Annotated in this window: 44 protein-coding genes, 1 tRNA gene and 3 rRNA genes; 22 read left to right on the top strand and 26 right to left on the bottom strand. The window is 27.9% G+C overall.

Going from position 1 to position 41340, the window contains the following annotated elements; all coding sequences use genetic code 11:
* The 21 genes from Q7K47_00240 to megL form a co-directional block, all read left to right on the top strand.
* Window positions 1-106 (top strand): 16S ribosomal RNA (locus Q7K47_00240); the annotation flags it as partial.
* 178 nt (window positions 107-284) lie between these two features.
* Window positions 285-3199, top strand: a 23S ribosomal RNA gene (locus Q7K47_00235).
* Window positions 3200-3256: 57 nt separating this feature from the next.
* Window positions 3257-3373, top strand: a 5S ribosomal RNA gene (gene rrf, locus Q7K47_00230).
* Window positions 3374-3385: 12 nt separating this feature from the next.
* Window positions 3386-3461, top strand: a tRNA-Asn gene (locus Q7K47_00225).
* 156 nt (window positions 3462-3617) lie between these two features.
* Complete coding sequence (gene rplS, locus Q7K47_00220) at window positions 3618-3968, top strand: 50S ribosomal protein L19 (GenBank protein ID MDP0505629.1); 351 nt, start codon at window positions 3618-3620, stop codon at window positions 3966-3968.
* A 126-nt stretch (window positions 3969-4094) separates the two neighbouring features.
* Window positions 4095-4982 carry a signal peptidase I gene (lepB, locus tag Q7K47_00215; GenBank protein ID MDP0505628.1) on the top strand — a complete coding sequence of 296 codons (888 nt, stop codon included), beginning with the start codon at window positions 4095-4097 and terminating at the stop codon, window positions 4980-4982.
* Window positions 4982-5413: a GNAT family N-acetyltransferase gene (locus tag Q7K47_00210; protein MDP0505627.1), complete on the top strand. Its 432-nt coding sequence runs from the start codon at window positions 4982-4984 to the stop codon at window positions 5411-5413. Before lepB ends, Q7K47_00210 begins: the two co-directional genes overlap by 1 nt.
* The gene (locus Q7K47_00205) at window positions 5400-5939 is read left to right on the top strand and encodes a Gx transporter family protein (GenBank protein MDP0505626.1); all 540 of its coding nucleotides are present in this window, start codon (window positions 5400-5402) and stop codon (window positions 5937-5939) included. Before Q7K47_00210 ends, Q7K47_00205 begins: the two co-directional genes overlap by 14 nt.
* On the top strand, window positions 5936-7297 hold the full coding sequence (glmM, locus tag Q7K47_00200) for a phosphoglucosamine mutase (protein MDP0505625.1): 1362 nt from the start codon (window positions 5936-5938) through the stop codon (window positions 7295-7297). The genes Q7K47_00205 and glmM overlap by 4 nt, the downstream gene beginning before the upstream one ends.
* Before the next feature lie 55 nt (window positions 7298-7352).
* Entirely contained in the window at window positions 7353-8063 is a 711-nt protein-coding gene (locus Q7K47_00195; protein ID MDP0505624.1) for a class I SAM-dependent methyltransferase, read from the top strand.
* A 9-nt stretch (window positions 8064-8072) separates the two neighbouring features.
* Window positions 8073-8282 (top strand): AtpZ/AtpI family protein, encoded by a 210-nt coding sequence (locus Q7K47_00190; protein ID MDP0505623.1) that lies wholly within the window; start codon window positions 8073-8075, stop codon window positions 8280-8282.
* A gap of 72 nt (window positions 8283-8354) precedes the next feature.
* A complete protein-coding gene (locus tag Q7K47_00185) occupies window positions 8355-8744 on the top strand; it encodes an ATPase (protein MDP0505622.1) in 390 nt (129 codons plus the stop codon).
* On the top strand, window positions 8741-9541 hold the full coding sequence (gene atpB, locus Q7K47_00180; protein MDP0505621.1) for a F0F1 ATP synthase subunit A: 801 nt from the start codon (window positions 8741-8743) through the stop codon (window positions 9539-9541). The genes Q7K47_00185 and atpB overlap by 4 nt, the downstream gene beginning before the upstream one ends.
* Before the next feature lie 30 nt (window positions 9542-9571).
* Window positions 9572-9844 carry an ATP synthase F0 subunit C gene (atpE, locus tag Q7K47_00175; protein MDP0505620.1) on the top strand — a complete coding sequence of 91 codons (273 nt, stop codon included), beginning with the start codon at window positions 9572-9574 and terminating at the stop codon, window positions 9842-9844.
* 26 nt (window positions 9845-9870) lie between these two features.
* Window positions 9871-10380 carry a F0F1 ATP synthase subunit B gene (gene atpF / locus Q7K47_00170; GenBank protein ID MDP0505619.1) on the top strand — a complete coding sequence of 170 codons (510 nt, stop codon included), beginning with the start codon at window positions 9871-9873 and terminating at the stop codon, window positions 10378-10380.
* The gene (gene atpH / locus Q7K47_00165; protein ID MDP0505618.1) at window positions 10380-10907 is read left to right on the top strand and encodes an ATP synthase F1 subunit delta; all 528 of its coding nucleotides are present in this window, start codon (window positions 10380-10382) and stop codon (window positions 10905-10907) included. Before atpF ends, atpH begins: the two co-directional genes overlap by 1 nt.
* A gap of 27 nt (window positions 10908-10934) precedes the next feature.
* Window positions 10935-12431: a F0F1 ATP synthase subunit alpha gene (atpA, locus tag Q7K47_00160; protein MDP0505617.1), complete on the top strand. Its 1497-nt coding sequence runs from the start codon at window positions 10935-10937 to the stop codon at window positions 12429-12431.
* A gap of 12 nt (window positions 12432-12443) precedes the next feature.
* Window positions 12444-13295, top strand: coding sequence for an ATP synthase F1 subunit gamma (gene atpG, locus Q7K47_00155; GenBank protein MDP0505616.1), 852 nt, complete (start codon window positions 12444-12446; stop codon window positions 13293-13295).
* Between the two features lie 22 nt (window positions 13296-13317).
* On the top strand, window positions 13318-14718 hold the full coding sequence (atpD, locus tag Q7K47_00150; GenBank protein MDP0505615.1) for a F0F1 ATP synthase subunit beta: 1401 nt from the start codon (window positions 13318-13320) through the stop codon (window positions 14716-14718).
* A gap of 1 nt (window position 14719) precedes the next feature.
* Entirely contained in the window at window positions 14720-15127 is a 408-nt protein-coding gene (gene atpC, locus Q7K47_00145) for an ATP synthase F1 subunit epsilon (GenBank protein MDP0505614.1), read from the top strand.
* A 550-nt stretch (window positions 15128-15677) separates the two neighbouring features.
* Window positions 15678-16871 carry a methionine gamma-lyase gene (megL, locus tag Q7K47_00140; protein MDP0505613.1) on the top strand — a complete coding sequence of 398 codons (1194 nt, stop codon included), beginning with the start codon at window positions 15678-15680 and terminating at the stop codon, window positions 16869-16871.
* Between the two features lie 57 nt (window positions 16872-16928).
* Here the strand turns inward: megL and Q7K47_00135 are convergent, their stop codons facing one another.
* The 10 genes from Q7K47_00135 to Q7K47_00090 all read right to left on the bottom strand — a co-directional run bounded on the left by Q7K47_00135 (window position 16929) and on the right by Q7K47_00090 (window position 28696).
* Window positions 16929-17822 (bottom strand): pyridoxamine kinase, encoded by an 894-nt coding sequence (locus Q7K47_00135; protein MDP0505612.1) that lies wholly within the window; start codon window positions 17820-17822, stop codon window positions 16929-16931.
* A gap of 16 nt (window positions 17823-17838) precedes the next feature.
* Entirely contained in the window at window positions 17839-18765 is a 927-nt protein-coding gene (locus Q7K47_00130) for a radical SAM protein (GenBank protein MDP0505611.1), read from the bottom strand.
* 12 nt (window positions 18766-18777) lie between these two features.
* Window positions 18778-20229: a PLP-dependent aminotransferase family protein gene (locus tag Q7K47_00125; protein MDP0505610.1), complete on the bottom strand. Its 1452-nt coding sequence runs from the start codon at window positions 20227-20229 to the stop codon at window positions 18778-18780.
* 99 nt (window positions 20230-20328) lie between these two features.
* Window positions 20329-21603 (bottom strand): adenylosuccinate synthase, encoded by a 1275-nt coding sequence (locus Q7K47_00120; protein ID MDP0505609.1) that lies wholly within the window; start codon window positions 21601-21603, stop codon window positions 20329-20331.
* A gap of 72 nt (window positions 21604-21675) precedes the next feature.
* A complete protein-coding gene (purB, locus tag Q7K47_00115) occupies window positions 21676-23109 on the bottom strand; it encodes an adenylosuccinate lyase (protein MDP0505608.1) in 1434 nt (477 codons plus the stop codon).
* Window positions 23066-24511: an amidophosphoribosyltransferase gene (gene purF / locus Q7K47_00110; protein ID MDP0505607.1), complete on the bottom strand. Its 1446-nt coding sequence runs from the start codon at window positions 24509-24511 to the stop codon at window positions 23066-23068. Before purF ends, purB begins: the two co-directional genes overlap by 44 nt.
* 24 nt (window positions 24512-24535) lie before the next feature.
* Entirely contained in the window at window positions 24536-25240 is a 705-nt protein-coding gene (locus Q7K47_00105; protein ID MDP0505606.1) for a phosphoribosylaminoimidazolesuccinocarboxamide synthase, read from the bottom strand.
* Between the two features lie 164 nt (window positions 25241-25404).
* Complete coding sequence (locus tag Q7K47_00100) at window positions 25405-26604, bottom strand: phosphoglycerate kinase (protein ID MDP0505605.1); 1200 nt, start codon at window positions 26602-26604, stop codon at window positions 25405-25407.
* A 77-nt stretch (window positions 26605-26681) separates the two neighbouring features.
* Window positions 26682-27689 carry a type I glyceraldehyde-3-phosphate dehydrogenase gene (gene gap, locus Q7K47_00095; GenBank protein MDP0505604.1) on the bottom strand — a complete coding sequence of 336 codons (1008 nt, stop codon included), beginning with the start codon at window positions 27687-27689 and terminating at the stop codon, window positions 26682-26684.
* 131 nt (window positions 27690-27820) lie between these two features.
* Window positions 27821-28696, bottom strand: coding sequence for an RluA family pseudouridine synthase (locus Q7K47_00090; GenBank protein ID MDP0505603.1), 876 nt, complete (start codon window positions 28694-28696; stop codon window positions 27821-27823).
* 235 nt (window positions 28697-28931) lie between these two features.
* Here Q7K47_00090 and Q7K47_00085 point away from each other — a divergent pair, with 235 nt between their 5' ends.
* Entirely contained in the window at window positions 28932-29312 is a 381-nt protein-coding gene (locus Q7K47_00085) for a RidA family protein (protein ID MDP0505602.1), read from the top strand.
* A 357-nt stretch (window positions 29313-29669) separates the two neighbouring features.
* On the opposite strand, the gene Q7K47_00080 is transcribed toward Q7K47_00085, so the two are convergent.
* The 16 genes from Q7K47_00080 to Q7K47_00005 form a co-directional block, all read right to left on the bottom strand.
* On the bottom strand, window positions 29670-29879 hold the full coding sequence (locus Q7K47_00080; GenBank protein ID MDP0505601.1) for a hypothetical protein: 210 nt from the start codon (window positions 29877-29879) through the stop codon (window positions 29670-29672).
* A 14-nt stretch (window positions 29880-29893) separates the two neighbouring features.
* Entirely contained in the window at window positions 29894-30367 is a 474-nt protein-coding gene (locus tag Q7K47_00075) for a hypothetical protein (GenBank protein MDP0505600.1), read from the bottom strand.
* A 105-nt stretch (window positions 30368-30472) separates the two neighbouring features.
* A complete protein-coding gene (locus Q7K47_00070) occupies window positions 30473-30907 on the bottom strand; it encodes a transcriptional repressor (protein ID MDP0505599.1) in 435 nt (144 codons plus the stop codon).
* Window positions 30908-30977: 70 nt separating this feature from the next.
* Window positions 30978-31427, bottom strand: coding sequence for a GNAT family N-acetyltransferase (locus Q7K47_00065; protein MDP0505598.1), 450 nt, complete (start codon window positions 31425-31427; stop codon window positions 30978-30980).
* Between the two features lie 14 nt (window positions 31428-31441).
* On the bottom strand, window positions 31442-32179 hold the full coding sequence (truA, locus tag Q7K47_00060; protein ID MDP0505597.1) for a tRNA pseudouridine(38-40) synthase TruA: 738 nt from the start codon (window positions 32177-32179) through the stop codon (window positions 31442-31444).
* Window positions 32179-32904, bottom strand: coding sequence for a lysophospholipid acyltransferase family protein (locus Q7K47_00055; GenBank protein MDP0505596.1), 726 nt, complete (start codon window positions 32902-32904; stop codon window positions 32179-32181). Before Q7K47_00055 ends, truA begins: the two co-directional genes overlap by 1 nt.
* Window positions 32905-32912: 8 nt before the next feature.
* Window positions 32913-33458 carry a RecX family transcriptional regulator gene (locus Q7K47_00050; GenBank protein MDP0505595.1) on the bottom strand — a complete coding sequence of 182 codons (546 nt, stop codon included), beginning with the start codon at window positions 33456-33458 and terminating at the stop codon, window positions 32913-32915.
* Window positions 33433-34503, bottom strand: a complete 1071-nt coding sequence (gene recA / locus Q7K47_00045; GenBank protein MDP0505594.1) for a recombinase RecA — start codon at window positions 34501-34503, stop codon at window positions 33433-33435. Before recA ends, Q7K47_00050 begins: the two co-directional genes overlap by 26 nt.
* A 16-nt stretch (window positions 34504-34519) precedes the next feature.
* Entirely contained in the window at window positions 34520-35506 is a 987-nt protein-coding gene (locus Q7K47_00040) for a glycosyltransferase family 9 protein (GenBank protein ID MDP0505593.1), read from the bottom strand.
* Window positions 35507-35520: 14 nt separating this feature from the next.
* Entirely contained in the window at window positions 35521-36201 is a 681-nt protein-coding gene (locus Q7K47_00035) for a lipopolysaccharide core heptose(II) kinase RfaY (protein ID MDP0505592.1), read from the bottom strand.
* Window positions 36194-37213 carry a glycosyltransferase family 9 protein gene (locus Q7K47_00030; protein ID MDP0505591.1) on the bottom strand — a complete coding sequence of 340 codons (1020 nt, stop codon included), beginning with the start codon at window positions 37211-37213 and terminating at the stop codon, window positions 36194-36196. The genes Q7K47_00035 and Q7K47_00030 overlap by 8 nt, the downstream gene beginning before the upstream one ends.
* A gap of 15 nt (window positions 37214-37228) precedes the next feature.
* Complete coding sequence (locus tag Q7K47_00025; GenBank protein MDP0505590.1) at window positions 37229-38272, bottom strand: glycosyltransferase family 9 protein; 1044 nt, start codon at window positions 38270-38272, stop codon at window positions 37229-37231.
* A 32-nt stretch (window positions 38273-38304) separates the two neighbouring features.
* Window positions 38305-39069: a glycosyltransferase family 2 protein gene (locus Q7K47_00020; GenBank protein MDP0505589.1), complete on the bottom strand. Its 765-nt coding sequence runs from the start codon at window positions 39067-39069 to the stop codon at window positions 38305-38307.
* A gap of 15 nt (window positions 39070-39084) precedes the next feature.
* Window positions 39085-40167, bottom strand: a complete 1083-nt coding sequence (locus tag Q7K47_00015) for a polysaccharide deacetylase family protein (GenBank protein ID MDP0505588.1) — start codon at window positions 40165-40167, stop codon at window positions 39085-39087.
* 108 nt (window positions 40168-40275) lie between these two features.
* Window positions 40276-41112 carry a WYL domain-containing protein gene (locus tag Q7K47_00010; protein ID MDP0505587.1) on the bottom strand — a complete coding sequence of 279 codons (837 nt, stop codon included), beginning with the start codon at window positions 41110-41112 and terminating at the stop codon, window positions 40276-40278.
* A 128-nt stretch (window positions 41113-41240) separates the two neighbouring features.
* On the bottom strand, window positions 41241-41340 hold a 100-nt coding region (locus tag Q7K47_00005), incomplete at its 5' end, for a hypothetical protein (GenBank protein MDP0505586.1).

Here is a 41340-nt window from a genome sequence, read left to right as displayed (position 1 = left end):
AGCAGGCCTAACCGTAAGGAAGGATGCTCCGAGGGTGTGGTTAGCGATTGGGGTGAAGTCGTAACAAGGTATCCGTACGGGAACGTGCGGATGGATCACCTCCTTTCTAAGGAGCTAATAGTTAAATTCTCTATTCTATTGGTAGTGTTCTAAACATTACTACATTGAACATTGGAAACTACATAGTAAATATAATGAGAAACCAAATTAAAATAATTTTACTAGAAATTCTATTTTTTAGTAGAGTTAGCAAGTTGAAGAAATTCAACTTACCTTAAATTAAAGATTAAGAGAATTAAGGGCACACGGTGGATGCCTAGGTAATAAGAGCCGATGAAGGACGTGGTAAGCTGCGATAAGCCTGGAGAAGTTGCAATCGAACATTGATCCCAGGATTTCCGAATGGAGAAATCTACTAAGATGAAGTCTTAGTGTGAAAACGGTAACCAGATGAACTGAAACATCTAAGTAGTCTGAGGAAAAGAAAGTAAAAACGATTCCCCAAGTAGCGGCGAGCGAACGGGGATCAAGTCTAAATCATATAAGTGTCAAGAATGCAGTCGTTGCTTATATGAGGTTGTGGGAAGTCGCTAGAAGAAACTGCAAGATATTCAGCGAATTGTTTTAAATAATTGGAATAGAACTGGAAAGTTCAACCGTAGAAGGTGATAGTCCTGTACAAGTAAAATGAAACAAGCGCGTGACTCTCCCGAGTAGCACGGAACACGAGAAATTTTGTGTGAATCAGCGAGGACCATATCTCGTAAGACTAAATACTCTTATTAACCGATAGCGAATAGTACCGTGAGGGAAAGGTGAAAAGAACCCCGGGAGGGGAGTGAAATAGAACCTGAAATCGTGTGCTTACAAGCGGTCAGAGCCCTTTGGGGTGATGGCGTGCCTTTTGGAGAATGATCCTGCGAGTTACGTTTAACGGCGAGGTTAAGTATACCGGAGCCGTAGGGAAACCGAGTCTGAATAGGGCGACAGTCGTTAGGCGTAGACGCGAAACTTGGTGATCTAATCCTGTCCAGGATGAAGCTGTGGTAAGACACAGTGGAGGTCCGAACTCACCATCGTTGAAAAGCTGGGAGATGAGATAGGTTTAGGGGTGAAACGCCAATCGAACTGAGAGATAGCTCGTTCTCTCCGAAATGCATTTAGGTGCAGCCTTAAGAGTTTAATTGCGGGGGTAGAGCACTGAATGGTCTAGAGGGCATATTGCTTATCGAAGCCAACCAAACTCCGAATACCGTAATTTATATCTTAGGAGTGAGACTATGGGTACTAAGATCCATGGTCAAAAGGGAAACAACCCAGACCGTCAGCTAAGGTCCCAAATTATAGCTAAGTGGGAAAGGAGGTGGAGATTCCCAAACAACCAGGAGGTTGGCTTAGAAGCAGCCATACCTTTAAAGAGTGCGTAATAGCTCACTGGTCGAGAGTCTCTGCGCCGACAATGTAACGGGGCTAAGCTATAAACCGAAGCTACGGAATCACGCTTGCGTGATTGGTAGGAGAGCGTTCTGTAGGCTGTTGAAGGAGGACTGATAAGGAACTCTGGAGGTATCAGAAGTGAGAATGCAGGAATAAGTAGCGAGAAAGAGGGTGAGAATCCTTCTCGCCGGAAGACCAAGGTTTCCAGGGTAAAGCTTGTCTTCCCTGGGTAAGCCGGGACCTAAGCCGAGGCTAGAATGCGTAGGCGAATGGAAAACAGATTAATATTTCTGTGCCACTGTTAAATTGTGATGGAGGGACGCAGAAGGGTATGTAAGCAGGAGAACGGAAGTTCCTGTGTAAGCATGTAGTGTGACTTGATAGGCAAATCCGTCGAGTTAAACATGAGGTGTTATGCGTAGACTATTTATAGTCGAATTTACAGATCCCACGCTGCCAAGAAAAGCTTCTAGCGTTAATTTAATAGTGCCCGTACTGTAAACCAACACAGGTGGTCAGAATGAGAAATTTAAGGCGGACAGGCTAACTCTCGCTAAGGAACTCTGCAAAATGAATCCGTAACTTCGGGAGAAGGATTGCCATTTTGTGTGGAGTACTACGCGTACAAAGCATAAGGTGGCCGCAGTGAAGAGGCTCAGGCAACTGTTTAACAAAAACACAGGTCTATGCTAAGCTGTAAGGCGATGTATATGGGCTGACACCTGCCCAGTGCCGGAAGGTTAAGAGGAAGAGTGAGAGCTCTGAATTGAAGCCCCGGTGAACGGCGGCCGTAACTATAACGGTCCTAAGGTAGCGAAATTCCTTGTCGGGTAAGTTCCGACCTGCACGAAAGGTGTAATGATCTGAGCGCTGTCTTGGCGGGAGGCCTGGTGAAATTGTATTACCGGTGAAGATACCGGTTACCTGCAGTAGGACGGAAAGACCCCATGGAGCTTTACTGTAGCTTGGTATTGGGTTTTGGTGTCGTATGTATAGGATAGTTGGGAGACTATGATATATATTCGCTAGAGTGTATGGAGTCGTTGGTGGAATACCAACCATACTACACTGAAATTCTAATTTGAGGTTTGTAACCTTGAAGACAGTGCTAGGTGGGCAGTTTGACTGGGGCGGTCGCCTCCGAAAGAGTAACGGAGGCGCCCAAAGGTTCCCTCAGGTTGGATGGAAATCAACCGCAGAGTGTAATGGCAGAAGGGAGCTTGACTGCGAGACTGACAGGTCGAGCAGGTGCGAAAGCAGGGCATAGTGATCCGGCGATTCCGAATGGAAGGGTCGTCGCTCAACGGATAAAAGCTACCCTGGGGATAACAGGCTGATTTTGCCCGAGAGTCCATATCGACGGCAAAGTTTGGCACCTCGATGTCGGCTCATCACATCCTGGGGCTGGAGAAGGTCCCAAGGGTTGGGCTGTTCGCCCATTAAAGTGGTACGTGAGCTGGGTTCAGAACGTCGTGAGACAGTTCGGTCCCTATCCACTGCAGGCGTAAGAGTATTGAAAAGATCTGTCCTTAGTACGAGAGGACCGGGATGGACAAACCTCTGATGTACCAGTTGTCACGCCAGTGGCACAGCTGGGTAGTCACGTTTGGACTAGATAACCGCTGAAAGCATCTAAGCGGGAAACTGACTTTGAGATAAGTACTCTATAGACAACTTCGAGACTAGGAGTTTGATAGGTTGGGAGTGTAAGTGAAGCAATTCATTTAGCGGACCAATACTAATAAGTCGGAATCTTAATCAAGATATATTATATTTTACTGTGTAGTATCAAGTGTTGAATGAAAAAAAATTAATAATGATTGGCAAGAATAGCTATGAGGGTACACCTAGTAACATACCGAACCTAGAAGTTAAGCTCATAAACGCTGAAAGTACTTGGGGGGCAGCCCTCTGGAAGGATAAGAACTTGCCAATCTTTAATATAAATGCTTCTTTAGCTCAGTTGGTAGAGCGCACGACTGTTAATCGTGTTGTCGTTGGTTCAAGTCCAACAAGAAGCGCCATATGAATTTAAAGCAATCTATTAGATTGCTTTTTTTAATAGATTTATAGATTAAATCTATTGACAATAAAAGGGTTTCATGATAGAATACCTAAGTTAATAAACAGATATTCCTCTTCAATTTAGAATTGAATGAATATCAAAGGGAGGATTACAAATGAAAGAAAAGTTAATTGAGTTAGTAGAAAAGAACTATTTAAGAACAGATGTTCCTAAATTTAAAGCAGGAGATACTGTAGGGGTTTATTACAAAGTAAAAGAGGGAGCTAAAGAAAGAATACAATTATTTCAAGGAACTGTAATTAGAGTTTCAGGAGCTGGAATTGCAAGAACTTTTACAGTTAGAAAAGTTGTAGACGGAATTGGTGTTGAAAGAATAATACCTTTAAACTCTCCTATGATTGATAAAATCGACGTACTAAAAATAGGAAAAGTAAGAAGATCTAAACTTTATTACTTAAGAGGATTATCTGGTAAAAAAGCAAGAATAAAAGAATTAAGAAAATAATTCAAAAAAAGCTAAAGTTAATTACTTTAGCTTTTTTTCTTTTTTTGTGATAAAATAATTTGAATGGAAAAAAATTAAGAAAGGACTAATATGAACATAAAAAGTATACTATATGGTGGGTTTTATTTGATTTTAACTTTATTTTTTATTTATATTTTTATTAAAGAAAAACAAATTAATAAAATTTTAATTTCAAAAATAGAGAATTTTACTGAATTTATTTGCAAGAAATTTAAAATAGAAAATAAAATATTAAAGACTATGCTATTAAAAATATTAAAAATAATAGAATCTTTTGGAACTGCAATTATATTAGTTTTAATTATTCAGAGATTTTACTTGGGTAATTTTATGGTGCCTACAGGGTCTATGGAAAAAACTATAATGCCAGGAGATAGACTTTTTGGAAATATGATTTCTTATAAATTTAGAGCTCCTAAAAGAGAAGAAATAGTAGTATTTAAAGAACCATTAGAAAATAAAGTTTTATATACAAAGAGAATCATGGGTTTACCAGGAGAAAAGGTTCAAATAAAAGATAATCATTTGTATATAAATGATAAAAAAATAAATTCAAGAGAATATACGCCTTTAGGAGATTTGGGAAATAAAGAATGGAGAGTTCCTAAAAAAGGAGATATATTAAAAATAGTTCCTAAAATAAATTATAATGAGGCATATAAAAAAATTAATGTAGATATTAGTGAAATTCAAGAAGTTTTATTAAAAGATTCTTCTCAAATAAAACAAATTTTACCAGAAGTAGAATTTTACTTAAATGGAAAAAGAACTGGTATGATTTTAGATTTTATACATAAAGACCAACTTTTAAAAGAATTAATAAAAGGACAGATTATAGAAGTGAAATTAAAAGATGATTATTTTTTAGCTTTAGGTGATAATACTAATGGAAGTTATGATTCTAGAATGTGGGGATTCGTAAAAGAAAGTAGAATAAGAGGAAAAGCTTTTATAAGATTTTGGCCAATAAAAAAAGTAGGAATATTAAAATAATGAAATTAAGAAAAATAGTAAATAAAGAAGATACAGAAAAATTATATGAAATAGAAAAAAAAATTTTTAAGGAAGAATCTTATTCTTTTAAACAAATAGAAGAATTATTTTTTTTGGAAAATTATAGTTGCTTTTTTTTAATAGATCATTCAGGGATAAAAGGATATATAATTATTTTTGATAATAGTGAAGATATTGAAGTAATGAAAATAGGAGTTTTAGAATCACAAAGAAATAAAGGATTAGGAAAAAAAATAATAACAAATATAAAAAAGATAGGAAAGAATATATTTTTAGAAGTTAGAGAGACCAATTTCTCAGCAATTTCTTTTTATAAAGAAAATGACTTTAAAATAATTGGTAAAAGAAAAGGTTATTACAAGAATAAAGAAGCAGCAATATTAATGTTATTTTCTAATGGTAAAGTTTGAGAGGGATAGAGTGAAAAATAATTTATACAGAGAAAGATATCTGATTTTATTAATATTAATTTCCTTATACTTATCTTTATTAGAAGCAATTATTCCAAAGCCATTTCCTTGGATGAAGATAGGATTGGCTAATTTAGGGACTATAATAGCTTTAGAAAAATTTGATAAAAGAATGGCAGTTGAGGTGGTTGTTTTTAGGATAGTAATACAGGGAATAATGCTAGGGACATTATTTAGTCCAGGTTTTATAATAAGCTTAACTTCCGGGCTAATAAGTTTTTGCATAATGGTAGGTTTATATATATATAGAGAAAAATTAACCTTAATTTCAATAAGCATGTTTTCTGCTTTAATTCATAATTTAACTCAGTTAGTAGTTGTATATATATTATTATTCAGAAATATTGAAATTAGAAGTAGATATATTATTTTTTTTATATTAGGTTTTCTTATGTTAGGATGTATATCAGGATTAATAACAGGAATTATTGGAGAAAAATTGTTAATTAGAAGGAGAAAAAGATGAGAAAATATTTTGGAACAGATGGAATAAGAGGAGAAGCAAATAAAGAATTAACAGCTAATTTAGCTATGAAATTGGGCTATGCTTTAGGTTATTATTTGAAAAAAGAAAATAAAAACAAGAAGAAAATAAAAGTGATAATGGGATCAGATACAAGAATATCAGGATATATGTTGAGGTCAGCTTTGACTGCAGGGTTAACATCGATGGGTATAAATATAGATTTTGTAGGAGTGTTACCAACTCCAGGAGTAGCTTATATTACTCAAACCAAAGGTGCAGCAGCAGGAATAATGATTTCAGCTTCTCATAATCCAGCTAAAGATAATGGGATTAAAATTTTTGGTAGCGATGGATGTAAATTATTAGATAAAATAGAAGAAGAATTAGAAGGATATATGGATAGTCTACAGGAGATTATAAAAAATCCTTTAAATGGAGATGAAGTTGGAAAATTTAAGTATGCAGAAGATGACTATTTTTTATATAGAGATCATTTAAAATCAATTGTCAAAGGTGATTTCAATGGAATGAAAATAATATTAGATGCAGCTAATGGCTCTGCCTATAGAGTAGCAAAAGAAGTTTTTTTATCTTTAGGTGCTGAAATAGTAGTAATAAATGATGCTCCTAATGGTAAGAATATAAATGTTAGATGCGGGTCAACTCATCCAGAAATTTTATCCAAAGTTGTTATAGGATATGATGCTGATTTAGGACTTGCATACGATGGAGATGCAGATAGATTAATAGCTGTTGATGAAAAAGGGAAAATAGTTGATGGAGATAAAATAATAGCAGCATTAGCAGTAAATATGAAAAACAATAATAATCTAAATGGAAATAAAGTGGTTACTACAGTAATGAGCAATATGGGATTTGAATCTTATTTAAATGAAAATGGCATAGTATTAGTTAGAGCAAATGTTGGAGATAGATATGTTTTAGAAAAAATGAGAAATCAAGCTTTAAATTTAGGAGGAGAGCAATCAGGTCATATAATTTTACTAGATTATGGAACTACAGGAGATGGGATACAGACTTCATTAAAGCTTGTTGAAGTGTTAAGAGATAGTAAAATTAAACTAGGTGAAATTGTTTCAAAAATACCTGAATGGCCTCAAAAATTAATAAATGTAAATGTTGGAGATAATAGTAAAAAAAATACATGGAATAAAAATCAAGAGATATTAAAGCAAATAGAATTAAAAGAAAAAGAATTAGGAAACGATGGAAGAATACTAGTTAGAACTTCAGGAACAGAACCAATAATAAGAGTCATGGTTGAGGGAAATGATTCTAAAAAAGTATTAGATATAGCAGAGTTTTTAGCAGAAACAGTAAAAGAACAATTAAGATAATTAAGAAAAAAGTGATAGTGAAAATTATCACTTTTTTTAAAAAATAGGAGAAGATATGTATAAAAATTTTTCAAAGGTTTATGATAAATTTATGGAATTTTGTAATTATGATGAATGGACAGAATTATTAGAAGAGAATATAAAAAAAAATTTAAATGAAGCAAGAAAAATATTAGATTTAGGATGTGGAACAGGAGAAATTTTAAAAAGATTATCCAATAAATATACTTGTTCAGGTTTAGATTTATCAGAACATATGTTAAATAGAGCGAATGAAAAATGTGAAAATGTAAGATTATATTTGGGGGATATGAGAGAATTTGATACTTATGAAAAATATGATGTTATTTTTTCTTTCTTTGATACAATAAATCATTTAACAAGTTTAGAAGAGTTGTTAGATACATTAAATAGTGTTAAAAATTCACTTGAACCAGGAGGTATTTATGTATTTGATGTTGTTGATAGAAACTTTATGGATAAAATGTTTTCAAATGGTATCTTTGCAGATGTAAGAGAAGATTTTTCAGTAATATGGGAACATGAAAAATATGAAGAAACTTCTTTGGATGTAATTGAAGCAACATATTTTTTAAAGAATGAAGATAATTTATATGAAAAATATGAAGAGTATTATGAAAAAAAAATCTTTACAGATGAAGAGATTGAAAGAGTTATTAAAATTAGTGGTTTAAAAAAGCAAGATGTATTTAAAAATAACAGATTAGCAGGAGAAAGAAAATTTTTTGTTTTAAAAAAAATTTAGGAGATAAAAATGCTTAAACTCAATAATGAAATTTTAAAATATTTTAATTTAATAGGAACAATTGGATTAACAATAATTTTTTCTATAATTTTTTCTGTAATTATTTATAAAATTATAGAAAAATATTTTTTTAAAAGCACCTTGATATTGATAGTTTTAATAGTATTTGGAGTAATAAATGGTCTGTATAGTGCGTATAAAATGATATTTAAGAAATAATAATAAAAATAAACTTTATTAATTTAAAAAATTATGGTATACATAAATATATTGTAAAATATGGGGAGGAAAATGGAACAATTAAAAAAAATTATAAAAAGAAGTTTAAGAGCATCGATTATAATTTTAATATATGGAATTTTAATAAGAAATCCTGTAGTTTATATAGGGATGTTTGTGAGTTCATTAGTTTCTGTTTTAACCTTTTATATGTTGTGTCTAGAAACTGAAAGTATTTTATTTTCAAATAATATAAAAAGAAATACATTTATAAGTTATGGGAAAAGATATTTATTATATTTATTAACGTTTTTAGTTATGGGATATTTTGGAGGTCTACAATATATTGCAGCAGCAGCAATAGGACTTTTTAATATAAGATTTAATATATTTATTATTATGATTCAAACTAAAATATCTAAATTAAAATATAAAAAAAATAACAGAGGAGGAAAGATATGAATATAAGTTTTTTTACCCCACCTCTAGTGGAAGGACCTAAAATAGCATTTTTTGTACCATTGCCTAAATTTTTACATCAAGTTCCTTTAGCAATGGATGTAGGAAATGGAGAGTTTGGGTTACCGGTTACTATGACGGTAGTAGGTAGTTGGTTTTGTATGATAGTTTTATTTTTAATCTTTAAAATAGGAACAAGAAAATTAGAAATAATTCCTAAAACTAAATTACAAATTTTATTAGAATCTTTATTAGGTTTTTTAGATGATTTAATTTTTCAGTCATTGGGAAAATATAAAGATAAGTTTATAAGTTTTATTTCTTGTCTATTTTTATTTATATTATCGGGAAATATTCTTACATTTTTTCCAATACCTTGGTTTTCTAAATTTGGGAATGAGAGCATAAAATTTTATCCTGCTTTTAGAACACCTACAGCAGATTTAAATACTACTGTCGGCTTAGCATTATTAACAGCAGTTGTTTTTATAGGAACAAATATAAAGAATTCAGGATTGATTGGTTATATAAAAGGATTTGCAAGTCCTGTTCCTATTTTATTGCCATTAAATATAGTTGGGGAAATAGCAAAACCAATTAACATGTCTTTCAGATTATTTGGAAATATGTTTGCAGGTATGGTTATTATGGGGTTATTATATAAAGCAGCTCCAGCGGTTATTCCGGCACCACTTCACTTATATTTTGATTTGTTTAGTGGGGTAGTTCAAAGCTTTGTTTTTGTAATGTTGTCAATAGTTCACATACAAAGTTCTTTAGGTGATTCGATAAAAGATTAGTAATAAAAATAAATTAGGAGGTAGATTTATATGGATATGTTATTAGCAAAAACAATAATATTAGCAGCATCAGCAATAGGAGTAGGTTTATCAATGTTAACTGGATTAGGACCAGGGATAGGAGAAGGATATGCTGCAGGAAAAGCAGTAGAGGCAATAGCAAGACAACCTGAAGCTAAAAGTGATATAATTTCAACAATGATTTTAGGACAAGCTATTTCAGAATCAACAGCAATTTATGGATTAGTTGTAGCAATGATTTTATTATATGCAAATCCATTATTATCAGCATTAGCAAATTAAATATAATTTAATGTTGAAAGGAGGTAATGAATTTGGCAGCACAAACAATGCCCGCTATTTCTATTGATATAAATATGTTTTGGCAAATAATAAACTTTTTAGTATTAATTGCGATATTTAATAAATATTTAAAAAAGCCATTAAATAAGATATTAAAAACAAGAAAAGATATAATATCAAATGATTTAGAAGAAGCAAGAAAAAATAAAGAGGAAGCAAAACTAGAAAAAGAAGAAGCTGAAAAACAATTAAAAGAGGCGAAAAAGCAAGCTAATGAAATGATATTAACTGCAGAAAAAAAAGCAGATCAAAGAAAAGAAGAAATTTTAAGAGGGGCAACTTCTCAAAGAGATAAAATATTAAAAAGTGCTGAAATAGAAGTAGGAAAAATGAAAGCTAGAGCTAAAGGAGAAATAAGAGAAGAAATGCAAGCTTTAGCTGTTAAATTAGCTGAAAAAATAATAAAAGAAAAATTAGATTCTAAACATAGCAACAAATTAATTAATAACTTTATAAATGAGCTAGGTGAAGAATAATGTCAGAAAAAATAATTGGAAGAAGATATGCAGAAGCAATTTTTTCAGTGGCAGAATCTAAGAACAAAGTAAAGGAAATCTATGACGCACTTAATAAAACAATGGAATTATATTTAACCAATACTGATTTAAAAAATATTTTAGATAATCCATTAATACTAGTGGAAGAAAAAGAAAAAGTAATAGAAAAAATTTTTATAGATGAAAATGAAGAAATAAAAAATATATTATTATATATTTTATTTAAAGGAAGAATAGAAAATATAAAAGAAATAGTGGCAGAATATTTAAAGATTTATTATTTGAAAAATAAAATAATAGATGTAGAAGCTATTTTTGCCCAAGAAATTTCAGAAAATCAAAAATCAAAACTTGTAAAAAATTTAGAAAAAAGAACTAGAAAAAAAATAAATTTAAAAGTTATTATAGATAAATCTATAATTGGTGGGGGAATACTAAAGATAGGAGATAAAATAATAGATGGAACTATCAGAACTCAGTTAGATTTATTAGTTCATAAAAACTAAAAATACACATAATCGGAGGTGTAATAGTTGAATATCAGACCGGAAGAAGTCAGCAACATTATAAAAAATGAGATAGAAAACTATAAAAAGATTTTAAATATAAAAACTTCAGGCTCTGTATTAGAGGTAGGAGATGGTATTGCAAGAGTTTACGGACTAAGTGATGCTAAAGCTGGAGAGATATTGGAATTTCCAGATAAAGTTATGGGAATGATTTTAAATTTAGAAGAAAACAATGTAGGAGTTATTATTTTAGGGGATTTTACTAAAATTAAAGAAGGAGATGAAGTAAAATCAACAGGTAGAATTGTATCTATTCCTGCAGGAGAAGAATTTTTAGGAAGAGTTGTAAATGCTCTTGGAGAACCTATTGATGGTAAGGGAAGTGTCAAAATAGAAAAGTATATGGAGTTAGAAAGAAAAGCATCAGGTATAATTTCAAGACAACCAGTATACGAACCACTTCAAACTGGAATAAAATCAATAGATGGTATGGTTCCTATAGGTAAAGGTCAAAGAGAACTTATTATAGGAGATAGACAAACAGGAAAAACAGCTATAGCTATTGATGCAATAATAAATCAAAAGAATACAGGAGTAAAATGTATTTATGTAGCAATAGGACAAAAAAGGTCTACAGTAGCACAAATATATAAAAAATTAGAAGATTTAGGAGCGATGGAATATACTACAATTGTTTCTGCAACGGCTTCTGAAGCGGCTCCACTACAATATATAGCTCCTTATGCAGGAGTTTCTATGGCAGAGTATTTTATGGATAAAGGAGAAGATGTTTTAATAATTTATGATGATTTAACAAAACATGCAGTTGCATATAGAGAGATGTCGTTATTATTAAAAAGACCACCTGGAAGAGAAGCATATCCAGGAGATGTATTTTATTTACATTCTAGATTATTAGAAAGAGCAGCAAAACTTTCTGATGAATTAGGTGGAGGTTCAATAACAGCACTACCAATTATAGAAACTCAAGCTGGGGATGTAGCAGCCTATATTCCAACAAATGTAATTTCAATAACTGATGGCCAAATTTTCTTGGATACCCAATTATTTAATTCTGGATTTAGACCAGCGATAGATGCAGGAATTTCTGTTTCAAGAGTCGGGGGAGCTGCACAATTAAAAGCTATGAAGCAAGTGGCTTCAAAAGTTAAATTGGAGTTGGCTCAGTATACAGAGTTACTTACTTTTGCACAGTTTGGATCAGACTTAGATAGAGCAACAAAGGCTCAATTAGAAAGAGGACATAGAATAATGGCTATGTTGAAACAGTCTCAGAATAAACCTTATTCAGTTGAAGAACAAGTTATTTCTTTTTATGCAGTTACAAACGGATTTTATGATGATATTGATGTGAAAAATGTAGCTGAATTTGAAAAAGAATTAATAAGTCACTTAAAAGAAGAAACAGAGATATTAAAAAATATAAAAGAAAAGGGTTCTTTAGATGAAAAGATAGAAAAGAATATTTCAGAAGAAATTAATAAATTTAAAAAAATATAAAGAGGTGAGTAAATGGCTGGTTCTAAAGAAATAAAAAGTAGAATAAAAAGTGTACAGTCTACCCACCAAATTACAAAAGCTATGGAAGTTGTTTCAACAACAAAATTTAAAAAGTTTTCTTCAAAAGTTATGAATTCTCGTGCTTACTCAGATGGTATAAAAAATATTCTTACAAATATTTCTTACAATGTTAAGTATGAAAGACATCCTCTTTTTGATGGAAGAAAAGAGGTTAAAAAAATAGGAGTTATTATAATGACTTCAGATAGAGGACTTTGTGGAAGTTTTAATAGTAATACTATTAAAAAATTTGAAGAATTAAAAACTCAAAATAAAGAGAAACAAGTTTCTGTAATTGCAATAGGTAGAAAAAGTAGAGATTATTGTATAAAAAGAAATTATGATGTGAAAGCTGAATATACGCAAATAATACCAGAAACAATATATGATAAAGCTAAAGAAATTAGTGAAAATATAGTAGAGTATTATATGGCTGAATTTTTTGATGAAGTATATATTATCTATAATAAATTTGTTTCGGCATTAAGAAGCGATTTATTAGTAAAAAAATTAATTCCAGTTCAAAGAGTTGAAAGTAAAAGTAAAACAGAATATATTTTTGAACCTAATATAGAAGAAGTATTAACAAATTTATTGCCAAAATATTTAAATATAGAACTATATCAAGCAATGCTAGAAAATACAGCTAGTGAGCATTCAGCTAGAAAAAATGCAATGAAAAATGCAAATGACAATGCAGAAGATATGTTGAAAGATTTAAATCTTCAATATAATAGAGAAAGACAAGCTGCAATAACTCAGGAGATAACAGAAATTGTAGGAGGAGCAGCGGCATTAAAATAAGTTGATAAAGGAGGACAGTAAGTTGGTTAATAAAGGAAGTCTTACACAAATAATAGGTCCAGTAGTTGATATAAGATTTAAAGAAAATTTACCCAAAATTTATAGTGCACTAAAGGTAAAAAAAGGAGATAATGACCTTATTCTTGAGGTAGCTCAACATATAGGAAATAATATGGTTAGAACCATAGCTATGGATGATACCAATGGATTAAAAAGAGGAATGGAAGTTATAGACACAGGAGCTCCAATAACAGTTCCAGTAGGGAAAGCAGTATTAGGAAGGATTTTAAATGTTTTAGGTGAACCAGTTGATAATGCAGGACCTATAGAGACAGATGAAAAACTACCAATTCATAGAAATGCCCCTGATTTTGAATCTCAAGGTACAGAAGTAGAAATATTTGAAACAGGTATAAAGGTAATTGATTTATTAGCTCCATATATAAAAGGTGGAAAAATAGGTTTATTTGGAGGAGCTGGTGTAGGAAAAACAGTTTTAATTCAAGAGTTAATAAACAATATAGCTAAAGGACATGGAGGATTATCCGTTTTTGCAGGTGTTGGAGAAAGAACAAGAGAAGGAAGAGATTTATATAATGAAATGACAGAATCAGGAGTTTTATCTAAAACATCTTTGGTTTATGGACAAATGAATGAACCACCAGGAGCAAGACTTAGAGTTGGTTTAACAGGATTAACTATAGCAGAAAATTTTAGAGATAAAGAAGGTCAAGATGTATTATTATTCATAGACAATATATTTAGATTTACTCAAGCAGGTTCAGAAGTTTCAGCTTTATTAGGGAGAACCCCATCAGCTGTAGGTTATCAACCTAACTTAGCAACAGAAATGGGAGCTTTACAAGAAAGAATAACTTCAACAAAAACAGGATCAATAACTTCAGTTCAAGCTGTATATGTTCCTGCAGATGATTTAACAGATCCAGCTCCAGCAACAACATTCTCTCATTTAGATGCAACAACAGTTCTTTCAAGAAGAATCTCATCTTTAGGAATTTATCCAGCAGTGGATCCTTTAGATTCTACTTCCAAAGCTCTAGATCCAGAGATTGTAGGAAATGAACATTATACTGTAGCAAGAGAAGTTCAAGCAGTTCTTCAAAGATACAAAGAGTTACAAGATATAATAGCGATTTTAGGTATGGATGAATTATCTGATGAGGATAAGTTAGCTGTTTCAAGAGCTAGAAAGATAGAAAAATTCTTTTCACAACCATTTTCGGTAGCAGAGCAGTTTACAGGAATTAAGGGTAAATATGTTCCTATAAAAGAAACTGTTAGAGGATTTAAAGAAATTCTAGAAGGAAAATATGATGACTTACCAGAGCAAGCATTTTTATATGTTGGAACAATAGAAGAAGTGGTAAGTAAAGGAAGAGAGTTATTGAAAGGAGCTGATTAAAATGAACAGCTTTAAATTAGAAATTATAACTCCTTTAGGAATAAAATTTGAAAAAGAAGTAGAATATATTTTACTTAAGACTACAGAAGGAAATATGGGTATTTTACCTAATCATGCTCCTTTTGTAGCAGGATTATATTCTGATGAAATAAAAATAAGACTTAATAAATCTGATGAAATAAGTTATTATATTTCTGGAGGTTTTTTAGAAATTAATAAAGAAAAAGTTTTAATTATAGTAGATGAAGCTATGTTACCAGATGAAATAGATTTATTGCAAGCTAAGAAAGAACTAGAGTTTGCGCAGAAAAAATTAGAAAAATTAAATGAGGATAAACAAATAGTGATGGCTCAAAAATCTTTGCAAGATGCTTTAGTAAAAGTAAGAGTTGCAGAAAGATTATTGTAAAAAAAGATGTATATGCATCTTTTTTTATTTTTTCTTGACAATTTTATTAGAATCAGATATAATCTCTTAAAATAAAAAAGAGAAGGAGAAGAATATATAATGTTACTACTAAATAGATTATTTATAATAATTATAATAAGCATATTAATAATAAACATAATAATATCAATAAATATTACAAATAAAATTCTAGGTAGTTTAAAAAATATATTTAATCTTTTATGTATAAATCTATTTGATAAATGTGTATAATTTCATTTATGTAGAAAAACATAAGTAAACAAATTATTTTAGAGTCAATCTTAGAATATTAAGATTGACTCTTTTTGTATTAAATAAGTGTTATATAACACTTATTTAACGTGGGATAATTGATTATAAATAAAGGAAAGACAACTTAAAATAATAACTGTTATATAACAGTTGGATTTGACAAAAAAACAAAAAAGTATTATAAATTAATTATGATAAGCAAAACTAAAAACGACAAAAATGTCTTAAATGCAATCAAAAAGATTTAAATATAAATAAAATATAAGGGGGAATTGTAATGCACGATTTAAAAGGAAAAGGAATAGGAACAATAGCAATTCATGCAGGAAATGAAAAAAATCCATTTGGATCTTTATCGGCACCTGTATTTCAAACATCTACTTTTGTATTTGATTCTACAGAGCAAGGAGCAGCTAGATTTTCAGGAAAAGAAGAAGGGTATATTTATAGTAGATTAGGAAATCCTACAGTAGCCTTAGCAGAAAGAAAAGTAGCAGCTTTAGAACATGGAGAAGCAGCAGCAGGAATGGCAGCAGGAATGGGTGCAATCTCTTCAACTTTATGGACATTATTAAAAGCAGGAGATCATGTAATAGCAGATACAACATTATATGGGTGTACATTTGCATTACTAAATCATGGATTAACTAGATTTGGAATCGAAGTAACATTTTTAAATACAGGAGATTTAGATGCAGTAAAGGCAGCTATGAAAGAAAATACTAGAGTAGTTTATTTGGAAACACCAGCAAATCCCAATTTAAAAATAGCAGATATAGAAGCATTATCTAAAATAGCTCATGAAAACCCATATACAAGTGTAATAGTAGATAATACATTTGCTTCTCCATATAATCAAAATCCACTAACTTTAGGGGCAGATATAGTCGTTCATTCAGCAACAAAATATATAAATGGACATGGAGACGTAGTTGCAGGTTTTGCAGTGGGACCAAAAGATGTAATTAATCAAATAAAATTAGTAGGAATTAAAGATATGACAGGTTCTGTATTGGGACCAGCAGAAGCAAATTTAATAGTAAGAGGATTAAAAACATTTGAAGTAAGAATGCAAAGACATTGTGAAAATGCAATGACAGTAGCAAAATGGTTAGAAGCGCATCCTAAAATTTCAAAAGTATATTATCCAGGACTAGAATCTCATGAAGGACATGAAATTGCAAAAAAACAAATGAAAAATTTTGGTGGTATGTTATCATTTGAATTAACAGGTGGATTTGAAGCAGGAAAAACATTATTAAATAATGTTGAAATGTTTGGATTAGCTGTTTCATTAGGAGATACAGAAACTTTAATTCAACATCCAGCATCAATGACTCATTCGACTTATACTAAAGAAGAACTAGCAGCAGCAGGAATTCCAGAAGGGTTAGTAAGATTATCTTTAGGATTAGAAAATGTTGAAGATATAATTGCTGATTTAGAGCAAGCTTTAGGAAAAGTAAAATAAAAAGACCTACAAAAAATGAATTTATAAAAAAAGGGGCATCTTTAAGAAGCTCCTTTTTTATTTTAAATCATTTTCTAAAAGCTCATAGTTACTGTTAACAAGAGGCATATTTAATATAGGTAACATTTTTTCTAATAAAATACCTTCCCTATTTGGATATTTAAAACCATAGCTAGCTCTAATACATTGATTAATAAAATTAGTTGCTTTATCAATAGCCATAGGTAAGCTATCTTTTTGTAATAAACTTCCAATAAGAACACTTGTAAAGCTATCTCCAGTTCCAGGATAAGAGGTAGGTATAAATTTACATGTAGTTTTCCAAAATACATTATTCTTTTTATCATACGCAATTACATTAGAGAATTTTTCTAAAGAATTTTTTTCTTCAGGTACACTAGTTACAATAATAATGTTTGGTCCGGTCTTAGCTAATTCAAAAATCCAAGATTTTATTTCTTTTTCAGAAATGAGAGAATTATATTCTTTATTTAGTAAAAGGCAAAGTTCTGTAAAATTAGGTGTTATAATATCAGCTTTGTGTATTAAATTTCTCATTTTATATACAATATTTTTCTCCATTGTATTATATAAACTACCTTCATCTCCCATAACAGGGTCAACAACAATTAAGTTATCATTATTTCCAAAAAAATCAATAAAGTCAGAAACTATATCTATTTGTTTAGAAGATCCTAAAAATCCAGAATAAATACAATCAAATTCTAGACCTAAAGTTTTCCAATGATTAATAAAGTTAGGCATACTATTAGTTAAATCTATAAAACTAAAATTTTTAAATCCTCCTGTATGAGTTGAGAGTATTGCAGTAGGTAAAGGGCAAACTTGTATTCCCATATTAGAAAGAATAGGTATAATACTCGTTAAAGAAGCTCTTCCAAATCCAGATAAATCATGTATTGCAGCAACTTTTTTAATAATTTTTTCCATCAAAAACTCCTTATCTTTATTTTAATCTATAGGTTTTAATACCTTTATAGTTAATAACGTTAACTTTATTATTTTCTTCTATTTTTTCTATAAATTTACTAATATCTTTAATTTTTCTTGATTGAAGAAAACTTTCTAATTCGAATTGATTCATAGGGTGTCTTCTTATAATACTTAAAATAGCTTCAATTGAATCTTTAATTTCACTAAAGAAAAATCCAGAACTAAGCATATCAATAGAAATTCCTCCAAGTTCTTTAGAAGCATACTCCATAACGGATTTGCTGACTGTTTTAACAAAATTTTCAGCAGGTGGTCTTACAGGAGTATTTAAATATAATCTATCATATTTTATTTTTCTTAAAAGTTTTTTAAAATTTGAAATAGAATTTTTATCACTATTAAAACCATCAATTAACATAATTTCTATCCATAAATTTCCTTTATAAGTATTTGAAAAATTGATTAGACCATTAATTTCTTTTTCAAAAGAGATACTTCCATGGGGTCTATCTATTTTTTTAGAAAGTTCTTCATTATATGCATCTAATGAAGGTAGTACAAAGTCAGCATTAAGTAATTCTTTGAATACATTTTCGTCTGAAAACAGAGCTCCATTTGTAATAACAGCAATTGGTTTATCTGTTAATTTTTTTAATTCTAAAATTAAATTTCCTAATTGAGAGTATAGGGTAGGTTCACCCTCTCCAACAATAGTAATAATATCAAATTTATCAGAATCTTTTAAATATATTTTAAATTCATTTAAAATATTTTCAATTTTGAAAAATTCTTGTCTTATATTAGTCATTTTGTTGGTTCTACCCAACTGACAGTAAATGCAAGAATAATTACAAGTTTTTTTAGGTATAGGACTAATTCCTAGAGAACGTCCAAGTCTTCTTGAAGGTACAGGCCCGAAAAGAAATTTCATTTTTTCCATATTATTCTCCTTTTATAGTATAATTTTAGATTTGTTGTTTTTAGGTGGAGCACAAGTTAAAAGAATATTTTTAATTGTTTCAATTCCTTCTTTTATTTCTTTTAAATTAGCAGATACAAAAGTTAAACGAATTTTATAAGTGCTTAGTTTATCATTATAAAAAACATTTCCCGGAAGAATTGAAAGATTAGATTCTTTACATTTTTCATAAAAAAGTTCCCCTTTAATATGTTGAGAAAGTAATATCCAGATAAAAAAACCTCCTTCAGGAATATTTAAAACAGTGATATAAGGAACTTCAGATAAGAGTTTAATCATATATAAATATTTTTCTTTAAATTCTTGTCTAAGAAAAGTTAAATGTTCTTCTAAATATTGTTCTTTAATAAAAAGTTCTAGTATTTTTTGATTTAAACCAGAAGTATTAGTGTCTAATCCATATTTTATGAAAATAGATTTTTCAATCAATTTTTTTGGAGGAATAACCAAAGCTAATCCAAGACCAGGCATAATACTTTTAGAATATGTTTTTATATATATAACTCTTTCGTGATCAACTTGATCAAAACTTTTTAGAGGAAAAGGACGATTATCAGTATAATAAAATTCTGAAAAACTATCATCTTCAATTATATAGAAATCATATTTTTTAGCTAATTTTAATAGTTTTTGTTTTTTAGAGTCGCTCCATTTAATACCAGTTGGATTTTGAAAATTAATAACTTCATAAACTAATTTTATTTTTTCTCGTTTTAATATTTCTTCAAATTCTTCCATGTTCCATCCATCATTTTTTAAATCAATTGATTTAATATTACAAGAGTTTGAAAAAATATTTAATGCATTTGGATATGTAGGAGCAGAAAGACCAACAGTTAGGTTAGATGAATTTTTAAATAGTTTTAGAATTATATCTAATGATTGTTGAGTTCCAGAAGTGATAATAATTTCTTCTGGATTTACAAAAATATCATCTTTTTCTAAATCATCAGCTAAAACTTTTCTTAAACTTAAAACTCCTTGTACGTCTTGGTATGAAAATATATCTCCATGATAAGTATTAATTATTCTATTTGAAAGATCTTGATAAATAGCAGCAGGAAAATATTCTGAAGGAGGAGTTCCATTAGAAAAATTAATTATTTTATTTTTAATAATTTGGCCGTGCTTAAAACTATCAAGTAGAGGTTTTACTTTTTGATCCAAAGAAAAATCAGAAATTTTTTTAACATAAGATCCTTTTCCATGGATTTTTTCAATATAACCATTTTGTTCAAGTAGGTTATAGGCTTGGAGAACAGTATTGATATTAATTTTTAAATTTAAAGCTGTTTTTCTGATAGAAGGCATTTTAGAGCCAGCTTTCAAAACTCCAGATGAAATTTTATTAGTAAATATTTTGTATAGTTGAATATAATATTTTTCATGAGACTGTTTATCAAATTGAAACTCTAATTTTGTCATAAGTCCTCCCTAAATAATAGCAAACACACTTATAATTATACCATATAGATAAAAAAAACTTACACTAATTAGTGTAAGTTTTCAATTATAAATATTTTATTATCTATACATAATTTCATGTCTCTTAGGACCATTAGAAACAATTGTTACAGGGAATCCTAATTCTTTTTCTATGAATTCAACATAATTTTTAGCATTATCAGGTAATTCATCATAATTATTAATTCCTCTTATATCAGTTTTCCATCCTGGTAAAACTTTATATACAGGTTTAGCTTTTTCTAAAAGAGATGTTACAGGGAATTCTCTAGTAACTTCTCCATTAATTTCATAACCAATACATACAGGGATTTCATCAAGATAGCTAAGTACATCAATAGCAGTAAAAGCTACATCAGTTGTACCTTGTAATATACATCCGTAACGAGTAGCAACACAATCAAACCATCCCATTCTTCTAGGTCTTCCCGTAGTCGCTCCAAATTCTCCAGCGTCTCCTCCACGAACACGAAGCTCTTGAGCTTCATCTCCAAATATTTCACTAACAAATGCCCCTTCTCCTACAGCTGAAGAGTAAGCTTTTGCTACTGTATAAACTTTTTTAATTGAGTGAGGTGGTAAACAAGCACCGATTGCTCCAAATCCTGCTAAAGTAGAAGATGAAGTAGTCATAGGGAAAATTCCATGATCAGGATCTTTTAAAGCTCCTAATTGACCCTCAAGTAAAATTTCTTTTCCTTCTTTAACAGCTTTGTGAAGATATTCAGTAGTATTTACAACATAAGGAGCAACTAAATCTCTATATTGGATTACTTCATTGAATATTTCTTCAGCATTAAGAAGAGGTTTGTTATATAAATGTTTGATTAAAACATTTTTAATTTCACAAGCATTATTGATTCTATCTCTTAAAACTTCTTCATCAAATAAATGAGAAATTTGAATTCCTATTTTAGCATATTTATCAGAATAGAAAGGAGCAATTCCAGATTTAGTTGATCCGAATTGTTTGTCTGCAAGACGAGCTTCTTCATAAGAATCTAATAAAATATGATAAGGCATAAGAAGTTGAACCCTATCAGAAATTAAAATTTTTGGAGTTGGAACACCATTTTCTTTTAAATAATTCATTTCTTTTACAAAATAAGGAACATTAAAGGCAACTCCAGTCCCAATAATATTTACTGTATTTTTGTTAAAAACACCACTAGGCATTTGATGAAGAGCGAACTTACCATAATCATTTATAATTGTATGACCAGCGTTACTTCCTCCTTGAAAACGAATAACAATATCTGCACTAGTAGCAAGAATATCAGTTATTTTCCCTTTTCCTTCGTCTCCCCAACATGCACCTACAATAGCTTTTACCATAATTAAAATCCTCCTAAAATATTTGTTTTTTATGATAATATATAAATATTAAATTTATATATAATTATTAAATTAAACTCTAACTTCGTTAGCATTATTATCTATTAAATCAATATTTTTTTCAAGAATAGGTTTTATAATTTCATTGATAAATTCTTCTGTTTGTTCAGGAGATCTTCCAACAAAATTTTTAGCATCCATAATAGAAGATAATTCTTCAAAAGTTAGACCAAAAGATTTATCATTAGCAATTCTTTCTAATAAATCATTAGGTTTTCCTTCAGACTTAACAACACGTCCAGCTGCCATTGAATGAATTCTTATTTTTTCATGTAATTCTTGTCTATTTCCTCCAGCTTTAACAGCATCCATCATTATATTTTCAGTAGCCATGAATGGAAGCTCAGCATTTAAGTGTTTTTCAATAACTTTAGGATAAACTACAAGACCATCAACTATATTTCTATATAAAGTTAAAATAGCATCAACACATAAAAAAGCTTCAGGAACACTAATTCTTTTATTTGCAGAATCATCTAGAGTTCTTTCAAACCATTGAGTTGAAGCAGTAATAGCTGGATTGATAGCATCTGCAATGACATAACGAGCAAGAGAACCAATACGTTCACTTCTCATAGGGTTTCTTTTGTAAGCCATAGCAGAAGAACCGATTTGAGATTTTTCAAAAGGTTCTTCAATTTCTTTTAAATGTTGAAGTAGTCTAATATCATTACTAAATTTAAAAGATGATTGAGCAATACTACTTAGAATATTAAGAATTTGACTATCTAATTTTCTAGGATAAGTTTGTCCAGAGACAGCAAAATAAGAATCAAATCCCATTTTTTTAGCAATAATAGGATCTATTTTTTTTACTTTTTCATGATTACCATCAAATAATTCTAAAAAACTAGCTTGAGTTCCAGTAGTTCCTTTTGATCCAAGTAATTTTGCTTTAGATAGTTGATAATCTAAATCTTCTAAATCCATTAAAAGATCTTGTAACCAAAGAGTTGCCCTTTTACCAACAGTTGTTGTTTGAGCTGGTTGAAAATGAGTAAATCCTAAAGTTGGAAGATCTTTATATTCTAAACAAAACTTAGAAAGTTCATTAATAACATTAATAAGTTGTTTTTTGATAAGTCTTAATCCTTGAGTCATAATAATTATATCAGTATTATCCCCAACATAGCAACTTGTTGCTCCAAGATGAATAATAGGCATAGCTGATTTCGCTTGAGATCCAAAAGCAAAAACATGACTCATAACATCATGTCTAACTATTTTTTCTCTTGCTTCAGCAATTTCATAGTTTATATCATCTTGATATTTTTTCATTTCATTTATTTGTTCTTCAGTTATATTTAGTCCTAGTTCTTTTTCAGTTTCGGCTAAAGCAATCCACAATTTACGCCAAGTTTTAAATTTATTATCTTGAGAAAAAATATAACTCATTTCTTTACTAGCATAACGTGAATTTAAAGGATTTATGTATTTCGACTTCATTATTTTCGGCCTCCTCAGGTAAATAATCTGGAATTTCTGCAGGGTAGTTTCCAGAGAAACAAGCATCACAGAAATTACAGTTAGAATTTGTAATAATATTTAATTTATTTAATGATAAATATCCAAGACTGTCTAAGTTAGATATTTTTGCAATTTCATCTACAGAGTGTTTACAAGCAATTAAATCTTTCTTTGAAGGAATATCAGTTCCATAATAACATGGCCATAAGAAAGGAGGAGAACTAATTCTCATATGAATTTCTTTTGCTCCTGCTTCTCTAAGTAATTTAACTAATCTCTTGATAGTTGTTCCTCTAACAATAGAATCATCAACAATAATTACCTTCTTATCTTTAACACTTTCTTTTAAAACATTTAATTTAACTTTAACACCATTTTCTCTTTTTGTTTGTGTAGGACTAATAAAAGTTCTACCTACATATTTATTTTTAACAAGTCCAATTCCATAAGGAATATTACTTTCTTCAGCGTATCCAATTGCAGCAGCTATTCCGCTATCAGGAACTCCAATAACAATATCTCCCTCAATAGGATGTTCTTTAGCTAATTCTCTACCTATATTTTTTCTAGCTTCATAGACACTGATTCCATTAATATATGTATCAGGTCTAGCAAAATATATATATTCAAAAATACATATAGAAGATTTAAATTTATTACAATGAGTTTTAATAGAAGTAATTCCATTCTCATCAATAACCACAATCTCTCCTGGTTCAATATCTCTTATAAATTTAGCTCCAACAGCATCAAGAGAACAAGTCTCTGATGATAAAACATAAGAATTATTTAATTTTCCAAGAACTAAAGGTCTAAATCCATGAGGATCTCTACAACCAATTAATTTTTTAGGACTCATTACAACTAAAGAATAAGATCCTTCAACAACTTCCATCATTTTACTAACAGCATTTTCGATGGAAGGATTAATAACTCTTTGTCTAGCAATTATATTTGCGATAACTTCTGAATCGATAGAGGTTTGAAAGATGAAACCTTCACTTTCAAATTTAGCTCTCAATTTATATGCATTAGTTAGATTTCCGTTATGACTTATTCCTAAGGCACCTTTTAAATATTTAGAAACAAGAGGTTGAGCATTTTGACGAATACTTCCCCCAGCAGTAGAATATCTAACGTGTCCAATAGCAATCTTTCCAGTTAACTTATCTAAAATTTCATCATTAAAGACATCAGGAACTAATCCCATATCTTTATATTGTTTAACTAATTGATTATCCATTACGGCAATACCACAGCTTTCTTGTCCTCTATGTTGAAGAGAAAAAAGACCATAGTAAGCAATTCTTCCTGAATCAGTAGAATCGTTATTAAAAATTCCAAAAACGCCACATTCTTCTTTTAATCTATCTTCATGCATATGTATTAGCCTCCTAAAATTATACTATTTAGAAATTCTTTTAAAAATTTCTTCGTAAGCTTCAACAACATTTCCTAAATCTCTACGGAAACGATCTTTATCTAATTTTTCATTAGTTTCAGAATCCCAAAGTCTACAAGTATCTGGAGACATTTCATCAGCTAGAATAACTCTATTTTCAAAACGGCCAAATTCAATTTTGAAGTCGATAAGGTTAATATTTCTTTTACTATAAAAATCTTTCATTAATTCGTTTATTTTTAAAGCTTGTTCAGATATAAAATCAAGCTCTTCTTTTTTAGCAATTCCAATAGCAAGTATTTGCATATTGTTAATCATAGGATCTCCAAGTTCATCATTTTTATATGAGAATTCAACAATTGGATTAAGTAAAGGAGTTCCTTCTTTAATTCCAAATTTTTTCGAAAAACTTCCAGCAGCAACGTTTCTAATAATTACTTCAAGTGGAATTATTTCAACTTTTTTTACAAGAGTTTCTCTGTCACTAAGTTCTTTTACAAGATGGTTTTCTATACCTTTATCAGCAAGATACTTAAAGATAATATTTGTCATTTTATTATTAACAATACCTTTGTTAAGAATACTACCTTTTTTTAAACCATTAAATGCAGTAGCATCATCTTTGTAATCAACTATAAATTGATTTTCAATATCAGTTTTAAATACTTTTTTTGCTTTTCCTTCATACACCATGTCAAGTTTTTGCATTTTATATCCTCCTAAATTATTTGAATACAAACTATAAAAATGTTACACCAACAAATCTAAAAAAAAAGTTTTTACGATGTATTTTACACTAAAAAAGTATAAAATACAATACAAAATTGGGAAATAAAAAAAACTCTTTAATTAATTAAAGAGTTTTAAATAATTTACTTTTCAGAAATAGAAGTAATACCAGGAAGCTGTTTACCTTCTAAATATTCTAAAGAAGCTCCCCCACCAGTTGAAATATGCGTGAATTGGCTAGCATAACCAAGTTGCATAGCAGCAGCAGCAGAATCTCCCCCACCAATTATAGTAGTAGAATTTTCTAAATTAGCAATAGCTTCACAAACTCCGATAGTTCCTTTTGCATAATTAGGCATTTCAAAAACACCCATAGGACCATTCCATACGACAGTTTTTGCATCAGAAATTTCTTTAGAGAATAATTCTATAGTGGCAGCTCCAATATCTAACCCCATTTCATCTTCAGGAATATTATCAATAGATACAGTTGAATGAGCAGCGTCATTACTAAATTCTTTAGAAACTACAGTATCTATTGGAAGAATTAATTTACCATTAGCTTTTTCTAATAAAGATTTAGCTAACTCTATTTTATCTTCTTCAACCATAGATTTTCCAGTGTTTTTTCCTAAAGCTCTCAAGAAAGTGAACATCATAGCTCCACCAACTAAAATTTTATCTGCTTTAGTTAAAAGATTTTCAATAACTCCAATTTTGTCAGAAACCTTAGCTCCTCCTAAAATAGCAACTAAAGGTGTAGCGGGATTATCTACAGCTCCTCCAATAAATTTAATTTCTTTTTCCATAAGAAAACCAGCAGCTGACTTTCCTTCTCCAATATTAGCAGCGATTCCAATATTAGACGCATGTGCTCTGTGAGCTGTACCAAAAGCATCATTAACAAATAAGTCTCCTAAAGAAGCCCAGTATTTCCCAAGTTCAGGATTATTTTTAGATTCTTTTTTACCATCTAAATCTTCAAATCTAGTGTTTTCAAACATTAAAATCTCACCAGATTTTAATTCCTCAATAGCTTTTTCTAATTCAAGACCTCTAGTAGTAGGAACAAATTTAACTTCCTTTTCTAAAAGTTCAGAAAGTCTTTCAGAAGCAGGTTTAATAGATTTGCTAACTAAATCTTCTTCAGTTTTAACTTTTCCTAAGTGGGAAAAAGCAATAACTTTTCCTCCGTTTTCAAGAATATATTTTATAGTAGGAAGAGCCGCAACAATTCTATTGTCATTTGTTATTTTTCCATCTTTCATAGGAACATTGAAATCGACTCTAATAAGTACTTTTTTATCTTTTAAATTTAAATCAGTAACTATTTGCTTTGCCATTTAAACCTCCATATATTTTTAAGTTCAAATAGCGGAACCGATTAAGGTCCCGCTATTCGTTTATAAATAAATTATTATTATTTAGATAATTCTACAACTTTTTTAAGAGTTCTAACTAATTGAGAAGTATAAGACATTTCATTGTCATACCAAGCAACAGTTTTAACTAACTGCTTTCCACCAACAGTTATAACTTTTGTTTGAGTTGCATCGAATAGAGAACCAAAGTTCATTCCAATTATATCAACTGATACGATAGGCTCTTCGTTATATCCAAAAGATTCATTAGCAGCAGCTTTCATTGCAGCGTTAATTTCTTCAGCAGTAACTTCTTTTTCAAGAACTGTAGTAAGTTCAGTTAAAGATCCAGTAACTACAGGAACTCTTTGAGCAGCTCCGTCTAATTTACCAGCTAAATCAGGAATAACTAAAGATATAGCTTTAGCAGCTCCAGTTGATGCAGGAATAATACTTGCAGCAGCAGCTCTTGCTCTTCTTAAATCTCCTTTTCTATGTGGTCCATCTAATGTATTTTGGTCATTTGTATAAGCATGAATAGTTGTCATTAATCCTTCAACAATTCCAAAGTTATCATTTAAAACTTTAGCCATAGGTGCTAAACAGTTTGTAGTACAAGAAGCTCCAGAAATAACATTTTCATCACCAGTTAAGATATCATCATTTACATTGTAAACAACTGTTGGTAAATCATTTCCAGCTGGTGCAGAGATAACAACTTTTTTAGCTCCTGCTTTGATATGAGCTTCAGATTTATCTTTACTAGCAAAGAATCCAGTACATTCTAAAACAACGTCTACTCCTAAGTCTCCCCATGGTAAATCTGCAGGATTTGCTTGAGCGAAAACTTTAATTTCGTTTCCATTAACAACAAATGCATCTTCTTTAACCTCTATAGTTCCATCAAATCTTCCTTGAGATGAATCATATTTAAATAAGTGTGCTAACATTTTAGCATCTGTTAAGTCATTAATTGCTACAACCTCAAATTCAGGGTTTTTAGTCATTAATCTTAATGCTAATCTACCTATTCTTCCAAATCCGTTAATTGCTACTTTAACTGCCATTTAAAATCCTCCTTAAAAATTATATAAATTTATATTATGTTAAAATTTAAACTTAATTATATTGATATTATAGCATCTCTAGTTTTTTTGTCAATTTTCATACAGATTAAAATTGACCATTTTTTTGGTTATTAATTGATATTTAGAAAATCTTTCATATCTTTAGGTAACTTGGCAAAAAATGTTTGTTTTTTATTAGAATCTAAATTATTAATAACTAATTGAAAAGCATGAAGAAATTGACGATTTACAGGCTGTTCTTCAGGACCATATAAGGAATCTCCAATGATAGGGAAGCCTTCAAGAGATAAATGAACTCTTATTTGGTGAGTCCTTCCAGTAAAAAGTTGTATTTTAAGTAAGGAAACATTTTTTTCTTTAAATCTTTTTATTACAGTAACTTTAGTTTTAGCAGTTTGTCCTCCATTTTTAACAGAAAGTTCTTGTCTTTTGATATTGTCTTCAATTCTACCAATGGGTCTTTCAATAATAAATTCATCTTTTTCAATAATCCCACTTACAATTGCAAGATAATATTTTTCAACTTTGATTTTATTTTTATTTTGTAAAAAAGCTTGAGAGAAAGCATTTTTAGTTACAACTATAATACCGGTTGTATCCATATCTAATCTATTGAAAAATCTAGGAACAAAAGATAGCCCACTAGATTCAATAAAATAATTTACAATTCCATTAGCTAATGTTTTATCAACTTTTTTTTGAGTAGGATGAACAATTAAATGAGGAGGTTTATTCAAAATTAATAAATCATTATCTTCATGAATAATATCTAATTCCATTTTAATAGGTTGAATATTGGTTCCTTTCTTTAATTCAGCAACAATTAATTTATCCTTAGTTTTAATCTTTTTTTTAAGTTTTACTTTTTTTCCATTTAAATAAATATCAGAGTTTCTTAAGTTTCGAGTAGAATATCCTATAACTTCTTTTAAGAAATAACCAACAGTTGAATCGTTATATTTTTTATCAATAATAAATTTTTTCATTATAATTTCCTTTTTATTTTTTATAATATTATACCATGTAATTAAAAAAAAATGTTTAGGAAAAAAATTATAACTTTGTTCAGAAAAAATCTTGTTTTTTACAAAAAGAACATAAAGGATTTAAGGAAACTGTTTGATTAAAAATTAATCTTTATTTTTTTATATAGATATGTTAACCTATTTAATATAGGTATAAGTAATAAAATAAAATAGAGTATATTTTAAGGAGGAAATTATGGCAAAAAGAATTATTAACACACCAAAAGCTCCAGCAGCATTAGGACCTTATTCACAAGCAGTAGAGGTAAATGGAACTCTTTATATTTCAGGGCAAATACCATTTGTTCCAGAAACTATGACATTAGTATCTGAGGATGTTAAAGATCAAACAAGACAATCTTTAGAAAATTTAAAAGCAATATTAGACGAAGCAGGTTATTCTTTTAAAGATGTTGTAAAAGCTTCTTGTTTTATTAAAGATATGAATGATTTTGGAGCTATAAACGAAGTTTACGCAGAATATTTAGGAGAAGTAAAACCAGCAAGAGCATGTGTAGAAGTTGCTAGATTACCAAAAGATGTTAAAGTTGAAATAGAATTAATAGCAGTTAAATAAAAAAACTACAGATTATTAATGTAGATTTTAAAAGTTAAAGATTTTTAGAGTAGGAATTTATATTTCTACTCTATTTTTTATTAGACTATTAATCTGGTTTTAAGAGATATAAAATTAGAAATTAATTATTTTATTTAAGATAATTAAAAATAAAAAAGTTAGAAAAAAATTAGAAATACAAATTAGAGAAGATATTAAAAAATTCTTGAATTTATTATTTGTAATAAGAAATAAATTTCTAATATAAAACATATTTAAGGTACCAAAAGCAATTCCAATAGATCCGTATAGGAAAAGGACAAGAGATGGAAATAAGAAAAGAAATGTGAGAGGAGAAAACTCAGGAATAATATTTTTTTAAATTTCATTATCTATGAATAATTTTGGAGAAGTTAAGATAAAATCTTTTAATTTTAAACTTCGATTATTATTATTGTCTGAAATCTTTACTTTGCCCCATTTTAATTTTAAGATTTCATTGTTATATATAATTTTAATGCCCAGTAAATTAACCTGAAGAATTAAATTTTTATTTATAAAATCAGGAGGATTAACTAAATAATTCATAAAAATCCTCCTTTTTATTTAATTTGTAATTTTTCAATATGGTTACATATTTCTTTAGCATATTTTTTTGAAAAAAGAACAGCTTTATTTTTATTTCTAACTCCAAAACCACGAGTAATACATAAAGTTCTAACAGTATAAGTTAAATTTTTATTTGTAAAAATATCAATATAAATGGAAGTTATAAAACCTTTAATAAAACCAAAAGAATGTATTTCTTTTTTAATAATATCATTAATATTTATTTTAAAAAAACTTAATTTTTTATCTAAAACAATAATAAAAAGAATTTTTTTTAAATCATCAATACCTACAGTAATATAATTACAATCCCACCTTTTTGAAATTGTATAACCATTTTGTTTTAATTCGTCTATTTTTTTATTTCTTTTTTTAAGATGTCTAACTTTGGTATTTAGGTTAGAAAAAAATATAGTTAATAAGATAAATATTCCAAAAAAAGAAAAAACAATAATGTAATCTTTCATAAAGTCCCTCCAATAAGACAAGTTAATATAATAAATTTAAGTAAAAGAATATTAGACTAATATGTATATATGTATAAATAAAAAAATAAAAGATAATTTTATCTTTTATTTTTTTATTGATTTTATACACTTTTCACAAAGTCCTTTAAAGTAAAGATGAGTTTCGTTCACTTTAAAATTTTCAAGATTTGAAGAATGTAGAAGATTATTTTCTAAAAATACATCACAAACCTTACCACAGTTTTCACATTTAAAATGACCATGTGTAGAAGTATTTACATCATATCTTGTTTCAGTTTCTTCTATTACCAATTTTTGAATAATATTTTTTTGTATAAATAAATTTAAAGTATTATAAACAGTAGTTTTTGATAATGTAGGGATTTCAGGACACAAGTTTTTATAAATAGTATCAACTGTAGGATGAATTCTATTTTCAAATAAAAAAGAATAAATTTTTAATCTTTGGTAAGAAGGCTTTATTCCGTGATTTTTAAGAAATAAACCAACATCATAAGAATTGTTTGTTATTGAATTCATATTTGACCCCCTTTTAATTTGTAATCATTATAATTATAAATTAAATTCATATTAAAGTAAAGAAAAATATTTAAACTAAATTCTTTTCCATAATAAACCTATGAATACCATTATCATATTCGTCTTTCTTTAAACAAGTTATATGAAAATTCTTTTTTTTATAAAGTGAAATAGCTTTTGTATTTTTAGGATCAACAGTTAAAGAAATTTTCTTGATTTGTTTTTTAAAGAAATAGTTTTCACAAAAATCTAATAGAGATTTAGCAATTCCTTTATTTTGATAGAGATTATGTATTGAAATTCCATATAAAAAAGCATGAGGACAGTCGAAAGAAATTAAAAATTCAGCGGCTCCAATAACTTTTTCATTTTCAAGAGCAACAAAAACTTTTCCAAATTTTACAAGAGGTTTTAATATCCATAAATCAACTCCCCCTAATTTACCAAAAGTTGATTTTTCCATCTCAACAATTTCATTAATATATTTAATTTCATTAATAGAAATTTCTTTAATAATCATAAAATCTTCTCCTCTTAATAATCTATTTTAACTAAATATAATCCGAAAGGATCAGCAACTTCAATTTTTCTATTTATATGAGGTTCCTTTAATAAAAGTTCTATATAGTTCGATGGTTTTCTATTAAAATAGACGTCTAAAGCAACTCCTATAATAATTCTAATCTGTGTTTTTAAAAAAGCATTACCTTCTATAAAGATAGATAAAGTATTGGAATCATTTAAAGATGTATTAATTTTAAAAATTTCTCTTATACTAGTTTTATTATTTTCATCTTTGAGTCTAAAATTATTAAAATCATGAGTCCCAATAAGAGGTTTTAAAATATTATAAAATTTATTAGGATCAATCTTTTTGGGGATATAAGTTTTATATCTTCTTAAAAAAACATCTTTTTCCCAAGTTATTAGATATTCGTAAGCTCTTTTTTTAGCTAAATAACGAGAATGAAAATTTAGAGCAACTTCTTCAATATCAAATATATCAATATCATTTGGGATAATATTATTTAATGCACGTTTTAAATTTTTTATAGGAATATTAATTCCAGGTTTAACTAAAAAATTAGAAACTTGTTTTCTGGCATGAACTCCTCGATCAGTTCTTCCAGAAGTTATTAAATTAATCTTATCTTTTAAAATTAAATTTAATGCTTTTTCTATCTCACCTTGTACAGTTCTTTTTTTTGGTTGTCTTTGAAATCCAAAAAAACAACTACCATCATAAGAATATGAAATTTTAATGTTTCTCATTAGAAATTCTCCTTAATTATTTTTTCAACAGTTAAATGTATATTTTTCTTAAAATTAAGATCTTTATTTTTTAAATTAATAGGGGCATCAATAGTTACAGATACTTTTTTATTTAAACTGATAAAAGGACTATTTTTTCTTTGAATATCAAAAGTTCCATTAATAGTAACAGGAATAATAATGCTTTTACTATCTAAAGGAAGTTTGAAACTCCCTTTTTTAAATTTAGTTATTTTGCCTGTAGTACTTCTTTCTCCTTCAGGAAAAATAACAGTAGGATAACCAGAATTAACTATGGAAACAGCTTGTTTAATACTTTTAATTCCTTCTCTAGCATTTTTACGATTTAAGAAAATATAATTTCCTCTTTTCATCCATCTAGAAAAAAATGGCCATGTTTCCATTTCTTTTTTTGCAACAAATCCAATATCAAACTCTTTAAAAACAGACAATAAAACAGGAATATCAAAGTTACTTTGGTGATTTGCAATAATAACAATATTCTGTTTCTTATCTAAAGTATTAAGATTAAAGTTGTTTTTATATTTAATATTAACCTTGATATTTAAAATTTTAAGAAGAGAAACACTCATTTCTCTTAAGTAAATACGAGCTTTTCTAATTTTAGTATCCTTATTTTTTAAAAATAAAAAAGGAAAAAAACAAATTTCTTTATAAATAAAAATAAACAAAATAAACAAAAACGAAAAAATAATACCTAACATAAATCCTCCTATAATTCATCAATAACTTTTTTAATATTTTGATATTCAAAGCCTTTTCTCATAAGAGTTTGAATTTTTTTATAATTATCTTTATTTTTCATTTGTAGCCATCTTTTTTTGATTTCTTCAAATTCATGAGAGGTATTTTCATTTAGTAAATTATTAACTATAGTTCTATCAATACCTTTTATAATTAAATGGTATTCTAATTTTTTTCTTCCCCAATGTATATGGGTGTTAATAAAACCTTTAGCAAATCGTGAATCATCTAAATAACACCTGTCATTTAATAAAGAGATTATGTCTGTTATTATAGTAGGTTCTTTGTATTTTGTCAAAAGTTTTATTTCTATTTCCTTGGTTCCGTAATCTCTTTTTTCAAGTAGCCAGTAAGAAAAAGAAAGAGCAGATTCTTTTAAAAGTTTTAAATATAAATCATTTTCTATAAAAATATCTTCTTTTAAATTAAGTTGATAAATTTTTTTTTTAGGAATTGAAAAAGAAATGTTGTTTTCAAAATAAAGTTTACTATTTTGTATTTTTATTATCTTCATCTAAAATTTCCCCAGTTTCAGAATCAATAACTTCTTCAACAGGATTTAAAGCTTTTTTTAAATCGTCATAAATTTTATTTAATAAATCAGGTTCATTTTCAAGCCTATTTTTAACATTTTCTTTTCCTTGACCTAAACGAATATCTCCATAACTAAACCATGCTCCAGATTTAGCTACAACATCAGCTTTGATGGCAGCATCTAAAATTTCGCCCACTTTTGAAATTCCTTTTCCATACATAATTTGGAAAGCAGCTTCTTTGAAAGGTGGAGCTATTTTATTTTTAGTTACTTTAACAATAACTTCATTACCGATAATTTCATCACTTTGTTTAACAGATCCAATTCTTTTAATTTCTAAACGAACAGAAGAATAGAATTTTAAAGCTCTTCCTCCTGTAGTTGTAGTTTGAGGACCAAATCCAAATCCGCCTATTTTTTCTCTGATTTGGTTTATAAATATAAGAGTAGTTTTAGATTTGTTTAAAGTTCCTGTTAATTTTCTAAGAGCCTTAGACATTAGTCTAGCTTGTAATCCCATTTGTTGATCACTCATTTCACCATCTATTTCAGCTTTAGGAACAAGAGCAGCAACAGAATCGACAACAATAACATCAATAGCTGCAGAACGGACTAACATATCAGCTATTTCTAAAGCCTGTTCTCCATAGTCTGGTTGTGAAATTAACAATTCATCAATATCAACTCCAAGAGCCTTAGCATACTTAGGATCAAGAGCATGTTCAGCATCTATAAAAGCAACAACTCCGTCTAGCTTTTGAGCTTCAGCGATAATATGTAAAGCAAGGGTTGTTTTACCAGAACTTTCAGCACCATATATTTCAACTATTCTTCCTCTAGGAACTCCTCCAAGGCCAAGAGCATTATCTAAATTCATACTTCCCGTAGGAATAACATCAATGTTCATAGCAACATTTTGTCCTAATTTCATAATAGAACCTTCACCAAAATCTTTTGTAATTTGTTTCATTGCAGATTCAAGAGCTTTATTTTTATCTAAAGAACTATTTTTTTTTGTAGCCATCATTAAACCTCCTTAATTAAATAAAATCTTTTTCTATTTTTTTGAAAATTAAATTTGCAGTAATGTTTTTCATACATTTAAAATGTTTTTTTGGACATTTGGCATCTCCATGTAAACTACAAGGAGAGCACTCAATATTACTATAGATTAATCTATTTTGTTTATCAAATTCAAACATACCAGGATCAGTAGGTCCAAAAATAGCATAAGTTGGACACTTAACTCCTCTAGAAATATGAAAAGGACCAGAATCGTTTGTTATAAGTAATTTAGAAACAGAAAGTAAAGCACCACTTTCTTTTAAAGAAAGTTTTCCAGCAAGATTAATACAATTATTTTCACTTATTTCATTAATTTTTTTGCAACGAGAAGAATCAACGTTTCCACCAATCAGAATAGTTTTAATTTGATATTTTTCATAAAGCATTTTAGCTAACATCCCAAAACCTTCAATAGTCCATTTTTTAGTTTCCTTAGAAGCTCCTGGAGCCATAACAAAACAAGAACTGTATTTAGAAACATTTTTTAAATCGTTTTTAGAAAATGAAAATGTCAAGTCTTCGTAGTCATACTTTAAATCCAAAAAATGAAAAGGTTTAAAATAATTTTTAATAATAGTATCATCAGCATGATATTTAATAATTCTTAATTTAACTAAAATAGATTTCCAAAGTTTTCTTTTTGGATAAATTAAAACTTTAGAATTAATATTTTTAGAAATAATAAACGATCTTAATTTATTATGTAAATCAAAAACATAATCATAATTATTTTTAGAAAGTTCTTTGCCAAAATGAATTAGATTTTTCAAAGAATCATGTTTATTTTTATCGAAAACAATTAAATTATCTATATATGGTAGTTCCGATATAGATTCTTTAAAGTTTTTCATAACTAAAAAATCAATAGTAATATTAGGGTATTTAATTTTTAATTGTTTTAAAATAGGCGTAGTTAATATAATATCACCTATAGAACTAAGTCTTATTATCAATATTTTCACAATTTATTTCCTTTCTAATTTTTATTTCTTATTTTTTTTCTAAAGCTTCCCCACCAATGCAAATAACTATTTAAAAATTTAGCTCCTTTATAAAAAATAGTATTTTTATTAAAGTAATTTTTTAAATTTTTATTACAACTTTCTTCAAGATAAATAAATTCATAAGCAGCTCCAAATTTACCATATATATTTTTAGAAAATTTACTATCAATTAAAAAAACTTTATTTTTAGAAATCATAAAATTAGTTAACTGGGAGTCTCCATGTAAAAAACCAGAGGAATGAATTTTATGTAAAGTATCAACAACTGACTTTAAATCATTTAAAGAAGATTCTTTTCCATGAATATATTCTAAAACTAAAAAAGAATGAAAAGTTATTCCAAACTTTTTATTTTCTACAGCAAAAAAAGGCTGAGGAGAATTAAAACCTAGTTTTCTGATATTTTCTAAATTTTTAAACTCTCGTTGACTTTCTCCTCCTCTAAATAAGGATAAAAATCTTTGCCACTTTCTTGTGTTTTTTTCTTTTGGAATTTTTAAAATATAATTTTTATTATTTATTGAAATTAGTTGAACTAAACTTCTTTTATCATTTTTTAAAGTTTTAAGAATTTTAAAATTTTTATTTTTAAATTCTAGATAAAGATCTTTTGATTTTTTGTCAGAATAAATATAATTTGTATTTTTAATCATATAAATCAAACCCTAAATAATTAATAATTTTATTAAAGACTTTATCTGGTGTTATAGATTTCATACATTTAAAATGTTTTTCAGGGCAAGAGTTTCCTCCATGAATTCCACAAGGGCGACACTCTAAATTTTTTGTTTCAAAAATTTCACTATTTAGACTCCAAGGGAAAAATCCAAATTCTTTAATTGTTGGACCAAAAATAGCAAAAATACGAGGTTTTTTAAAAGCAGATGCAATATGAATAGGAGAAGAATCATTAGTTACTACAATATCAGATCTCTTAAGAATTTCAGCTAATTCAAGTAAAGAGGTCTTTCCTCTCAAATCAATAATATGTTTAGAGGAAATAGATAAATTAGTTTCTTCAGGGCCTCCTAAAACAAGTACTTTAATATTCTTATATTTTTTAAAATTATTGATTAAAATATTGAAATATTCAATGGGCCATTGTTTTGTAAACCATTTACTTCCAGGATTTATAGAAACAACTTTAAAATCATTAAGATTATATTTTTGCCATATAGAGTCAGCAAACTCTATATCTTTTTTACCTGGGAATAACTCAATATCATATCTTTTTTTATTAGTTTTTTCACAGTTGATAAAAGAAAGTAATTTTTCAACTTCATGTTTTTTTTTGTCATAGTGTATTTTTTCACTAAAAAGGAAAGCTCCTGCAGCAATATCATATCCTTTTCTTATAGGAGAACGAGATAACCAAGCTAAAATAGAACTTCTTAAGTATCTATGAGGAGTAATTACCATATTAAAATTTTCATATCTTAAACGTTTTCCAAGATCCCAAATTCCATTTAAACCTTTGTGTTTTCCTTTTTTATCATAAATAATTATATTGTTTAGGTTAGGATTGTTTTTTAAAATTTCAGCTCCAATAGGAGTTGTAACATAAGTAATTGAACAATTTTCATAACTTTGTTTAATTTTTTTTATAAGAGGTGTTGATAAGACAATATCTCCTATAAAAGCTGTATGTATTATTAATATTCTCATCAGATTCACCTACTTTTAGTTGTTTAATTTTTCTTCTAATGAAGATAAAATAATAGATTCAATTTTTTCATTATAAGAAGAAAATAATTTATTTTTTTTAGAATATTTTTCTTTTGTAGATTTATTGATTTCATCAGGAATAATATAGGTTACATTTGGATTATTAAAAGTTCCCCACCTAATAGGATGTTGTGTTTTTTTATTAGGATAAAGAGCAACAATATCTTTTTTCAGTGCCCCTGCAATATGAGTAGGTCCAGTAGATCCCCCAAGAAAAACTTTAGATTTTTCAATAACAGCTGCTAAATTTAAGATAGATCCTCCATTAGCAAATAGAAAAATATTTTTTCTATTAATAAGAGAAATAATTTTTTCACCTCGTTCTTCTTCAGAAATATGGCATGTCAAAATAATATCAATATCCGGAATAAGATCATAAATTTTTTGTAATAAGTTAACATATTGGTAATCACTTATATTTTTTGCAGATCCTCCCATAAAAGGATTAACAACAAGAGATTTGTTACCAATATTATTATTTTTATAAAACATGTTTGCAACACTTAAATTTTCCTCTGTAAGTATTAGAGCATTGTTAATTTCAAAATTGTCATTATATCTTTCAGGACTTAATTTATAAATTAAATCTAGATTATATTCAGCTTCATTTTTAATAGATTTAGATCTTTTTTGGAAGACTCCTTTATTAAAAGTAAAGAAAGAAGAAATTTTAGAAATAGGGCCAATTTTATATTTAGCTTTACTAGCTTTAGCCAATTTAGATATAAAATTATTATTATACAAAGCTATAAATACATCAGCTTCAAAGTATTTTATTTTTTCTAATAATGTTTCTTGGCGATAATCATCAATTTTTAAGATTCTATCAATATAAGGTAGATTTTTTAAAATTTCATAATTATAATTTCTTACCAAAACAATCAATTCTGCATCAGGAAACATTTTTTTTGTCATAAAAAAACTGGGTATAGATAAAATTAAATCTCCAATTTTATCAGTTCTAGAAATTATTATTTTTTTTATATTTTTACTATTCATTATTTTCTCCTTGGTTCAATTAAAAATAATATTTATTTTTTAATGTAGGTATTATTTTTATAAATTTCTCTTAGTTTAAAATATTTAACCATAGAGTACATTGCGCTAGAAGTTGCAATCATTAATCCTTCTATGCCATCAAGAAAACCTAATCTTAAAACATACATTTTTATAAATTTATATATAGGATTAAAAATAATTTGAAGACAAGAAGCTTTTTTTCCTCGAGAATAATACTCTAAAGCTCCTTCAGTAGTATAGCGATTAAATTTATTAAAATAATCTTCTAAAGAAATATAACTGTGGTGATAGATATCTTCTTTTAAAGAAAAAACTTTCTTATTAGTTATGAATTCTTCGTGAACAGTATTGTTATTAAATAAACCAGCTCCATTTCTAAAAAGTCTTATTCTATAAGAATTACTCCAACCTCCGTGTTTTAATTTTTTGCCAAAACACACAGAGGTAAAATTTATTTTAAAAACTTCTTCTTTTAAAGAATTTTTTTTAATTTTTCTAATTTTATTGATTAGATTATTTGAAAGTTCTTCATCTGCATCAATATTTAAAATCCAGTCGCAAGAACATTTTTTTATTGCTGAGTTTCTTTGTGGTCCATATCCTTTCCAAGTTTCAGAAAAAAACTTGGCATTAAACTCAAGAGCAATATTTTTAGTATTGTCAGTAGATCCGCTATCAACTATAATAATTTCATCTGCAATAGATGAAATAGCGGAGAGAGTTTTGGTTAATATTTTTTCTTCATTAAATGTAATTATAGCTACAGATAAGCTCATATTTTCCTCCTAAGTTTAAGAAAGCCATCCATATAACTTTCCTAATAGTAAGTTTCTATTTATAAAAAGATTAAGCTTAAATTTACTAGGTGTAAATTTTCTAAGTTCGATTCTTCTTATCATATTCCAGTTAGGGGAATATGAGTTAGTTCCTTTCTTTGTTGATATAAAACCTTTTATACCAAGAGATTTTAATAAAGTTATAGATTCTTTATCTCGATGTCCCCAAGGCCAGCAGAAAAAGAGAACCGGTTTATTTAGATGTTCTTCAATTAATGTCTTATTAATTAAAAAATCTTCTTTAATACGATTTTCTGCTTCTAAAGAGGTTTCATAAATAAAATAATCTTTTTTATATTTATTTATAAAATCATTCCCAAGTTTTTTTAATTCTTTTTTATCTTTATCAATTAATTTATTATTATAAAAATTTTCAAACAAGTTAAAAAATTCAGGTTCAATAAGAATACCTTTTCCAGAGTATTCTCCTCTTTTAGGAAATTTAGGAAAACCTTTTTTAATATTATGATATAAAAAAGTATCAGTACAATCGTTTTCATTTTCTAAAAAAATATCTTCTAACTGATCTTTTTTAAAAATAGCCATATGTTTGTGAGAATGAGCTTGAAAATCAACTAAACCACTTTTAGACATTTCCTTTATTTGTTCCCAACTTAAATATTGATCACTTTGAGCATTCCCCAGAGATAAAAAGTTTTTAATAGCCTCGTTATTTGCAATATTATTTAATTTTATTTCAATATTTTTACAATTATGTTTTTCTTTTATATAGAAAGTATTAAGAAATATAGTAGCTTTCATGTTATATTTTTTTAAAAGAGGAAAAACATATAAGTAGTTATCAATGTAGCCATCATCTAGAGTAATAAGCATAGAGTTTTTAATATTTTTATTGTTATAGTATTCTGAAATAGTAATAGGATTCATTTTATTTTCTTTTAAAATTTTAAGATGCTTTTCAAACAATTCAGGGGTAACATTAGATAAGTTGTTAACTTGGTGATAAAGAAAAATAGGAACTCCTTTTTTATGAAAAAAAAGAATTAAAAATATTACTGATATTATTAAAATTAACATAAAATTCTCCTAATTAAATATACTTGTAGATAAGAATAAATTATCTACAATACCAATTATATCAAATAAATCATTTTTTATAAAGAAATATCTAAAATATAAATAAATCTAAATGTTATAAAGTTTTTTTCCTTTTTCATATTGATTTTTAAACCAGTTTCTTAACTCTAAAGGTTCTAAAATTTCTACATCACTAAAAAAATAAGAAAAATATCTTTTTCCTTGTTCTAAGGAACATTCAAATTTATAAATTAAGTTGTTACTTTCCAAGATTTTTGGTCTATTAGTTTTTAATTTTTCAAATGTTTTTAGACCTTCTTGTGAAAATCGAACAACTATATAATTATTTATAGAAAGAAAAGGATTAAAGTTTTTAACAACTTGGCCAATAAAATCTGTATTTTTAATTGTTCTTTCTTTAGTAGAAATATAGACATTTTTAATATTTCTAATTAAAAAATTTTTAAAATTTTTCTCAGACTCATCATAAGAGAATAAATAATTTTTTAATTCTAGTTCTGAAGAGGCAACTAAAAATGGAGATATTCTTTTTTTAGATTTATCTTGAAAAGTTAAAATTATTTGTTTATTATTTTTGATAGCGTATTTTATTCTATTTATTAATTCTTTAAAAATAAATAATTCTCTATTTTTCTTAGATTTTACAGCGTAAGCTATAATTATATTTCTAAAAAATTTTGCTTCTATTTGTATATTATTATCTAATAAAAAACTATAATAATTTTCTAAATTATTTTTATTTAAACTAAATTGAATAATTTTTTTATTATTAGCACTGCTATAATTAGAATTAAATTTTAAACTTTTATAATTTTCGAAAAGATAGTTGTATAAAAAGTTTTGACTAACTTTAAAATCTTCAGCATCATTTTTTATAATGTCAAATATATCAATTGGAAGCGTTACTCTTATTTTCTTTTCCATAAAATCTCCTGATAAAATTATTATTTAAGATAAATTCATTATAACATAAAAAAGAATTAAAAAAGACTAGAGAATATAATCTCTAGCCTTTTTATTATTATCAATATACATATCTATGTATATTAAATTTATTTGATTATTTCAGAAACAACTCCTGAAGCAACTGTTCTTCCACCTTCTCTGATAGCGAATCTTAATCCTTGTTCCATTGCGATTGCATGGATTAAT

Source organism: Fusobacterium sp. JB019, from assembly GCA_030673965.1.
Classification (GTDB): domain Bacteria; phylum Fusobacteriota; class Fusobacteriia; order Fusobacteriales; family Fusobacteriaceae; genus Fusobacterium_B.
Note: the sequence above shows the minus strand (reverse complement) of the source record. Positions and strands in the feature narration are given on the sequence as shown.

Bases quoted from the DNA above. Each gene is read 5' to 3' on its own strand.
- Q7K47_00195 (MDP0505624.1), top strand. From the start codon at position 7,353: ATGTATAAAAATTTTTCAAAGGTTTATGATAAATTTATGGAATTTTGT.
- Q7K47_00120 (MDP0505609.1), bottom strand. From the start codon at position 21,603: ATGGTAAAAGCTATTGTAGGTGCATGTTGGGGAGACGAAGGAAAAGGG.
- Q7K47_00105 (MDP0505606.1), bottom strand. From the start codon at position 25,240: ATGCAAAAACTTGACATGGTGTATGAAGGAAAAGCAAAAAAAGTATTT.
- atpG (MDP0505616.1), top strand. From the start codon at position 12,444: ATGGCTGGTTCTAAAGAAATAAAAAGTAGAATAAAAAGTGTACAGTCT.
- Q7K47_00085 (MDP0505602.1), top strand. From the start codon at position 28,932: ATGGCAAAAAGAATTATTAACACACCAAAAGCTCCAGCAGCATTAGGA.
- Q7K47_00100 (MDP0505605.1), bottom strand. From the start codon at position 26,604: ATGGCAAAGCAAATAGTTACTGATTTAAATTTAAAAGATAAAAAAGTA.
- Q7K47_00025 (MDP0505590.1), bottom strand. From the start codon at position 38,272: ATGAATAGTAAAAATATAAAAAAAATAATAATTTCTAGAACTGATAAA.
- Q7K47_00205 (MDP0505626.1), top strand. From the start codon at position 5,400: ATGGTAAAGTTTGAGAGGGATAGAGTGAAAAATAATTTATACAGAGAA.
- Q7K47_00010 (MDP0505587.1), bottom strand. From the start codon at position 41,112: ATGGAAAAGAAAATAAGAGTAACGCTTCCAATTGATATATTTGACATT.
- recA (MDP0505594.1), bottom strand. From the start codon at position 34,503: ATGGCTACAAAAAAAAATAGTTCTTTAGATAAAAATAAAGCTCTTGAA.
- Q7K47_00185 (MDP0505622.1), top strand. From the start codon at position 8,355: ATGGAACAATTAAAAAAAATTATAAAAAGAAGTTTAAGAGCATCGATT.
- Q7K47_00065 (MDP0505598.1), bottom strand. From the start codon at position 31,427: ATGATTATTAAAGAAATTTCTATTAATGAAATTAAATATATTAATGAA.
- Q7K47_00070 (MDP0505599.1), bottom strand. From the start codon at position 30,907: ATGAATTCAATAACAAACAATTCTTATGATGTTGGTTTATTTCTTAAA.
- Q7K47_00130 (MDP0505611.1), bottom strand. From the start codon at position 18,765: ATGGAAAAAATGAAATTTCTTTTCGGGCCTGTACCTTCAAGAAGACTT.
- truA (MDP0505597.1), bottom strand. From the start codon at position 32,179: ATGAGAAACATTAAAATTTCATATTCTTATGATGGTAGTTGTTTTTTT.
- Q7K47_00020 (MDP0505589.1), bottom strand. From the start codon at position 39,069: ATGAGCTTATCTGTAGCTATAATTACATTTAATGAAGAAAAAATATTA.
- Q7K47_00075 (MDP0505600.1), bottom strand. From the start codon at position 30,367: ATGAAAGATTACATTATTGTTTTTTCTTTTTTTGGAATATTTATCTTA.
- rplS (MDP0505629.1), top strand. From the start codon at position 3,618: ATGAAAGAAAAGTTAATTGAGTTAGTAGAAAAGAACTATTTAAGAACA.
- Q7K47_00050 (MDP0505595.1), bottom strand. From the start codon at position 33,458: ATGAAGATAATAAAAATACAAAATAGTAAACTTTATTTTGAAAACAAC.
- Q7K47_00015 (MDP0505588.1), bottom strand. From the start codon at position 40,167: ATGTTAATTTTAATAATATCAGTAATATTTTTAATTCTTTTTTTTCAT.
- purF (MDP0505607.1), bottom strand. From the start codon at position 24,511: ATGCATGAAGATAGATTAAAAGAAGAATGTGGCGTTTTTGGAATTTTT.
- Q7K47_00030 (MDP0505591.1), bottom strand. From the start codon at position 37,213: ATGAGAATATTAATAATACATACAGCTTTTATAGGAGATATTGTCTTA.
- atpE (MDP0505620.1), top strand. From the start codon at position 9,572: ATGGATATGTTATTAGCAAAAACAATAATATTAGCAGCATCAGCAATA.
- atpC (MDP0505614.1), top strand. From the start codon at position 14,720: ATGAACAGCTTTAAATTAGAAATTATAACTCCTTTAGGAATAAAATTT.
- Q7K47_00125 (MDP0505610.1), bottom strand. From the start codon at position 20,229: ATGACAAAATTAGAGTTTCAATTTGATAAACAGTCTCATGAAAAATAT.
- Q7K47_00135 (MDP0505612.1), bottom strand. From the start codon at position 17,822: ATGGAAAAAATTATTAAAAAAGTTGCTGCAATACATGATTTATCTGGA.
- atpF (MDP0505619.1), top strand. From the start codon at position 9,871: ATGAATTTGGCAGCACAAACAATGCCCGCTATTTCTATTGATATAAAT.
- atpB (MDP0505621.1), top strand. From the start codon at position 8,741: ATGAATATAAGTTTTTTTACCCCACCTCTAGTGGAAGGACCTAAAATA.
- glmM (MDP0505625.1), top strand. From the start codon at position 5,936: ATGAGAAAATATTTTGGAACAGATGGAATAAGAGGAGAAGCAAATAAA.
- Q7K47_00210 (MDP0505627.1), top strand. From the start codon at position 4,982: ATGAAATTAAGAAAAATAGTAAATAAAGAAGATACAGAAAAATTATAT.
- megL (MDP0505613.1), top strand. From the start codon at position 15,678: ATGCACGATTTAAAAGGAAAAGGAATAGGAACAATAGCAATTCATGCA.
- purB (MDP0505608.1), bottom strand. From the start codon at position 23,109: ATGAAGTCGAAATACATAAATCCTTTAAATTCACGTTATGCTAGTAAA.
- Q7K47_00055 (MDP0505596.1), bottom strand. From the start codon at position 32,904: ATGTTAGGTATTATTTTTTCGTTTTTGTTTATTTTGTTTATTTTTATT.
- Q7K47_00090 (MDP0505603.1), bottom strand. From the start codon at position 28,696: ATGAAAAAATTTATTATTGATAAAAAATATAACGATTCAACTGTTGGT.
- gap (MDP0505604.1), bottom strand. From the start codon at position 27,689: ATGGCAGTTAAAGTAGCAATTAACGGATTTGGAAGAATAGGTAGATTA.
- Q7K47_00190 (MDP0505623.1), top strand. From the start codon at position 8,073: ATGCTTAAACTCAATAATGAAATTTTAAAATATTTTAATTTAATAGGA.
- atpH (MDP0505618.1), top strand. From the start codon at position 10,380: ATGTCAGAAAAAATAATTGGAAGAAGATATGCAGAAGCAATTTTTTCA.
- Q7K47_00035 (MDP0505592.1), bottom strand. From the start codon at position 36,201: ATGATTAAAAATACAAATTATATTTATTCTGACAAAAAATCAAAAGAT.
- Q7K47_00080 (MDP0505601.1), bottom strand. From the start codon at position 29,879: ATGAATTATTTAGTTAATCCTCCTGATTTTATAAATAAAAATTTAATT.